Genomic DNA, 57,671 nt, shown 5'->3' with positions numbered 1-57,671 from the left:
ATACGCAAACTGATCCCAACAGCGCACTCGCGATCAACCCGGCAGTTGGTCCGGCAATTCGAATGTATCTGCAAATATTTTTCATTTTCTGACCTCCACTGTCGGCGGAATCATCTGAGCCGCAGCGCTGGCGCTGACCGGGCATCGGCCTTCGCCTTCAGCGAAGCGAACTGACAAGCGCCGCGCCCGCTGAACGCCGCGCGACGGGCTTTGCCGGCGCAGACCAGACAAGCGCTGGATCGCAGCTCAGTTTGATGCGCGCAACGATTCCCGCGTGAGGGCTGCTGTCCGCTTTGTCGTCGGCTGGCACCGTGTACGGCATCACGCACTGCTCCGCTGCGCGGTTGCCCCAGCGCACCAGCAGCTTGCCTTCGTGCTCGAGGCCGCGCAGATACGCGAGACCGCCCTGACCGACGATGCCCACCGATTTCTCGGATTCATCGAACAACTCGGCGCCCATCGGCATGGCTTTGCCTTCCCGATCCATGACCTCCGCGAAGATAGGTGTGCCCCGCGTCGTCGCAATCTTCACCTTCACCAGCGAATTCGCGCGCGGCACGACTTCTTCACTCGTGTTGCCCAGTTCAACGTCGAGCGGCACGTCGCTCGGATCCAGCGCGACCGTGTTGACCCGGTATGGCGTCAACGAAGACACCACCGCATAGCCGTGGCCGTCGATTCGCGCGCCCTGGCCATTGATAATCCGGCCACCCTCTGCGCCTTTCGCTTCGACGAGCGCGAACGCCTGACCGAGTGGCGGGCTCAGCGTGACGCCGCCGCTGTGAATGACGACCGCGCCGTCGGCGTTGAATGCGGCTTGACGGGTCTGATTGCTGATCGATGCATTGAGGTTGTATGTACCGAACGGCGCGCGATACATCGCGTAACCGCCTGCGGAAACGGTTCGATTGTCACCGGCGACGATCCTCGATGCGTTGACACCGTAGTTGATCGGCGTGGCTCCGGTCGTGTTGCCCGACGCAGTGGCCTGGATCGTGCTGTCCCCGTTCGAGCTGCGCGCAACGTTGGTGGTCAGATAGTCGAACATACGATGCTCGTTCGAGTCGACCTTACCGAGCGGAATCGTCAGGTTCAAGCCCACCTGCGTGCTGATCTTCGAGTTTTGCAGGCGCGTGCGTTGCGCATACAGCGAGTAGGACACCCGTTTGTACGCGCTGTTGAAGCCAACCTGATATTGCAGATCGTAGCCCTTCGACGCGCCCCAGTAGTTCTGCGAACTGCCGGCGATACAAAAAAGAACTAGACTCGCCGATCGGTTGGTTGACGTTCAGTTGCAGACGGCTGCGCGTGCGGTAGTCATACTGACCCGTGAGGTCTCGCGAGCCATATCGCGCGTACATCGCGTCACGCAGGCTATAGAAGCGTGCGGTCGAGTAGCGGTAGGCCGCAACCGAAAAATTCGTGTTCGGCCCCGGAAGAAGCTTGCTGTAGCTGATCCGGGTACTGTAGCCGGGACGACCACCCGATATGCCGGGAATATTCGTTCCGGCCGCGGTTACGTCAAACGCGAATGCGCCGAGCGGCGTATTGAGCGCGACACCGACCAGCCCTGCCCAGTAACCTTCCGCAAACTGTGCACCGGTGTAGCCGGTCCACAGGTTTGTCAGGCCGCGCTGATAAACCGCCTGCGCCACCCACGGATGGCTATCCAGCACGGTATCGCGATAGACACCGGTCGTCAGATTGAAACGTGAAACACCTGGCCGCAACAACTGCGGGACTGACGCGAACGGAACCAGAAAAGTCCGCTGGCGGCCGTCGGATTCTGCAATAGTGACCTGAAGGTCGCCGCCATAGCCGGTAGCCGGCAGGTCGCTCAATTCAAATGGTCCCGGCGGTACGCTGGTCTCCGCCACGATGACGTTGTTCTGACGGACGATGATGCGTGCATTGGTATCGGCCACGCCACGCACAACCGGTGCGTAGGAGCGCATGGAATCCCGCAACATGCGGTCGTCGCTCGAAAGCTGGACGCCACGCACGTTGAACGAGTCGAAGACGTCACCGCTCGTCGAGCTGTCGCCGATCGTCAATTGACTCTTAAGCGCCGTGACATCGTGCTGCGCGAACAGCGCGACACTTTGCCAATGCGCGTCGGGACTCCGGTTCTGCACGCTTGCCGTGGCCCACTGCCGGAAACGCCAGCCGTTCACGTTGAATCCGCTTTGCAGACCGAGGTAGGCACTGCTGAAGTCTCCGCTCCCATTGTTCTGGTGAGTCGTATAGCTGGCGAGACTGTATTGCACGAAGCCTGCGTTGATCCCGTTGTCCCAACGGGATGGATCGACATAACCGGCAGCCTCCTTGCGCAGTTCGATCTGCGGAATCGACAGATCGAGTTGGAGATCGGCGGTGTTGAACGATGCCAGCGATCCTGGTATGGCTTCCGCCAGCGACACGCATTGCGATGACGCATCTGTCTCGTCGACGTCGCCCTTTCCGGTTTCCGTTAGCCGTTGGATCACGCGTTCGGTATCTACGCCAGCCCGGTCCAGGCTGGATATCGTGAAGCAGGGCCTGGCGATATCCGAGTCCGGCACCGCCTGAAAAACGACATCGAAGCGTCCACGCTTCTTACCATTGACGAGCAGTTCGACCGGATAAACACCCGGAGCAACAGGATTACCTCGCGTATAGCGCGACAGATCGGCGACGTTGCCCGTGAAGAACGCGGGATTGAACTCGACTTCTTGCGGAGCTTCCACAGATGGCGCATTCGATGTCGGCAAGTCAGATGACGCATCTGTATGCGCAGCTTCTACGTTGGCACCAACAGCCTGCTGCGGCAGTTCGGACGCCGAGCAGTCACTGGGCGGCGTCGCCCCGCTCGAATCCGGCGCACATGCGGCGACCGCGGAATTCGCGGAAAAGACCCAGCCCGACGCTACGATTGCCGCCCACGCCAGTGGGTGGAATCGGAAAGGGACATTAGTGAATACTGTTGCAACCGCCGTCTTACTATTCCGCACGCCCGACATACCGTATTCCAATTATTGATTCTTTTGCGCTTCCGCGCTTTGTACTCCTACCACCACCGCCGAGTCCTTGATCGCTGTGCCGAAGTCGTTCAGAACTGTGTAGGAAACTGTGGCAGGAGCTTTGATATCCAGCTTTCCTTCTTGTGGATGGAGATCAACGTGCCCGAACGGAGGTGCCATAGTGGGCAAAAGAGCGACTTTCTTGCCTGCCGTCTCTACTTCCGCCATGCCGATGGAAATGTAGTAGGGCGATGGGTTGTCGAGACGAACGACCCTCTGACCTTGGTCATCCGACTCGACATGCCACTTCAGTTGAGCTCGCCCCGCCGTTGGGTCATCGAGCAACGATGTGGGCCGGTAAAACATCTTGATACGCGTACGGAACGCGAGCTGAATCATGTTCCGGTCATCAGCGTCCTTAGGCTTCGGCGGAATTTCCAGAACGTTCAACCAGTAGACTGTTTCACGGTCAACCGGCAGGTCGCCGCCCGCGAACATGATGCGCAAAGCCTGACCTCGGTGAGGTTCGACTCGAAATACGGCTGGCAACAACGTAAACGGCACCTTGATTTCATTCGGCGCAGCTGCCGCATCGCCGTCGTCCAGCCACGCTTGGACCAGGACCGGGCGGCTCTCAACATTGTTCAAACGAACGTTGACTTCACGGTTTTGCGCCGGATAAATAACTCGCGTACCGGTAATGGTGATAGCAGCTTGTGCAGCAAACGACGCGACACTGCACGCTATGGCCGCAACCAGATATCTAGAGAATTTCATTGAAGACACTCGCTCCTCCCTCGCGACCGATAAGCGGAACGTCACTTCGGGTTGCCTTCAGAAAAGAAGCGCAACCCGATGCCATTCGGCTTGGACTGGCTTACTGATATGCCAGCGTGTAGCGAACAACCGCCGTCACGTTACCGGCCGTGGTTTTGTTCGTTGCGTAGTACCGGCCGCCGTAGCTCATCGTTGCGGTGCCGTCGCTCGCGACAGGAACGAACGAACCCGTGCTACCCAGAAGAATTGGCGTATTGCCATCACTGTCGAGCAATTGCACTTCGACATTGGAAGCCGGCGAAGTGCTTGCCTGATTGATGGCATTACGCGTAGCCGGGTCCATGTTCGTGGTCTCGAAATGCGCCGCGACATTGGTCAGCGTTGCCGGGCACTGCGACACCGAAATTTCGAACATCCTGGAGCCGGCGGTTTAACCAGCTGCAACCAGCGACTGGGTAGACAGGGTAGGCAGCGTGACCGTCTTGTCGTCGTCACCAGCGTTAATCACGCAGGTGTCGTCGATCAGTTCGCCGTTGAACGTTACCTGACCTGTGCCCGGTGCGGCTTGAGCGAAAACCATCGGCGCGACGGACAGGCCGGCCACCGCGATCATGAGTTGCGTCACTTGTTTTTTCATGAGATTCCTCTTTGTTGCTATTTCAAAACTACACACCCTTGTGAAGCCGGAGCTCCCCAGCGATCGTCAAGGCAGAGGAATGATGTCATTGAAGAAGATCGGTGTTAATGGGCCGATACCCAAAATGAAATCCCATATGGGACAGCCGACAAACGGCGTGTCGATTCCTCGAACTGAGTCGATGTCAGGACCGCCATACGGTAGGAAAAGGCGCTAGGAGAACTACAGAATCCGCCTGAGGATCGCGGCAATAGCTACGAGCAGGACCACTCGCGCACGATCGTGACGAGTTCTACGTCGTTTCTGGCACCCAGCTTCTTCATGCCAGCGTTCTTCTGATTGCTGACGGTCTTGGGACTGCGATTGAGCCGCTCGGCGATTGTGGCGATCGACATGCCGTCGCAGATCATTCGCACGACTGTCGACTCATTTTTGGATAGCAAATTGAGAGAAGATCCGCCTTCCGCTGCGCGCGCCGTTGCGCGCAACATCTTGTTCGCAATGGAATCAGGCAGAAAGACGCTCTTATTTTTGGCGGCACGAATGGCAGCGGTAAGGCTGACAAAGCCCTCCGGCCCCTTACCGACAAAGCCGGCCGCCCCCGCATTGAGCGCAGCCGAAATGAGGTGCGTGGAAGAGTGCGTACTCAGGAACACTACTCGTAAGGTTGGAGCGACACGCCGGATGCGATCAAGAAGATTGAGACCATCGGCATACGGATCGCCTTCGAATTCGTAGTCGCACACGAGCACATCGACTGGTACTTCAACCAACAGCTGGAGAAGCTGGCCAATCGTTTCGCTTTTGAAACAGACCTGAATATCCGGACAACGCTGGAGAAGATGCTCGACGCCGAGGAGAATGAATGGATGATCGTCGGCAATAGCCACTCTGATTTTGTTCACTCGCACTCCATACCACGCTGGTGAATACCTTTCTCGTGCAGACACACCTGCATGCTTTGTTACCAAAGTACGATGTCATTTCACGCCGTTACATGACGGAAAGGGCGCGGGGATATCTCGCCCATGCCGCTCGTCGGAGGTTTTTGAGCCACTGTTTATTTGAATCAATTGAAATCGCTGAGCGGGTCGGTGCGCTTTTGGTAGAAACAAAGTAATTTTTCGCATGCAACCTGACATGGACCATCATGAAGACGGGATAGCGCAACGCGCCCCGCTCAGCGGCGAGAATTTAAAAGACTCCCGCCTTCAACTTAGCCGGATTGTACGGGGCGCTAACAGGAAAAAAATCGGAGAATTCCTATATGCGTCATAGGTACAAGGAGTGCTTGGCTCAAGGTGCTCTCCACACCCGCTTGCGAGCGGCAAGTACGTTGAGCGTTACACAAGAAGCAGCAATGACTGGGCGATCGGCGACGAGCCGGCTCGTTTCGACTTTTTCGAATCCCGGTTCCGGATGTGCATGAATGCGCCGGCGTAATTCGACGAATTCGGCCGCCTGCTCGCGAATTGTGGGATCGATATTGATGTTATGGGACAACGCCGTCTCCTCTGACAGACCCGTGTGACACGCGCTGGATCAAGCTCGTCGGCGCCTCGCGGGCGCTATTCGTCAGTCAGCCAGTCGTTATCAAAGCCATTCGGGAATTGGAAACCGACATCGGCATGTCGTTATTCGGCCGTAGCGTCAATGGCGCCGCTCTTACGCGCACGGGTAATCCCTGTTGCGGCATGCGCGGTTGATCGTCGGGGAACTCGGGCGCGCCGAACAGCAGATGGCGATGGAGCGAGGCGCGCAGGAAGGCCGCGTGACGATCGGTGTGACGCCGCTCGCGGCACTCACGCTGCTGCCCGATGCTTATGCAAGGTTTCGCCTGGATATGCCGCACATCACAGTCGAATTTCTCGAGTTTCACGCGACGAAACTACAGGATCGGTTGCGCCAGGGTTCGCTCGATTTCGCGCTCGCCGCGGCGACCGAATCGTCCGCCGATTCGTCGATCGAATGTTCGGAACTGCTGTCTTATCCTTTGGCGTTCGCAGTGCGCGCGAACGGTGCGCTCGCGAAGGCCAGTTCGCTCGCCGATCCGTGCGATGTCGAATGCGTCCACTCCGACACTACCGACGACTATCCGCAATTCGTCGCCGATCTGTTCAACCGTCAGGGCCTGCCGGTGCCGAGCCGGATCACTCGCTGCACGTCGCAATCGCTGATGTGCAGCCTCGCACTCAGCATCGACGCCGTGATGGCCTGGGCTTCGCACACGCTCGAACTCGTGAACTCGACGGGGCATATGAAAACGCTGGATTTCGTTGAAACGTCGCGCACTGCGAGATTGCATCTGATGCAGCGCGAAGGCGCGATTCACACGCGCCCGGCCGACTATTTCATTCGCTGCATTCGCGAGGCCGCGCTGATGTGAGCCCCGCGGCGCGCGCGGCAAGCTATCTCCTGAGCACCGCCCTCACCTGCGAGTGGCACTGAAATGCTCAAGCCCCGAAATGATTGCGCACGATATCGGCGAACGCGACCAGCGCGGTAAGCAGAACCACGATGAACAGCCAGCGTTCCAGCGGCGTAAACACAGGCCGTTTTCCCTTGCGACGCTCGGCGATGTAGAACCATGCAGTCGCCGCCGTGTAAAGCACGGTCGACATCAACAGATAATGCAGCCCGCCCGCGTACACGAGAAAGAGCGCATAGACGCAGCCCATCAGCGCGAGCATGAAATCGATGCGCCGTGACCACGGCTGCCCCGCATACGATTCGCCGCTCGCGGCGAGCTTCAATCCATAGCCGGCGACGAACAGATATGGAATCAGGCTCATCGATGTCGTGAACTCTTTGGCCAGCGTGAACGCTTCTTTCGAAAACAGCGTCACGATCAGAAACACCTGGATCACGAGGCTCGTCATCCATAGCGCGGCGACCGGTACGTGGTTGCGGTTTTCTCGGCCGAGAAACGCGGGCATCGTACGGCTCTTGCCCGCCGCGTGCAGAATTTCGGCGGCGATCAGCGTCCATGCGAGATAGGAGCCGAGTACCGATATCAACAGGCCGAGCTTGACCACGACCGCGCCCCAGGCACCGACCGCGGCGCTCAGCACGCCAGCCATCGACGGATTTTTTAGCGTACCCAGCTGCTCGAGCGGCAATACGCCATACGACAACAACGTGACCATGACCATCAACACAAGCACGCATAGAAAGCCGAGCACGGTCGCGACGCCGACATCGCGCCGTTCGCGCGCGTGCCGTGAATAAACGCTCGCGCCTTCGACGCCGAGAAACACGAAGACCGTCCCCAACATCGTCTTGCGCACCTCATCGAAAAGACCGGTCGCCGACGGCTCGGGACCGGTCCACAGATTCGCGACGAACACCCGCCACTCGACGCTCGACAGCACGAGCACCGCGAACAGTCCGAGCGCGAGCAACTTGGCGACCGTCATAGACGCATTCGCAATCGACGAGCCCTTCACGCCGCGCAGAATCAGATAGTGAAACACCCAGATCATCAGCGAGGAACTGACGATCGCGCTAAACGTATTGCCGGCGCCGAACGAGGGCACGACGATCGCAAGCGCGGACTTGATCAGCACGAGATAGGCCACGTTGCCGAGACAGCTGGCGCACCAGTAGCCGAACGCCGACAGAAATCCCGTATAGCGTCCGAACCCGACGCGCGCATATGTATAGACGCCGACGTCGAGCTCGGCCTTGCGCCATGCGAGCCGTTGAAAGATCAGCGCGAGTATCAGCATGCCGGAGCCGGTGATGGTCCAGCTGATCAACGACCCGACGACGCCGGTATATTTGCCGAGCGCCTGCGGCAACGAAAAGACGCCCACCCCGACCATCGAGCCGATCACCATCGCCATCAGGCCCGGCGCTGAAAGTCTGACGCGCTTGTCCATGCTGCGATCGCTCTCCCGCGAACACGTTCCGATCGAGCCGCGCTCGTGCGACTACGATGATCGACCGCTCAGATGACGATCGTGCCGGTCGCGAGGCCGATCAGCGCAGCAATCGCGCCGCAGGCCGCGACGGCAAAGATGACCCACTCGACTTTCGAAAACACCCGCATGCCGCGCTCGCGTTTGGCCAAGACATACAGCACCGTACCGGGCGCATAAAGCAGTGCCGATAGCATCAGGAACTTCAGGCCGCCCGCGAACAGCAGAAAGGCCGTATAGAACGTCGCGAACATCGCGACGAAATACTCGGTGCGCAACGCACCGCTCAAGGTGCCGCCATTCTGTTCACTATCGCGACGCGCAGCCTTGATGCCGTACGCAGCCACGAGGAAATACGGAATCAGCGCCATCGAGCTCGTCAGATTGAGCATCAGCGCAAACGCATCGGTCGACCAGTACGTGCTGATGACGAAACACTGCACCACGGTGCTCGTGAGCCAGATCGCCGCGACCGGCAGCTTGCGCTCGTTTTGTCGCGCGAAGATGCGCGGCATCGTCTCGAGACGCGCAGCGGCGAACAGCACCTCGGCACAGATCAGCGACCATGCGAGGTATGCGCCAAGGATCGAAATGATCAGACCGGCGCTGATGAACACGACGCCGAATGGGCCGAGCAGCGCGCCCAGTACCGCGGCCATCGACGGCTGGCGCATCACCGCGAGATCGGCGCGCGGCAAGCTCGCGTAAGGCAGCAGAGTCACCAGCACCAGCAGACACAGCACGGCGACGAAGCCGGTGATCGTCGCGGCGCCGACGTCCGAGCGCTTTTTCGCGTAGCGCGAGTACACGCTCGCACCTTCGATACCGACGAACACGAAGACGGTGACGAGCATCGTCGCGCGAACCTGCGAGAACAGGCCGTTGCCGAGCTGATCGTTGCCTTCCCGCAGATTTGCATGAAACATGTCGGCGCGAAACAGCGCGATCAGTATCACGATGAACAGCACGATCGGAATCACTTTCGCGACCGTCACGATCGTGTTGATCATCGTGGCCTGCTGGACACCGCGCAGCATCACCAGATGAAACAGCCAGATGCCCACCGACGACACGATGATCGCGGTCGCCGTATTGCCCTCGCCGAAGACGGGGACGAAAGCGCCGAGCGTCGATTTGATCAGCACCCAGTACGACACGTTGCCGAAGCAGCCGGCCATCCAGTAGCCGAATGCGGATAGAAAGCCCGCATAATCGCCAAAGCCCGCTCGCGCATAGGCGAACACGCCGGCATCGAGTTCGGGCCGGCGCTGTGCGAGCGCCTGGAACACGCGCGCCAGCGCATACATGCCGATGCCCGCCACGCACCATGCAATGACGGCTCCGAACGGTCCGGTCGCGCGTGCGAAATTGCGCGGCAACGAGAATATCCCTGCGCCCACCATTGAGCCGACGACCATCGCGGTCAATGCGGGTAACGACAGTTTCGTCTCGACCTGGGTTGCCATCGTTCACCCTGCAGAGAAGCTGATTTCTTCCAGAAAGGGACTTACGCGGAGCAGGTACGCGTACGTTGCGCATCTCCTGTTAGTCCTCCCGACTGAAGCCAACAGCCTTGCGAATGTTTCGTGCGTTTGCGGTGCCTCGTCGTCGCTCATTGTGACGCCGGCGCGGGTGCGTTCCCGGCGGCGGCCGCGGGCCCCGTCGGCGTTTGTGGATTCGCAGCGACTGGCGGATTGGCCAACCAGCCGCCCCCCATCGCTCTGAACAGCGCGAACTGGGCCTGCAGTTTGCCGACCTCTTCCCTCGCCTGCGACGACTGGCTTTCGAGCAGCGCAACCCGCACCTGATCGATATCGACGCGGCCGGTATCGCCGAGCTCGTAGCGACGTCGTACCTGGTTCAGCTGCGTGGTACGACCCGCGACTTCTTCATTGCGCGCGTTGAACAACTCGTCCTGCCGGTTCAAACGCGCCAGCGCACGCTCGACGTCATAGAACGCGCCGAGCGCGGTCTTTTCGTAGTTGAACATCGCCTGCTGCGCCTGCGCATCCGACGACTCCACCTGCGAGCGCCGCGCGCCGAAGTCGATCAGCGGCATCGCCATCGCCGCGCCGAATAGCCAGAACGTGCTGGTCCCGAGGTTTTGACCTGCGAACTCCCAACCGTTGCGCGCGAGCATGCCGCTTAGCGATATGGTCGGCCAGTAGTTGAGTCGCGCGACATCCGACTGTCTGACCGCCGCATTCACGCGGGCCTGCGCCGCGATCAGATCCGGCCGCCGCATCAGCAGATCGACGGGTTGGCCGGGCTCGATATGCGGCAGCGCGGTCATCAGCGTGTCGCTTTCATCGAGGATTCCCGCGAACTCCGCTGGCTGCACGCCGCACAGATTCTGCAAATTCAGCCGCGCCTGAGCAATGCCGTTCTCCAAGTCCTGCAAACGCGCATCGACCTGCGCACGGCCAGCGCGCGCCGCTTCGATGTCGGTACTCATCACGAGGCCCGCGGTAAAGCTCTTTTCGGCGATGTCGACGAAGTCGTCCGCGATCGCGCGGCTTTGCAACAGGATCGTGCGCTGACGCAACAGGCCGCGATACGTGACGTACAGATCCGCGACACCCGACACCACGCTCAGGCGCACCGCTTCCGCATCGCCCGCGGCCGCGCGTACCTGCTCCCGTGCCGCCGAGAGCCGCGAGCGTCCCTGGCCGAACAGATCGATCTCCCATTGCGCCTGCAAACCGACTCGCCAGAACTGCGCATCGGTATTGGTGATGCCGAGGAACTGCGCGAACTCGAGCTGCGTCTCGCCGCCGTGAAACTTTGCGCCGCTCACGCTCGCACCGAGCGATGGCAACAGTTGCGAGCGAGCCAACCGAATCCCGGCCTGCACCTGATCGACGCGCGCGTAAGCGGTGGCGATGTCGAAGTTGCGCGCCAGCGCGAGTTCGATCAATTTGTTCAGCGTCGGATCGTCGTACTGGGTCCACCACGCGGCGAGATCCTGCGCGGACATCGGGGTCGCCGCGTCCGGTTGGGCCTCCGAATACTGCGGCGGAAACGCGGCGGGCTTTTCCAGCTGCAACGAACCCGAACAACCTGCTTCGAGCAGCAGCGCCGCGACGGCGAGAAGACAGTGGCGCGCGCGGATCATTTTGCTTCCGGGTGTCGGCCCGGCTCCCATTCCGCCTGCTTGATCGAGAACAGCATCGAGTACAGCGCCGGCACGGCGACCATCGTCAGTACGGTGGCGAAAGCAAGGCCCGACATGATCGTAATCGCCATGTCCTTGAAAAACGGGTCCCACAACAGGGGCGCCATGCCGAGCGCCGTCGTGCCGGCCGACAGCATCACCGGACGCAAGCGGCTCATCGCGCCGTGGGTCACCGCCTGCATGCGCGGTACGCCGGCGGCGACCTGCGCATCCATTTCTTCGACGAGCACGACGCCGTTCTTGATCAGCATGCCGATCAGGCTCAATAGACCGAGCAACGCCATGAAGCCGAACGCGCCACGGAACAGCAGCAGACCGATCGTCACGCCGCAGATCGACATCGGCACGACGAGCAGCACGACGAGCGCGGGCTTCAGGCGTCCGAACATCATCAGCACGAGCAGCGCCATCGCGATGAAGCCGAGCGGCAGTTGCCGGAACAGGCTTTGCTGCGCGCGCGTCGACGATTCGTGCTCGCCGCCCCATTCGAAGCGATAGCCCGAAGGCAGCTTGATGTCCTCGATGCCCGAGCGAATGCGGTTGAAGGCGTCGACACTGTTCTGCCCATAGATAGGGTTCGCCGATACGGTGATCGTGCGAATCCGGTCCTCGCGCGCGATCTGACCTTCCTCGGTCCCGACCGTGAAGCCGTTGACCACGTCGCCAAGCGGCACGTAACGGCGCAGACCGGCGCTGAACACCTGCAAGTCCTGCAGACCCGCGACGCCGCGCGTGTAGTCGGGCGAGAGCAGCACGATCGGCAGCAACTGATCGCCTTCGCGATAGATGCCCGCGCGCAGGCCCTCGGTTGCATAAGCCATGGTGTCGGTGACCTGCCGGCGCGTCACACCGAGCGAGCGCGCGCGCGACTCGTCGAATTCCGGCCGCACGATGCTGATCGGGTTCTCCCAGTCGTCGCGGATCGCGATGATGCGGCCGTCGGCCTTCAGCACGTTCTGCGCTTCCTGCGACAAGCGACGCAGCACGGCCGGATCGGGACCGGAGAAGCGCGCCTGAATTGCCGCGCCTCCGCCGGGGCCGAAGTTCGGCCGCGTCACCGTCCAGTGCTGCTCGGGGAAGCGCTTCTTAAGATCCGCTTCGATGTCCGGAAGCATCACGTCGATCAGGCGCAGGTCCTTCGCGCCGACGATGAACTGCGCGTACGACGGATCGCGCGTCTCCGGATCGTAGACAAGGAAGAAGCGCGTCGCGCCGGAGCCGATATACGTCTGCACGTTGCTGACATCCGCATGCTCGAGCAGCACCTTCTCGACTTCGCGACTCTTTTCGACGACCGCGCGAATATCGGCGCCGCGCGGCAAACGCATATCGACATAGAAGATCGGCGTCGTCGACGCGGGGAAGAAGCTCTGCTCGACAAAACGGAACGCCCAGCCGGCGAGTACCGTCAGCGCGACGAGGCCGATCACCACGAGCACGCGCCGTCGGGTGACCCATGACAATAACTCGCCATAACGCTTGTACAGCTTCGCCTTGAACGGGTCTTCATCGATGATGTCCGCGGGCTTGAAAAGATACGTGCCGAACAGCGGCGTCAGCGCGATGGCGATCACCCAGCTAAATAGCAGCGAAATCGCAGCGACGGCGAACAGCGACGCACAGAATTCGCCGACCGCATCCGGCGACAGACCGATGCCCGAAAAAGCCAGAATCCCCACGATGGTCGACGCAAGCAGAATCCATTGGCTTTGTTTGAGAATCTCGGTCGCCGCCTCGAGATGCGACTTGCCTCGCTGCACCCTCACGAGCATGCCCTCGACCACCACGATGCTGTTATCGGTCAGCATGCCCATCACGATGATCAGCGCACCGAGCGAAATGCGCTGCAGCTCGATCCCCGCCGCGTACATGACGAGCAGCGTGCCGAGAATCGACAGGAACAACTCGACGCCGAGCACGATCCCCGCACGCCACCCAAGCCCGATGCCGAGCGCGACACCGACGATCGACACGGACAGGAACACGTCGAAGATGAAACCGCGCACGCTCTCATCGACGACCTGCGGCTGATCGTAAAGCGAGTACAGCTTGATGCCGATCGGGCGGTCGCGCTCGAGTTCGGCGAGTTTCGCCGTGATCCGCTCGCCGACCCTCACCACGTTGACGCGCGGTCGCGCGCTGATGCCGATCGTGACCGCGGGCTCACCGTTGTAGTGAATGACCTGGTTCGGAATCGCCGCGTAGCCGTGGCTCACGCGAGCAATGTCGCCGAGCAGAAGCGGGCCGGGCGTATTGTTGACGGGCAGCGAGCGGATGGCCTGCAGTGAATCGAGCGAGCCGGTCGGCGCAATCCGCAACGACAAGTCGCCGACGCGCTCGCGGCCCGCGGGCCGCACCTCGTTCTGCAGGAACAGCGTCTGCGCGAGGTCGTCGGTGGAAAGATTGTTGGCGATCAGTTGCGACTGGTCGACGTCGACCGAGATCTGCTCCTGCTGCTGACCGGCGATCACGATGTCGGACACGTCGTCGAGCGTGAGCAACTGGCGGCGCAGTTCGCGCGCGTACGCATACAGTTGCGCCTGCGTATAGCCCTCGCCGGTCAGCGCGTAGAACATCCCGTAGACGTCGCCGAAGCGGTCGAGCACGAGTGTCGGGCCCGCCCCCGGCGGCAGCCGTACCTGCGCATCCGATACAGAGTTGCGCAATTCGTCCCACACTTGCGGCAATTGCGCCGACGTGTACTGGTCGCGAATCTGGACGCGGATTTCAGAGTAGCCCGGCATGGAACGCGAGCTCAGCTTCTCGACCTGCGGCATCTGCTGGATCGCGCTTTCGAGGCGGTCCGTCACCTCCTGCTCGACCTCGCGCGCACTCGCGCCCGGATACAGCGTCACGACGACCGAAGTCTTGATCGTGAACTTCGGGTCTTCGAGCCGCCCGATGTTGTAGTACGCAAAAAGGCCGCCCAACAGCGAGATCAGCGTCAGAACCCATGCGATCAACGGCTTTTCGATCAGGGGGCGCGCGAGGTTCATTGAGGCGCATCCATTGGACGGACCGCCATTCCCTCTTTCATGAACTGCGAGCCGCCCGCCACCACCCGGTCGCCCTCCGCGACCGCACCCGCGACGACCGCATCGTCATTGCGAATTTCGCGCACGCTGACCGGCACCGCATGCACACGGCCGGACGCCGCATCGTAGCGCCACAGACTGCGCTGACCGTCCGCGCCGATCGACACCGCCGCGATCGGAATCGCGAAGTAGCCTTGATTGTCGTTTTGCGCGACTTGCCGGGCCGTGTCGGAAATCTGTACCCGCAACGCCATGCCGGGTAACAGCATGGCGCTATGCGGTCCCTCGATCGAGAACACGAGCCGGTAGGCGGCCGAAGTCGGCGAGGTCTGCGTGGTCCGTTCGCGGAACACTAGCGGGAAGCGGTTCTGCGGCCGCTCGGGCAGCCACGCCTCGGCTCTCAGCGTCTTGTCGACGAACAGCCGTTCGGCAATGCTCTGAGGCAGATCGACGCCGACATCGACACGGCCGATGTTTTCCAGATTGAAAGCGGGTGCGCCAGCCTGCACGACCTGCTGGATCTCGATGTTGCGGCGAGCGATCCGGCCGTCGAATGGCGCGACGAGCCGGCTATTGCGCAAGTCGCGGCTCGCCATGTCGCGTGCTGCGCGTGCGGCGTCCGTGGCAGCCGACAGCTGCTCATAAGCAGCCTGTGACAGAATCCCGTCCTTGCGCAGCACCGCCTGACGCTTCAGGTTGTCGCTCAGTTGCTGATACTGCGCGTTCGCGCGTTGCAGTTGCAGCTTGTAGGGTTCTTCATCGATACGCGCGATCACCTGCCCGCGTTTCACGGATGCGCCTTCGAGCACCGCGATCTGCACGACGCGGCCCGATACTTCGAAGGCGAGCGGCGAGATGCTGGTCTGCTCGACTCGCCCGGTAAATATGCGAATGGCGGAGGCGTCGGCCGGTTCGACCCTGGTGAGCTGCACGGCTGGCCTCGTTTCGCCGTTCTGTGTTTCGGTCTGCCGTTGGCAGCCCGACAGCGAACCGACGAGCGCACAGGCCAACGCGCACGACAATACGCCGGTCAATGCGACGCTGGCTGATCGGCCTGGCTGCGGTGCTTCGGAACGGTTTGCGGTCATGACGTCCTCGGCTGACTGCTGGCGCAACCCATGTCGCACACCCGGCGGCAACGTAGCTCGCGGGCCGGCGATTACGAGGCTCTACAGGTTGCTCGTGGATTCATAGTGGTCCGCATCCCTTCTGTCGGACCGGCAACGTTATGCGTCGTCATTCAGGCTCCGTTTATCAGGCATCCTGTGTAACTGCCAACCTGCTTCGCCACGCCGAAGAAACACTGAGGAAATTCACTAGTCCGCCCTGTATGGGATGGACGGCGATTCCAGCACGATCAACAGGGCGTTCATGACTTCGCGCGGTTCACGGATGGGCTGCCCGTGTCACGCGTGCGTCATTGTCCCCTTTCGCAGTTCGTCACGGGCATCATGGCCGATCCATGCGCTAGCCGTCAATCGATTCGCGACTTACGTCGGGCATACAGATTTATTCCATGGTGCGCTCGGAAAGAACGCTAAAGGTCTCAAGGAATTTGTTCGCCGAAGGAGCAGCCGTGATTAGTTAAATCGGGATTCTTTCTCATTGGAGCCAATACGCATTATGGCGAACGGCATGGGTCGCACCAGCGATTTGCCGCGCGTAGAGTCCACCGGATCCTCCATCGCGATGCGCCGCGGCGATATTCTGTCGACCGGTCGTCTGATGGAAACACCTGCCAACGCGAGCCGCTGGATTACATCGATACCGTCTCGACCGTCGGCGGAATCAATACAGACTGGCGTTTGTCGAGCCTCATCGAACTGTCGTTGCGGATGGCCATCACGAACACACCGGACAACGCCCTGCGAATGGAGCGACGCGCGATTCGATCTGTGGCTCAGGGCCGCGCGATTCGCGTATGCGTTTCTATTCCTCGGTGAACGCACTGCTGGCGACCGTGCATTCGAAGATCGTCAGACCCAGGTCCGTGACCATTACAACTACGCGGTGCAAAAGCTTGCGCGCGCTGTTTCTGCGCGGCGCGCTCGCGACCGATGCCGGCAAGGACGTGCCGAGCACGCAATACATCGCAGGCTGGTCCATTCATCTTGACCTCAGCCGGACCGGACCCGGCGCCCCGAAAGCGTGCGCGAACCGCGCGAAGTCCTCCCGGCGTCGCGGCTGTCGTTCGCCGGGACGACGACGCGGGTGGCGATGCCGATGGCGAAGGAGATGGCAATGCCGAAGCCGATAGCGGTGTGTCGTCACCGACCGCGGGAGGGCCGAAGCCGGCGTCGCGCTATTTCAGCGAGATGCCGTCGCCGAACGTCACCACGTTGATCTGGTTCAGCCAGGGCACGCTCGAACAGGTCGTGAGGACGGGCGGCTCGATTGGCTACTGAATTTCACACCGATGCCGCACGTCGAGCGCGCCATATTTATCGCGGCACCCCACCGAGGCACACCGTTCGCGAGCAACCGGCCGTCGCGCTGGACGGCCAACCTCGTACGTCTGCCGCTTGCCCTGCTAAACGAGTTCAAGGAAGTGATGGGGACGGCGACGAACATCGAAGCGCAGGAACAGACCTTCCACGCGCCGAACAGCATCGTACAGTCGGGCGAAATCGATCCGTTGATCCGCGCGATCTCGAAGTTGCCGATCGGCCCTCACGTTTGCTTCCGTTCGATCATCGCGTGGTGCCGCGAAAGCGGGCCGCGCGAAGATTCCGACGATGGCGTTGTTCCTTATCGCAGCGCGCATCTCGCGGGCGCGCTATCGGAGAAGGCGATCATTGCCGGGCACAGCGTGCAGCAGACGCCGCGGCCGATCCTCGAGATCCGGCGGATCTTGCGTGAGGATATCGAGCAGATCGATCAGCGTGGCGGGTTTGCGAGGAGGCGGGTCGGCGAAGTGACGGCGGAGCAGCCGGGAGTTTTTCCACGACGGCGTGGGCTTGGCGAGATCGATCAAGTCAGCGAAACGTTCAAATGGTCAGCGCGAGCCACTCCAATTCATTCGCTACAAATTACGTATCGAACGTTACGGATCGTTGGGTCGCGTGGGTGCATTCCTGCGTCCGGTCTGCGATGGATGGAAGTGACGGGGTATCGTGCACCAATTTGATTGATCGGCGTGAAACAATGCTTCGATCAGTTGAAAAATACCTTTTAAAACAAGGAGTTATGATATATGAAAGACATTTCCCAATGTTTCACGAGACTCCCGTTGGCGAGATCGGCTGCGGAATCCGCGGTTCGCGCTCGGATTGGCTAATACTCGGTCCTTTTTCGATATTAAGTTCGTAGAAGTTGCCCACATGCTCTGGCGCCGTATGTTATTAGATTGTCCATGGACGACTGTGGTATGCGTTGACGCTCAAGTTGTTGACGCGCTCGGCGATAAATAGTGGCTCGCGTTGGGGATCCTGTGATGCGCAACCGTCTCGCCAATCAATGTCACAGAGCGAGCTGGCCGACGACTCGTTCCGTCCACGATGACTTTCGCGATTGCCCCCGCCCATCCCGCCAACCATCGTCCAGCGGGTTTATTGCCGATAAGCCGAGCGCGGCGATTTTGATTTCGCGCTGACCGCGTGGTCTGGCGGCGGCTCGCCGAGTACCCTCGACATACGAGACCAGACGGAAACCATCCGTTGCAGTCGATTAGCTCATTGCTCAAGTGCTGAGCCAAACGATGATCGGCGCGGTCGCGATGCATGCCTTCGAAAACGACGAGCCGGGCATCCCGTGAGGGCGCGCGTCGATCCGCAGACTTGTCGACCGCGATTATTTACCCGAACGTGTCCTGTCACTAACAACGGGCAGAGTTTGGCTTGACGCACGAACCGTCAAATGCGTAGCGGTTGGGAGGTGTTGGCGATTGACTTCTGGCCGTCGGGCGACTGGCAGGATCTGCAATGGGACATGATTCCAGGGCAAGCTTGCGCCGCTCGAATCCGATGCGAACACCGCTGACGGTTGGTTTGATCTGCTTAAGTCTAGAGGGATCGCGCTACGAAATGCGGACATCGCCTAGCGCGGTTATTGAGTAATAGCGGGGCTGGCTCCCGCCGCACCTTGACGTATGCCGTCTGTCCGCTGAGGGCAAGCCAAATGCACGGCCTTTCTTTGCGCGTCAGTGCATCCGGATTCCATCGCGAATCGTATGGGACGGATTTGCCGGCAGAAATGCCGCCGACTGTATGGTCGATAAGCGTTGGTGTGAGCGCCGCGTGTCCGTGGCCATAGGTGCTTTCGAACGTCCGAGCGGCCGTGAAACGCGTCGACGACATTCACCAATGCGCTGCGGCAAGGAGCGCCATGATGAACTCGACGCTTTATGGAAAAGCATTGTCGGCGTATCCCGCGAGATTTCACCTTTTTGCCGGCAAGCCTGTGGCGTCCGGTTGGCGAGCGGCGAGTCGATATAAAGGGCAGCGATTTCTCTGATTAGCGAGAGCGAGCCGTCGATGACCAAGCGGAGGCACGCGGACAAATGGCCGGATCGTAGCGCGAGGTTGAGAATGACCGTGGATGGTTTGACGGAAAACATTCTCCTTCACAGGAGAGATAGCTGGCCCACCATTCCTGCCGTCATATGACCATCGAACGATTTTGGCTGTGCCTCCGGCAATATGACCCCATCAGCGAATCGGTGGAAGCCAGCTCACCGATTGCCTCATAAATTCCGGGTCAATGGCGAGCTCGCTCATGTTCAGCAGCTGACCAGCAACCAGCTCTTGCAAGATTGCCCCGCGAAGGGCCTACTACGCGAGTCTCCCCGTAAACCGCCGAAGGCGCAATGAATGTTCGTCCGCAAGGGGGCGGCGCTCTGATATCGACGTCGGTTTCCGCCGCCAAGAATGTCTAGAGTCTAGACACTCGGATGGACGCTGATGCGTGGCAGCTTAGAGAGTGTCTAGACTCTAGACACTCTCTAAGCTCGGACCATTTTGGCTGGTCGAAAAAAAGGCCCGCATTTAGCGGGCCTTTCTACACTCCGAACCAGACATCAAATCAACTCGTTTTCGGCTGCGACTGAAACATCTGTCCGATCAACTGTCGTATCTGAACTTCTTGCGCCTCGGTGATCACCCCGGTCTTGATCTTGATCGTGAAATTGCTGACATCCTTCGTGATGCTTCCAGCGTGCTCTCGCCCCGCGAAAAACTTCTCGATGCTGCGTCCGCTGGTACCAGCCGACGTCGTCTGCCGGGTCGCCAAGGCAGTGATTGCCGCCGCGACCTTGCCTTGATCCATTTCGCCTCTCACCAACAGCGGCCAAATTTCACGAGCCGCTCTAATCCCATCCTCGCCGTGCTTTTTGATGGCCGCCCCGATTGCTTGCGCAGCAGTCCCGCCCAATAGTCGCGGTTGAATATCGAGATCTTTCTTGATGAAGTCCGGCAGATTATCGAACGATAAGAACTGGTACAGACCCGCCCGAGACAAGCCCATCGCTTCCGCCAGTCGCTTGCGATTCGGAAACTCCGCTTCCGATCGACGGATCGCAACGCCGATTTCATAGTCAGTAAGGTCGTCGCGGCTGATGTTTTCGACCATCGCCAGCACGGCCATATCCGAGTCGGAGCAATCCGCGACGACTGCCTTGATGGTGTCCTGCCCCAGCATCTTGTGCGCACGCCAACGCCGTTCACCAGCGACGATCTGATAGTCGTCGGCGACACGACGGACCACGATCGGCTGCATCAGCCCAACTTCCCGGATCGACTCCGCAAGCTCGGCCAACTTTGCTTCGTTGAACACGCGGCGCGGCTGCCACGGGTTCGGCAAGATCCCCGCAACCGGCAGTTGCGATGCGACGCCGGTCGATTCCAATTCCTGCACTCGAAGCTGCGCAACGGCGAGCGCGCCGGCAAGGCCGGGCGCCGTTTGCGTGCGGTTGCTGCGCTTCACCTCGTCCTCGTTGATCGACGAAGTTTTGCGAATGCCGGACGTCTTGGCCAGCAACTGTTCTCGCATATTGCTCATTGCGCGTTCCTCCATTTTTCCGAATAGATCTCGTCGATCCAGCGACAGTAATCGACGAGAGGCTGCCGCACGCGTTGCAGCGACTTGGCCGCGCTGTGATTGCTGCTAATGTCGAAGACGGTCGAGAACGCCAACGCCCCGGTGCTCATCACCGAGCTCGCCGGTACCTCGATCGAATGCAACCAGTTTTCGTACGCGCTTTGCGCCCACGCACGCACGATCGGCGCCGACGAGTTTCGCCCATAGTCGACCCGCGATAACACCAGCGACACAAAGTCGTATTTCTTTTCCTTCTCGAATTTGATGAAGCTTTTGGACACGTCTGAGAAGAGTCGCCAGAACGAGAGCGAACTGATGAAGTCCAGGTTTTCCGGCACCATCGGCATCACCATGGCATCCGCGGCCATCAGCGCGTTCAGATTGAGGTACGACAGCGACGGCGACGTATCCATCAGAATGTAGTCGTACTTCTTGCGCAGCGGCTCGAGCCCTTGACGAAGCACGGTCCAGAAACGAAAACCTGGCCGAATCTTTTGCATCGCTGGCAGATGGAACTCTGCTCCGATCAGTTCCGTATGCGCAGGAATCACGTCGATGCCATCCCAGTACGTCGACTGAATCCGCCCCTCGAGGCCGCCCTCGATGTCCTGGTCGTAGACATACGGCAACACCGTATCTTCAGGCGACACGTCTTTTTCCGCGTACAGCCCGCACAATTCCGAGAGCGACGCCTGCGGATCGAGATCGACCACCAACACTTTCCGCCCCCGTAGCGACAGCCCTTGGGCAAGGCACATCGTCGTAGTCGTCTTGGCGGAACCACCTTTGAGCTGCGCGGTGATAATGATCTTCCCGTCTGGTTCCTTCAGACGAGTGACCAGCGGAGTCTGGTAGATGTCGGAAATCTTTTGTACCCAGATCCGCGCTTCTTCCAGCGTGAAGGTCCGGGTGCGGCCGGTGCCGGCCGCCGTGCCCGAAGGCAGTTCTCCGTCGCCTTTTGTTGCGAGATACTGAACCTGCGAGTGCGAGATGTTGCACATCTCGGCAATCTCGCCTGTCTTGAAGACGGGAGCCGTTTTTCGAGGACGTGGAGCCAGAATCGTGTCACGCAGCTCATTAGTGAAAATGGTGACTTTTTCTGCGAACTCACTGATCTGCTCAAAGTGAACGGTTCGGTCTACGGCAGGAAGTTGGCTCGTTCTGACCATTCTGAGGTTTATCCATAAAATTCCAGAAACCTCAGAATACAGGAAATACTTGAAAATAGCTTTTTAAATTACTGTTTTAATGTAGATTTTCTGAAAATTTCGATGTTTTCACAGCGTTTTCGGTGGCGGAACTGTCGTCGAAACGAAACAGGCCCAGAAACACCGCGTGCTCGAGGGCACAAATGACCTCACCTTCCCTCGTAATAGGCCCAGCCGACTCGGCGAACCTGCTCAAAACTTAAGCACTGGGTGAGGTCATTTGTGCACTTTCTCATTTCCGCGAAGCCCGCTCCGGCGAATTGCAGCACAACGGACCTCACCATTATCAGTTTTGTCTCCACCTTCCGCCGAGCACTCCGTCCGCTTGCAGCGCAAAAGCACAATCAACCTCACCTAGCACCGCTGATTTCCGCCGGCGACAGGCGGCCAGCCCGAGCCCAGCCCGTCACCAATCCTTGCAGATCGCCGTGAAAGCACAACCAACCTCACCTTGGTGACGCACCCGTCCATAAGCTTCCAGGCGTCGCACAATCGACCTCACCATGCTGCGCTGCGCAATCTTCCCGCCAATATGCTGTGTGGTCCCGGTTCGTAGGTTTTTTTGAACCGAGAACAAACTCACAAACCTACATACCCAACCGATATTCAAATCATTCAATGACTTAGGTCCGAAAAGGTGAGGTGTGTTGTGTCGAAAGTGAGGTTCGCTGTGCTGAGAGGTGCGGTTGGCTGTGCGGCAAGGTGAGACCAATTCCCCACCAAGGTGCGGTTCCATGTGTTTGACTGTGCGTCGAATTCCGAAGGTGAGGTGGGTTGTGCATCTGCAGGAAATGAAGGCCGGATGGGCCGTCCCATAAGGCTTCGCCGCGCGGAAGCCCCGCTAGCAAGGTGAGGTTCCTTGTGTAGATGGTGAGGTTCTGTGTGCCAAATCGCGGAATGGCGAAAAAGTGGCCACCGCCGCCGTCGTTGTGATGGTGAGGTTCTGTGTGTTGACAGCTCACCACCGCATGCTTACAGTCCCGGGAGCTAAAAAGTGGATGAAGAACATGGCCGCGGACAATCCGGAAGAGGGCAAGTCGAAAGCGACGTCACGCCAGATGGCGCTCGCGCTGTTCGAAGACATGTTCGATCAGGGATTGCGCATCAACGAGGCCAATCGCGAGATCGGTTATCAGCGCAACGATTTCTTCACCGAGATCGTCAACATGGGACTGCCGGCGCGGCGTTTTCTCGATGCCGCGTACTTCATCGTCGCGCAGGAGCCCGAGCAACGCGATCAGTACGACGTCGAACTCAACTACTTCAAGTGGCTGATGCGCTACGATAGCCGCAACCTGAAGCATTTGCGCACGATCGCCGACGAAGCTCAGAACGCGAAAGTTCGCGTGACGAATACGCCCGCGGACCGCGATCCCAGTGAAGACGACCTGTGGGTGCAGGTCCAACTGATCGGTATGGTCGGCTTTCATCGCGGGCGTATGCGTTTCGACGTCCATCCACGGCTCGTGCCGCATATCCGCGATCCGCAGAAATCTCACTGGCTGAGCTTGCGCATTTCCACCGCGTTCACGCGCAGTCTCGCGCGCGCGATCTACGACAAGGTTTTGCCCAACGTTCCCGCAGGACGCACCGACTGGATCCAGCTCGAGGAAATGCGCAACTGGCCCGGCAAAATGGGCGCGAACGCCGCCATCTTCAAATACTTCAAGCGCGATTGGCTCGAACCGGCGGTGCGCGAGATCAACGAAGTGTCGGACGTCGAGATGTCCTACGAGACGCGGACTGAATCCACCACGTCGAAGAAAATCGACCGCATCCGCTTCCTGCTCAAGCGTAAGGACACAGCCGACGCGGTACTCGCGAGCCTCGCCGACGCGAGCCATCTGTACAAGATTCTCACCGACGAGTTCGGGCTGTCGACCAAGCAGTTCAGCGAGATTTCGGAGAACCGCGAACTGTGGACCGACGAACGCATTCAGCAGGCCGTCGAATACACGCGTTTCAGAATCAAGCGCGGCCAGGTCAAGAAGAGTCCCGCGGGCTATCTGATGCGCGCGCTACGCGACAACTGGAAGATCTCCGACGCCGAGCGCACGATGGTCGACGTGCAAGCCAAACTGCTCGCGGACGAGGCGCAGGAACAGGCAGCCAAGACCGAAACGAGAAAGACCCTGGCGAACAGCATCGCGACGCGTGAAGAAGAAGTGCGTGCGCGCATGAACGAGGATTCGCGCAAGGGCCGCGATCATTTCAACGCCGCGGATGCGAAGACGCGCAAGGAACTGATGCATGCGTGGACGACATCGCGCGAAGGCAAGCTGATGCTGCGTCGGATGAAGCTCGAACCGTCGACGGTCACCGAAGATGCGATCCTCGCGAATACGGAGCTGGTCTGGTATCTGGGGCAGTTCGTGTTCGGCCGGATGAATGCGGCGCGCGCGGCAGCGTGAAGTGAGCGGCTAGTCAGCAGGCAAGCAATCCAGACTCGGCCGAGCAGCAACAGGAAAGGGGTCTTGCACTGACGAACAGCAACTTCAGCGCAAGACCCCTCGATACTTTAGAAAGCACAAAACCCTCAGAACGTGCCAAGCAGCGAGCCCAGCACGATCACCACAACCAGCGCGAGCAACGCGCCGAGAATCGCGACCATCACGATATCGCGATAGCTCTCACGATGGTTCGAGCCGCATACCGCAAGCAGCGTCACGACCGCGCCGTTGTGCGGCAGGCTATCGAGTGTCCCGGAGGACATCACGGCGACCCGATGCAGCAGCGCCGGGTCGATGCCGTGTTGCGCGGCCAGTTGAAGATAGGTGCCGCCGAGCGCGTCGAGCGCGATCGTGAGACCGCCTGAAGCCGAACCGGTCAATCCCGCGAGCAGGTTCGTCGCGACCGCGAGCGATACGAGCGGACCACCGCCGACGCTGAGCACCCATTCGCGCACGAGCGCGAACGCGGGCAACGCGGCAATCACCGCGCCATAGCCGACCAGACTGCCGACGTTGAGCACAGGCAGCACCGATGCATTCGCGCCCGCGTCGATCGTCTCGCGCAGCGCCGGCAGGCGGCGCCGATTGACCAGCACGAGCACCACGATCGCGACGACGAGCGCCACGCACACGCCCCACACTCCGGCGACTGCCGAAAGCGACGTCTCACCCCAACGGACTTCGGCCAGATAGTCCGCGTCGATGCGCGGCAGCACGATCACGTTCATCACGAAGTTCGTCAGCACGACGAGCACGAGCGGCGCGAGCGCGACGCCGAACGACGGCAGATCCTCGCTGAGGTGCCCGCGTTTCGCTTCCTCCGGATCGAAACTCTGCGAGACGCTCGCGCGTTCGCGCACGAGGTTGTCGCTGGCCGACGCCCTGGTGGATTTCACCGCCGCGTTGAGTCCGTCGAATCCTTCGTTGGCCGCCTTCGCGCGCGATTGCTGCAAGGACAACCACCACAGCCCGAACGCCACCATCACGATACTCGCGACGATGCCGAGCCCGGGCGCCGCAAACGGCGTCGTACCAAAGAACGGCATCGGGATCGCGTTCTGGATCGCCGGTGTGCCCGGCAGCGCGGACATCGTGAATGTCTGCGTGCCGAGCGCGATCGCGGCCGGCATCAGACGGCGCGGGATATTGGCGGCCTGGAATAGGGCGGTGGCCATCGGCGCGAGCACGAAGAACGCGACGAAGAGGCTGACACCGCCATAGGTGACGAGCGCGCCACCGATCACGACGGCGAGAATCGCCCGATGCGCGCCAAGCTTCTCGGTCATGTAACTGGCGATCGCCTTCACGGAGCCGCTGTCTTCCATCAGCTTGCCGAACAGCGCGCCGAGCAGGAACAACGGGAAGAACTGCGCGAGAAAGCGCGCGGCGCTGAGCATGAAGGTCTGGGTCCAGTGCGCGAGAATCGGTTCGCCCGAAATCGCGGCGGCCAGCATCGCGGCGAACGGTGCGAGCAGCAGCACGGTCCAGCCGCGGTATGCGAAGGCGATCAGCAGCGCGAGACTCGCGAGCATGCCAAAGAGTCCGAGACCGATCGCGAGCGGGGACACGGTGATGACTTCCATGGTCAGACTCCCTCGAGCAACGCGTCGAGATCCAGCGAGGAGCGCACGCCAATCGAATCGGCGTGCTCGATGAGGAACGCGTCCGCGGCGCGTCGGCCTTCGTCGCGCAGCATCGTCAGAAAGCTCCACTCGGCGTTCAGTTTCGACGAGTAGCCGAGTTCGGTCATCAGCTCGCTCGAGATCCGATGGATCCGCATCGCCGCCCAATGGCGGCCTTCGTCGCTGCCGGCGTCCGCGGCGCGCCGCAGCAGCGCGATCATGCGCAGCTCTTTCAGCAGCGGCGCGTTGAACGCGACTTCGTTCAGGCGGCTGATGATGTCGCGCGCGGTGCGTGGTGTTTCATCCCGCACGACGGGATTGACCTGAATCAGCAGCGTATCGCTCGACGTGCATTCGCGTACCAGCGGCGTGATGGTCGGATTTCCGGCGTAGCCGCCGTCCCAGTAGTATTCACCGTCTATCTGCACGGCCTGGAACAGCGTGGGCAGGCAGCCGGAGGCGAGCAGCACGTCGGGCGTCAGGTCGCCATTGCGAAACACACGCGCCTGGCCCGTGCGCACGCGCGTCGCTGTAATGAACAGCTTGATCGGCGCGTCGCGCAGATGCCCGAAATCGATCGAGTCCTGCAGAATCTTCGCCAGCGGATGGACGCCGCGCGGGTTCAGGTCGTACGGAGAAAACACCCGCGCCGCGAGGTCCATCGCGATGAAGAACGGCGAGTAGTCGAGCGTCCAGCGGCCCATCAATACGTCGAACGGGCTGCGGCGAAACGGGCTGTACACCGACGCTTCGAATACTCGCCGCCAGAACGCTTCGAGCGCGGCGCGCGCGCCGGCCGCGCCGCCCACCTGGTAGCCGCTTACCAGCACCGCGGCGTTCATCGCGCCAGCCGACGTACCCGATATCCCTTCGATCTGCAGCCACGACTCTTCGAGCAAACGGTCGAGGACGCCCCATGTAAAAGCACCGTGCGAACCGCCACCCTGCAATGCGAGATCGATAAGGGCGGGTTCGCGGCGAGTGGGTTGGTTTTTTCTTGCAGCCAAGACGACTCCCGTGATGAGGAGTGCTCCATTTCGAGCTGACGCCGCATGCGCGGCGGACGAATGAACTGCTGGCCAATGCTTTGAATTACCGAATGACGTGAGGCGTGTTTCAGAGGTGAAGCATCGCACTGCACCATTGGTATTGGAAGTGGCTAGTGATTAAAAGTCAAGCGTATTCGAGGCGCCGCGCGATTGTGCCTGGCAATGCCGGCCAGTCAGGCGGGACAGAGAAAGCCGGTTGGTCACGCCGAGGTAAAAAACAGCGTGTGGGGAGCCCGGCTGACGCGCCTCGCCGAGGCGCTCACATAATCATGGATAACCGGAGTATCTTTGCAGGGGGAGCGCGACAATGCGGCGGCAATGAATCAACCCGCATTATCCGTTTTGCGCGTGCCGCTTAAATGCTAATTCGCGCGCGCTTAAACTTCGCTGTTTCGCCTTGCGCTAATTGCCACGGCTTATTGCAATGTAATGTATCGTCTCGGCGGCCGGATACATTACGACATAATTCGACTGATGAACCAGGCTATAAAAGCAGGCATCGTCAAATCACGGAGATCACCATGAGCGCCGGGTTGCTGCAAGGGTCCTGTCACTGCGGGGCCGTCAAGTTCGAAGTTCGCACCGAAATCGTTCCGGCCGGCCGCTGTAACTGCAGCCTGTGCCGCCGCAAGGGCGCGCTGATGACGCCGCTCTTTCCCGCGAGTCAACTGAAGATTCTGAGTGGCGAGGATTCGCTGACGCTGTACCAGTTCAACACGAAGGTCGCGAAACACTACTTCTGCAAGCATTGCGGCATCTATCCTTTTCATCAGACGCGCAGGGATCCGCTGCAATGGCGCGTCAATATCGGCTGCCTCGACGGGGTCGATCCTTATGCGCTCGAAGCCAGCGTGGCCGACGGCGCGAGTCTTTCCGTGCTGGAGGACGCATGAAACGCCTGTTTGCCATCGCCGTGTTCGTCGTGGGCGGCTTCGCGGCGGAACTCGCGCATCCGTTGCAGTGTTCACTGATCCAATCGAGCGGCGTGCAACTTAAACGCCGCGGCAGGTAATCCGTCGATGGAAACCTCCGACCACGTACTGATCGTCGACGACGATCGCGGTATCCGCGAACTGCTCGCGGGATACCTCGAGAAAAACGGCGTGCGCGTCACGCTTGCGGCCAATGGCCGCCAGATGCGCGCCGCGCTCGAGAACGGCGCGCCCGACCTGATCGTGCTCGACCTGATGCTGCCCGGCGAAGACGGCCTCGTGCTGTGCCGCGAGCTGCGCGCGGGCAAGTTCCGCGCGGTGCCGATTCTGATGCTGACGGCGCGCAGCGAGGAAGCGGACCGGATCGTCGGGCTCGAAATGGGCGCCGACGATTACCTGACCAAACCGTTCGCCGCACGCGAGCTGCTCGCGCGAATCCGCTCGGTGCTGCGCCGCGCGCGCATGTTGCCGCCCGGCATGGAAGTGACGGAGTCGGCGCCGATGCTGTGCTTCGGCGACTGGCGGCTCGACACGACCGCGCGCCATCTGCTCGACGCGGACGGCACCGAAGTGGCGTTGAGCGGCGCAGAGTACCGTCTGTTACGCGTGTTTCTCGATCACCCGCAGCGCGTGCTCACGCGCGACCAGCTGCTGAACCTGACCCAGGGACGCCAGGCCGATCCGTTCGACCGCTCGATCGATCTGATGGTGAGCCGCCTGCGTCAGCGCCTGCGCGACGGCGCGCGCGAGCCGCGCTACATCAAGACGCTGCGCAGCGAGGGCTACGTGTTTTCGGCAGCGGTCACCGCGATCGGAGATCCGCAATGAGCGTATCTGTGTCACCGTCGTTGCTGCGCTGGCCACATTGGCCGCGCACGCTGTTCGCGCGGCTCGCGGTGATTCTGTTCGTCGGGCTCGCGCTCGCGCAGGCGCTGTCGTTCTGGCTCACGATGACCGAGCGCGACCAGACGATGACCAACATCATGATGGGCTACATCGAGCGTGAGGTGGCGAGCTCGGTCGCGCTGCTCGACCATCTGCCGCCCGACGAACGCGCCCAGTGGCTGCCGCGCCTTGCGCGGCGCAGTTACGAGTTCGTGCTCGGCGAGGGCGTGGCCGGCGCACCGGTCGACGCAAGCCTGTCGGCGCGCGTCGCGCAATCGATCGGCGACGGCATCGGCACGCGCTATCCGTTGACCGTCAACGCGGTGCCAGGCGATCGCGAGCGTCTGCAGGTGCACCTGAAACTGAGCGACGGTACGCCGCTCACCATCGATCTGCGGCCGATGCCCGGCGCACCGTTGTCGCGCTGGCTGCCGCTCGTGCTGACGCTGCAATTGCTCGTGCTCGGCGCCTGCTGCTGGCTGGCGGTGCGGCTCGCGACGCGCCCGCTGAATCAGCTCGCAGTCGCGGCCGACACGCTCGGCCCCGACCTGAAGGCCGACCGTCTGCCCGAAGCCGGTCCGTCCGAAGTGGCGCGCGCCGCGCGCGCGTTCAACGCGATGCAGGATCGGATCGCCACGTACATGACCGAGCGCATGCAGATTCTCGCGGCGATTTCGCACGATCTGCAGACGCCGATCACGCGCATGCGTTTGCGCGTCGACACGATGGATGACGACAGCGAAGCCGCGAAGCTGCGCCAGGACCTGCAGGAAATGGAGGCGCTGGTCAAGGAAGGGGTCACCTATGCGCGCACGATGCACGGCACGACCGAAGTGCCGCGCCGCATCGATCCCGATGCACTGTTCGATAGCCTCGTCTGCGATTACGTGGACGCCGGCCAGCAAGTGTCGCTGCAGGGCCAGTTCGGCCAGTCGCTGAGGTTGCGTCCACAGGCGTTGAAGCGCATCGTCGGCAATCTGGTCGATAACGCGCTGAGGTACGCCGGCGCCGCGCAGATCGAGATCGGCGCGTTGCACGATGGCGAGGCGACCGTGTCGGTGCTCGATCGCGGTCCCGGCATTCCGGCCGAGTCGCTGGAGACGGTGTTCGAGCCGTTCGTGCGACTCGAAGATTCGCGCAATCGTCAAACGGGCGGCACGGGGCTGGGGCTCGCGATCGCGCGGCAACTCGCGCTCGCGATGGACGCGACGCTCACGCTGCACAACCGCGTTGGCGGTGGCCTCGAAGCGCGGCTGACGTTGAGGAAGTTGCGCGAGTCATAGTTGGGCCCGATCCCCGCCACTGCGAAATCGTCATCGGGTTTGGACCATTGATGACGTTCGCGCGTCATTCCGAGCTGTCGCTCAGCCGCTTATCAGTAGTTCTGAGCGACCACATTTTCAGCTCGCTTCAGCGATTCCCCATCATTCGAGAAAACCGCGTTGGTGATGCGACACGTCGCATCATTGTTAAATCATCGATATTGAATGCGGCTTATCGATGCACGCGGCGATAAATTGACAAACGTCAACGGACAGACCATTCTTTTCGTGTGGTGGTTGCAGAGTAACGCGGCTGATCGACAGCAAGATTGGCCGAGAGACACGTTTCGTTCGAATCTGATTACAGATCCGTGTTGGGTCACTAAAAAGGAATCCGAATGGCGTCCACTCCACAAAAGCTTTCAAAAATGCAACTCACCGGGATGGTCGTTGGGGGCATGGTCGGAGCCGGGATATTTTCCCTACCGCGTACCTTCGCCGACGCCACCGGTCCGCTGGGCGCCCTGATCGCATGGCTGATTGCGGGCACCGGCATGTATATGCTGGCGCGCGTGTTTCAGACGCTGGCGGAAAGAAGGCCAGAACTGGACGCCGGCGTGTTTGCGTATGCGAGAGCGGGCTTTGGCGACTATCCGGGCTTTCTTTCCGCATTTGGCTACTGGATCAGCAGTTGTATCGGCAATGTTTCTTACTGGGTGCTGATCAAGTCCACACTCGGCGCATTTTTTCCGGTGTTCGGCGACGGTAATACGGTCGTCGCGATCGTCGTTGCTTCGATCGGCATCTGGCTATTTCATTACATGATCCTGAAAGGCGTGCAGCAGGCGGCCTTCATCAACAGTATTGTTACGGTCGCCAAGATCATTCCGATTCTGGTGTTCATTCTGATCCTGTTGTTCGGCTTTCGGATGGATCTGTTCCAGGCCAACCTCTACGGCGGCGGTCTCGAAGGCAATATCTTCGAGCAGGTGCGGGCCACGATGCTGGTCACCGTGTTCGTGTTTATCGGCATCGAAGGGGCGAGCGTTTATTCCCGTTATGCAAAGAAGCGCTCCGACGTCGGGCAATCGACGATATTCGGCTTCGTCGTCGTCACCTCGCTGATGGTGCTCGTGACGATGCTGCCTTATGCGGTGCTCGAGCGCGTGGACATTGCGGCGATGCGGCAGCCGTCGATGTCTGCGGTGCTCGAAGCGGTGGTCGGTCACTGGGGCGCCGTTTTCGTCAGCATAGGTCTGCTGATTTCGGTGCTCGGCGCTTATCTGGCCTGGTCGTTGATCTGCGCCGAAGTGTTGTTCTCGGCGGCGAGGACCGAAGACATGCCTGCGATCTTCGGCAAGGAAAACATCAACAAGACGCCGGCTAATGCATTGTGGCTGACCAACATCGTGGTGCAGTTGCTCGTCATCAGCACGTACTTCTCGCGCGATGCATTCGCGCTGATGTTGAATCTGACGAGCGCGATGTCGTTGATTCCGTACCTGCTCGTTGCGGTTTTCGGATGCATGAACGCGAATCGCGGCGACGGTTACGACCTTCGCGCCGACGAGCGCCGGCGCGACCTGATCATGGCCGCGATCGCCGTGATCTACACCTCATTCATGATCTTCGCGGGCGGCCTGAAATTCATTCTGCTTGCCGCGGTGCTGTACGCGCCCGGCACAGCTCTTTATTTTTGGGCGCGACGAGAGCAGAGCAAGAACGTTTTCATCATTTCCGATTGGTTCATCTTTACCGTCATCGTCATTGGCGCGATCATCGGCATCTACGCCCTCGTAACCGGAAGGATCACAATCTAACGACATCAGATTGCTCAGAGTGGGTCACCACTGATATTCAGGAGGTCATCATGGCGAACACGGACGCGAAAGCGGGTGAATTGGGCGTCTATTCGGAAGTCGGGCAGCTGCGCAAAGTGATGGTCTGCGCACCGGGGCTCGCGCATCAGCGTCTTACCCCGAGCAATTGCGATGAACTGCTGTTCGACGACGTACTGTGGGTCGAGAACGCGAAGCGCGACCACTTCGACTTCGTCACGAAGATGCGCGACCGTGGCGTCGAAGTGGTGGAGATGCACAATCTGCTCTCCGAAACGGTCGCGGTGCACGAAGGCAAGAAATGGATTCTGGACAACCAGGTGGTGCCGAACCAGGTCGGCCTCGGCTTTATCGATGAATTGAGAAGCTATCTGGAAGGGCTCGACAATCGCAAGCTGGCCGAAACGCTGATTGGCGGGCTATCCACGCACGACTTCCCGGAAGCGCACGGCGGCAAGGCGCTGGAAGTTGCGAAGGAAGCGGCGGGCGGTACCGAATATCTGCTGCCGCCGTTGCCGAACACGCTGTACACGCGCGACACGACCTGCTGGATCTATGGCGGCGTCACGCTGAATGCGCTGTACTGGCCGGCCCGTCACGAAGAAACGATCCTGACCACGGCGATCTACAAGTTCCACCCCGACTTCGCGGGCAAGGTCAACGTGTGGTGGGGCGATCCGACCCAGGATCACGGTCTCGCCACGCTGGAAGGCGGCGACGTGATGCCGATCGGCAAGGGCGTCGTGCTGATCGGCATGAGCGAGCGCACTTCGCGTCAGGCCATCAGTCAACTGGCGGCAACGCTGTTCAAGAAGGGCGCGGCCGAGCGCGTGATCGTCGCGGCGATGCCGAAGATTCGCGCGGCGATGCACCTCGATACCGTGTTCACGTTCGCCGATCGCGATTGCGTGCTGGTGGCCCCGGACTTCATGGCGAAGACGCGCACCTATTCGTATCGGCCGAGCAGTCATCCGAGTGGCGTCGAATTGCACGCCGAAAACAAGCCGTTCACCGATGTCGTCGCCGAGGCGCTCGGGCTCAAGCATCTGCGCGTAGTCGAGGCGGGCGGCAGCGACTATCAGCGCGAGCGCACGCAGTGGGATAGCGGTGCGAACCTCGTGTGCGCGGCGCCGGGCGTCGTCTATGCATACGACCGCAACACGTACACGAACACGCTTTTGCGCAAGCAGGGCATCGAGGTGATTACGATCGTCGGTGCGGAGCTGGGCCGTGGACGTGGCGGCGGTCACTGCATGACCTGCCCGATCATTCGCGATGCGGTCGACTATTGATCAGCCAGGCGGTCCGGCTTGAAGTCGAACTTCCTTTTACTATACTTTTTAACGACTTGGAGGCAGGCCTGAAATATCGAATTTGGCATCTCGCGATTTGCAAGGATTACGTTCGGTAGACCAGCGTTCGCTGCAATGAAGTTCGAGTTAATGAATCTGCGAGTAGCTGGACGATTACTTTTCACGTCAATCACGTGAATGCCCGGAGCTTTCTTCCACCGCACGGAGGTTCGAACATGAATAATCGCTTTGTTGCGCAACTCGTCGCCTTGTCGTTTGCCGGGGTGTCGGCGTTCGCGATTGCGGCTGGACCGCAGCCGCAGGACGAGGGCGGCCAGATGGCCGGTACTGGCCGTCAGCAGGTGATGCCGTCGATTCCGCATCGTGACTGGCACAAAGGCCAACGTGTGCCCACCGAATACCGTCATTACAATTTCATAATGGACGACTGGCGCGGACACGGCCTCAATGCGCCGCCGCGCGGGCATAAATGGCTAGGCGTCAATGGCGATTATGTGCTCGTAACGACGAACAACTGGACCATCTCCAACATCGTCGCCGGAAACGAGTAATGCTTCATCCTGGTGCCCAGGGAATCCGCCGACCAGGATTTAGCGCCGGGTCCTGGGCATTTCTTTGACACGACATCGTCTCGTCATGGTCGCTATAGATTCACTGTTGCGTATCGTATAGCCGGTCAGGAACGAACAATGCAGTCACGCCGCTCAAAAAGAACACCGCCCCGACCACGAGAAAGCCGAGTCCGATCGAGAACTGCGTCGCGATAAAACCAATGACGATCGGCGCCGCCCCCGAACAGAAGCGCCCGAGGTTATACGAGCCGCCCACCGCGGTGCCCCGCACCGACGTCGCGAAACTCTCGGACATGAACGTGCCGATCGTGCCGAGCGGCACGCCGTACAGAAAGCCGAAGAAAAGCATCAGCGTGGAAATGTTGTCGCGCGTGTGCCAGAAAATGATCACGGGCAGAAAGAGCGCCGCACCGATGCAGCCGAGCACGTAAACGCCGCGCCGGCTCCAGCGATCACCGAGCCAGCCCGCGAAGATCTTACCGATGAAGGCGACCACGTACGTGCCGATCATATAGCCGGTCAGCGAACTGAACTTGATGTGCAGTTCTTTCTCGAGGTACGTCGGCAGCCAGTTGTTCAGACCGTAAAAGCCGGACAGCACGAAGATCGACGCGAAGGTCCACAGGATGAACATCGTGCGTGCCTGGCGGTCGCGGAAAATCTGCGCGTAGCGATTGTCGACGAGTCGCGTCTTGTTCGCGCGGTCGGCGGCGCGGCTCGCGAGCCATGCGGCCGGTTCGGGAACCGCGAACTTGATCGCGAACGCGAGCAGCACCGGCACGGCCGACACGTAGTACAGCGTGCGCCAGCCGTACTGCGGCAGGATCCAGCTGCTGAGCGCGATCACGACGATATAGCCGGCCGAAATGCCGGTTTGCAGCATGCCGAGCACCAGCGAGCGCCGCTCGGTCGGCACGTATTCGGCCACCAGCGTGGTGACCAGCACCATGCAGCCAATGCCGAGGGAACTGACGAAGCGCACCGCCGCGAATTCGATGAAGCTGTGCGTGAACCCGAGCATCCCCGCGCCGAGTGAGAACAGCGCGAGCGCCCACGCGACGACGCGCACGCGGCCCAGACGATCGCTCGCCCAACCGCCGGCAATGCCGCCGATCGCCATGCCGAGCAAGGTCAGACTACCGAGCGCGCCCGCTTCGACGTTGGTCAGCCCGAAGTCGTCCTTGATGCGCGACAGGGTCAGGCCGTACATCATCACGTCGGCGCCATCGGCGATCAGCGCGAGGTAGCCGAGCACGAAGACCAGCACCCAGCGGCCTTGCGAGACGGCCGGATGGGGCACGGCTGGATAGTGTTGCAGATCGGATGGTGTTTTCATGAACGCGCGACGCAAGCGGGGGATTGCGTACCCTGTTTGATGAGAGCGGGGGCAAGGAAGGCGCCGATCAGCAGGCCCATGCTTTCATGGCGGCTGGTGTACCAGCCTTCCTCGTGCGTCAGGTTCATCGTACCGATGCACACGCCGTCATAGGCGATCGGGATGTTCAGGATCGAGCCGAGACCCATACCTGTCATCACTGCATGATCGTCGAAGGCCTCGCGAATGCCTTTCGACGTGGCGGCGCGAAATGGCTTCAGCTCCTGGAGTATCTGCCGCGCCCACGCGGTGCCTTGCTTCCTTTTGCGGCCGCCCAGTGGATAGACGTCCGGCATGTTCGTGTAGACCCGTTCGACCTCGTGTCGCTGCGCATCGTAGGACATGATCGTAATCAGGCTCAGGCCTATCGCCTTTGCCGCCACCGCGTGAACCGCGCGGAACAGCTCAAGTGGTTGGCCTTTCACGCGCATCGCTAGCGCGAGGCGTTCGAGGTCCGCGATATCCAGCGTCTGCGTATCGTGCGGTGCGGATTCGGTCAGGTTGCCTTGCATCGTTTGCATCGCGTTTTGGATCGGGAAATGTGAAGAGTCGCAGTGCCATTCAGCTGTGCATGCGGGTGGAGTTCAACTGGCCTCGCGCGTCGTGAGCCGGTTCGAGCTCGCTCGCTTCGATATCTTCGAGCGAGCGGTTGCGCGTTTCGATGCCGAGGAAGAACACCACGCATGCGCCGATCACCAGCACCGTCGTGGTCATCGCGAACACACCGAGAAAGCCGAACAGCGGATAAACGAGGCCGACGAGAATCGGCGCGCTGACCGAGCCGATGCGGCCGAACGATGACGACGAACCCGTGCCCGTGGTGCGCACCGCGGTCGGAAACACTTCCGGCGTATAAGCGTAGACACCGGCGAATGCGCCGTTCATGAAGAACGACAGCGCGATGCCCGCGGTCATGATCTGTATGCCGGTGTGAGAAACCGCTAGCGTGATCGCAGCGATCCCGCCGAGCAGCATGTAGGAAGCGACCACCGCCTTGCGCCCGATCTTCTCGTTGAGCCACGCCGCCGAGAAGTAGCCGGGAATCTGCGCGCCATAGATCGCGATCGAATAGCCGAAGCTCTTCGTCATCGTCAGTCCTTCCTTGACCAGCAGGCTCGGGATCCACGAGAAGAACGAGTAGTACGCGAACGCAACCGAGAACCACATCAGCCAACTGACCGTGGTCGTGCGCGCGAGTCGCGGCGACCACAGCGCGAGCACGTTGCGCCACGCGTTGCCGCGCTTCGGCGTCGAGGCCGGCGTGGGCACCGCGTGAAGCGCGTTGGCCGCGCTCACGGGAGCAAGCGCAATGCCGCGCTCGACGAACGCCGCCTCAATGCGGCCGACGATGCCGTTCGCCTCGTCCGCACGGCCCTGGCTTTCGAGCCAGCGCGGCGATTCGGGCAGCGTGCGGCGCCACCACAGCAGCATCACGACGGGCAGCGACGTGATCACCGCCAGATAGCGCCAGCCGTCGGCGAAGTTGCGCACCACCGCGAAGCCGAGAATCGACGAGGTCAGATAGCCGAACGACATGAAGCCGACCAGCGCGCCGCAGAAAATGCCGCGATAGCGGCGCGGCACGAACTCGGCGAGAAACGGCGCGATCACGACGGTCTCCGCGCCCGAACCGAAACCCGCGACGACGCGCAATGCGAAGAACGTGTGCCAGTCCTGCGCGGTTGCGCTCGCGAGCGACGCGACGCAATAGATGGCGAGCGCGCTCATCATGATGCGGCGTCGGCCGATCACATCGGCGAGCACACCCGACAGGAATGCGCCGAAAAAATAGCCGATATAGGTGCTGCTCGCGACCAGGCCGGTCTGCGCGCTCGTCAATTGCCACAGCTTGCTGACGACCGGCAGCAGGAACGCGAGCGACGACGAATCGAGTCCGTCGAACATGTACCCGAGCCCGCCGATCAGCAGCAGTCTGCGGTGAAAGCTCGATAGGGGAAGTCTTTCAAGACGGGCAGCGACGGCGGACACGGCAACTTCTCCTGAGGAAATCGCGCGACGAGGTCGCGCGTTCTGTGCTGATGGCTGCTTCGGGCCGCTTATCGGCCGATCGCGTAAGCCTGCATCTGACGCGGCGTGGCCGCGCCTCGCATCAAACCGTTGCGGATCGCGACCGCGCAGACCCGGCCGAGCGCCCACGGCTCCGTGACGGTGAGATCGTGGCCGCGCGCGCGGAGTTCGGCGAGCGTGCTGTCCGGAAAGCGCGACTCGGCGGACATCTTGCCGAGCTGCATCGCGCGCGGATAGAACGAGCCGGGGAAGTGCGCGGTCTGGAACGACGGCGCATCGGCGGCGGCCTGGAAGTTCATCCCGCCATGCACGTGCTTGAGGAACAGTTGCAGCGACCACTGATCCTGCTGGTCGCCACCCGGCGTGCCGAAGGCTGCGTACGGCTTGCCGTCGCGCGTGACGAGGGTCGGCGACAGCGTGGTGCGCGGGCGGCGGCCCGGGCCGAGTGATGAAGGCAGGCCTTCTTCCATCCAGAACATCTGCGCGCGAGTAGTCACGTTGAAGCCGAGACCCGGCACCGCCGGCGATGCCTGCAGCCAGCCGCCCGACGGCGTAGCCGACACCATGTTGCCCCAGCGGTCGACCACGTCGAGATGCACGGTGTCGCCGCGCAATTCGGGCAGTGGAGCGAAGGTCGGCTCACCCTGACCGAAGCCGCCGGCCTGCTCGCGCCCGGCGTTCGCGACGATGCGCGCGGCGCGTTGCTCGCTGTCGCCGAGCAGCCCGGGGCGGAATTCGAACGACGCGCGGCGCGGATCGATGAGGCGACGCCGCTCGCCGTTGTATGCGTCGCTGAGCAGCACGTCCATCGGCACATGGGAAAACGCCGGGTCGCCGTAGAACACTTCGCGATCGGCGAATGCGAGCTTCGAGCACTCGATCACCGTGTGCACGAAATCGGGTCCGAGAGGGTCCATCGCGCCGAGATCGAAGCCCTTCAGCAGCGCGAGCTGCTGCAGGAACATCGGGCCCTGGCCCCACGGGCCGGTTTTGTGCACGCGCATGCCCGCGTAGTCGTACGACACCGGGTCTTCGTAGGTCGGCTCCCAGCGCGCGAGGTCGCCCGCATCGAGCAGGCCGCTGTTGCGCAGGCCCGAGGTGTCGAGTACGGCGGTCGAACGGAAGTACTGGTCGATCGCGTCGGCGACGAAGCCGCGATAGAAGGCATCGCGCGCGCGGTCGCACTGCTCGGCGCGATCGCTGCGAGTGTTCGCCTCGCGCAGGATGCGCTTGTAGGTTTCGGCGATCGCGGGATTCGCGAACAACTGGTTCGGCATCGGCGCCTCGCCGTTGCGCAGCCATTGCTCGGCGGAGGTCGTCCATTCGGTGCGAAAGAACTCCTGAATCGCGAAAATCGACGATGCCATGCGCGGCAGCACCGGATAGCCGCTTTCCGCGTAGCCGATCGCATAGCTCAGCACGTCTTCGAGCGGCAACTGGCCATAGTCGCGCAGCAGCGCCATCCACGCGCCGAACGCGCCCGGCACGACCGCGGGCAGCAAGCCCGTGCCCGGTACCACGTCGAGCCCCATCTTGCGCATCCGCTCGATGGTCATGCGCGCGGGCGTCACGCCCTGTCCGCACAGCACGCGCACGCGTTCTTCGCGCGCACTGTAGAACACCACCGGCAGTTCGCCACCCGGACCGTTCAGATGCGGCTCGACGATCTGCAGGACGAAGCCGGCGGCAGCGGCGGCGTCGAACGCATTGCCGCCTTTTTCGAGGACCGCCATCGCCGATGCGCTCGCGAGCCAGTGCGTCGAGGCCACCATGCCGAAGGTGCCGATCAGTTCTGGACGGGTTGTAAACGACATGCGCGACTCCTTGGCGACGACGGCTCCGAACGATTCGAACCAACATTTAATGGTTCGACTAGAGAAAATGAAAGCGTAAGTCTAACGAAGCCGGGTTGCACCCGGTGTTAACCCGCGAATTGCGAGCCAGTATAGCGAATCAAAAATCACCGGGTGCTGCCGTGTCAAGTCGCTGCGATTCTGGTATCGTTGAGACCAATACAAATTGGTTCACGGAATAACATGGAAAAACGGGTACTGGGTGTGCTGCTCGACTACATCGCCGACCATCAGTTGAAGGACGGTGACGCGCTGCCGCCCGAACGAAAGCTCGCCGAAGAACTGGACGTGAGCCGCCGCGAGTTGCGCGCGGCGCTCGCTTCACTCGAGGCGTCGGGGCGCGTTTGGCGCGGCGTCGGCCGCGGCACCTATCTGGGCGCGCGGCCGCTGAAGTTTGCGCCGACGCTGCGCGGCTTGCGCGCCGGTACAAGTCCCGCGGATATCGCGGAAATGCGGCTGTTGTTCGAACCGGCGCTGGCCGCGCTGGCCGCTACTAAAGCGAGTGGCGACGATCTGCAGGAACTGGAGAAATGCGCACGCAAAAATGCCGCCGCGAAAAACGACGAAGAGTGGCAGCAATGGGATCATCGCTTTCATTTGCTGATCGGACATGCCACGCGTAATCCCGCGTTGATCGCTTTGATGGAGGTGATCAACGGCATGCGGGTGAAGCCGGAGGTTCGCGAGAAAACGTCCGCGCAGGAGACGCGGCAGTTTTTCGCGCAACAGCATCAGGCGATCGTCAATGCGCTGAAAGCGCGCGATGCGGACGCGGCCGCGCAATGCATGCGCGAGCACCTGCTGAGCGTGCAGTGGCGCGCGTCGGCGAAGACCGATGCAGCGGCGGCGCGGCGTGCGTGAGGTTGCCGTGGTGCCGCGCGCTGGTCAGGCGATGGCGGAGCTTTACTGCGCAAGCTTCCGGTTCAACCGGCGCATGCCGTCGAAGACCGCATCGGCCACGTCCAGCGGAAAATCGGGGGGCAGTCGCGACGAGACGGTATCGATCACCGTCTCCGTTTGCGCGCTCAACTGATCGATCAGCGCATCGACATCGGTGGCGGAAAAGCCCACGCGCTGTCCTTCTGCGACCCAATGCCGGCGCTGGATCTGATTGAGCAGGTAGTGGACGTTCTTGCCGCGAACCGCCATCGCCAGTTTCACTTTTTGCGCCGCGAGACGTCCCGCACCGCTGCCGATGATCGGATGCGCGGACAGCACGTCGTAGAGCGGCGTGGCTTCGTAGCGATCGCCGGGCAGATGCGCGATGCTGAAGTTCTTCGCGTGGCCATCGGTCGCGGCGAGCAGCCAGAAAACCAACTGCGTCGCGAAGAAGTTGCGGCGGTCCGTCGTCGCGCGGGCGGAGCCCGCGAGTATCTCCATGATCGCCTCGATGCCCGGTCCGCCGTCGGACTCGTACTTGTGCAGCGCCGACGTACCAGTGGCCTGGCACATGTCCTCCTGCGGCAAACGCACGATCCACGTGGCGTCGCTCGACAAACGGCGATCGAAGCGCTCGACGATCAATACCTTCTGTTCGTCGAATCGCGCGATTTCGCAACGCGCGACCGGGAGGCCGTAAGCCGCGACGATCCGCGAGCACAGCCATTCGTTTTCCACCGACGTGCGCATATCGGCGCGCATGTTGCCGACGAGCCCGAGCGGCAGCTTGAAGATGTGCGTGGTCGGCGTGCTGCCTTCGGGCAGCAGCCAGCGGTTGTGATGACGGAGCAGCGCGGTTTTTTCCTGCGCACCGGCGATCGACAGACGCAGGTCTTCGAGCGGATTGTGCTGCCCGAGCGGCGCCGCCGTCGTCGTGCCGCGCAGCAGCGCCGCGATGTCGCTGTCGCTGAGTTCGCGGCCGTGGATGCTCGTCAGGTCATTCGGCTCTTCGTCCGGCGGCAGCAGTTGCAGAGCGCCGACGCAGTCGCGTCCGAGCGTGGTGAGCAACGCAAACGGCGTGGTGCTGCCGGTCCGGTAGCGCGCGGCGATGCGGCGCCGGATCGGTTCACTGTCGGGCAGCAGATTGTCGAAATAGTCGGCGACGATCTGGCCGCGATACGGCTGATTGCCTGGTGTGAACGGCAGCGACAGCGATAGCGGGCGTCCTTGCGGATCGTCAATCCATTCGTCGGCATAGGTCAGACGTTCGGCGCTGCGTGCCGTTTCCCAGGCGCCGACCCGCAGGCCGTTCATCCATAGGTTCAGGCGGTTCGGTGTGCTGCGCGCCATGCTTACCAGTCCTCCCGTTTCTTGCTCGTGCGGGCCGCTTTGGTTGCCTTGGCGGGCTTGACCGCTTTGGGCTTTTGGGCGGTGCTGGCGGATTTGGCCGCTTTGGCGCTGGTGCCCGATGCCTGGGCTGCGGCGCGGTCGCTGGCCTCGCCGGGCGATGTCGTCGCCGCGCGCTGCGCCGCAGCTCGCGCGCGCGTGGTGCGTATGGCGTTGCCTTTTGCAGCGGCCGGCGGCGCGTCTTCCACGGCCACGCTTTGCGTCGATCCGCTCGGCGTGAGCTTCAGATCGACCTGCAAGACCCGTAACACCCTGAAGAGCCGTTCGACGCTGACGGCCGAGGGATTCGCTTCGAGTTGCGCGTAGGTCTGTTGGGTGACGCCGAGATGGGCGGCCATCGCGGTTTGAGTGAGCCCGGCGGCCTTCCTGAAGCCCTGCAGGATCGGTCTGAGCTGGCTCAGTGTCTTGATCGCGTAGTCCACGGTGGATCTCCGGTTCGGCTGTGGCGGCGTAACAGGTCAAAACCTGTAAATTGCGGATACAGTCTATACTCTGTATTTGGCAAATACAAGCTAAAGACTGTTAATGGTGAGCGCGGAACCATTTGAAACGCTGTCCCTTTCACGGTAGCCATCACGCAACTAACGGTCAACCGCGCACCGCCACCCCCTTCGCTGCTGCGCAGCCAACCGCCGCAGGCAAGGTGTGATCGACCGGAGCCCCGTTAGCCGGCAGACGACGGCCTGAGATCCGCTGGTCACCGATGAAGATGATGGACAAACGCATCAATAGAAAATCGCATGTAATGCCAGAACACAAGCGTCCCGAACGTAAATCGACAGATTCACACCATTTTCAATTAATGCGATCCAATCAGGAAGACGAACATTCACGAAAGGAAGAAGAAACCGTGTTCGGATTGCGTGGATAGAACACTGAATAGCCATCGATAAAAATCGCCAGCAATATCGCCAGCGCCCAATCGAGCGCAGGATAACCGATGAATGTTGACGCGCATTGCATCGCACTCGTTTCGCTCGTCGAATGAAATTGACGCAAATTTCACGCGGCGTGCATCGAGCGGAAATGAGCTTGGAAATTGCAGAAAAGGCTGTAGACTCTATAGCGTGCGTTACGCGGCGATGCCAACGCGATTCCAATCGTTGCGCGCACACAGCATGTGTGCAAATCACTCCAATCCGTCACGAGATTTTCTGCCATCAAGGTGTCTATTCGCTGATACGACTCAATGCTAATAGAACCTGAACCGGCGAACCGCGCCGACCGATGAACCTGAAAGGAGAATCGACGAGACCCACGGACCACTCTTCCAAATAACGCGATCGACACCGCCGGATGCGGTCGCCGGCCGGCCGCTGGAGAACATAACTTCCCTGGAGTATGTGATGGCAAGCAAACCACAATGGCGAACGCTGTTATCCGTGACTTTTCTGTCGCTGGCAATGATGGGCAACGTCGCGCGTGCGGAAAACATTCCAATCGTCACTGGCCAGCAATGGATGCAGTCGACCGACGAGCAGAAGAAAGCGTATCTGGTCGGTATCTCGAATGTGATCGACATCGAGCGCGCCTATGCCGGCAACACGGCGAACAGCAATGACATCGCGCAGCGCTTCGGCAAGGGCATGCAAGGCCAGACACTCGACAGCGTGCGTCAAGGCCTCGACAGCTACTATGCGGCCAATCCCACGATGATCCAGCACCCGGTGATCGAGACCCTCTGGTTCCAGATGGTCGTGCCCGGCCTGAAGAAAAATCAATAAGGAGAACGATCATGAAACGACTTGGGTGGATCGTCAGTATTGGCGCGCTGGCTGCGATGATCGGTTGCACGGACATGAGCCCGCGGACGCAGGGAACGATAGGCGGCGCGGCACTCGGCGCGGGCGCCGGTGCGGGCATCGCGGCGATCTCTGGCGGCGACGCGTGGACCGGCGCGATCATCGGCGGCGCGGCGGGCGGCGTGGCCGGCAATATCCGCGGCCGTTAGTCATTGCCAGCGAGCAGGCAAGCCGGGGCGCGGCACGGATTGCGTCCCGGCTTTTCGTTATTGACGCGCACGGCCCGATGATGTGGCCTTGATGGGCAGCACGTAGGCGTCGGGCGAAGCGAGCTCGAAAGCATCGCTGGCATATCTTGCCTCTCCAGCATGCCGTGCCAATCATCCGGTCATACACAGTCTTCGTCGATGCCGCGCCGCGCGCTCGGACGACAAAGTTTGAACCGCTGATTAAAAGCCCTTAGGATATCCACACCGGAAGCCGTCGCGATGACGGCATGCGCACACCACGCAGAGAGCAGCCTGCGCGCGGTGCAACCTTCATCTCATCAAGAGAACACGAATGCTGCGCACGTCGCTGAAGGTAATAAAGATAAGTGCATGGGTCGTGGTGCTGCTGGCGGTGCTCGCATTGGGACTACGCGCGTGGTATTCGCAGCGCGGGCCAGAGCTGTCGGTATGGCACACCTATGTGCCGCGCGAAATGACCGTCGAAGAAATGGACACCGCCGACTGGAACGCGTACATCAAGGCGGAAAACCGGATTTTCGAAGACGTGCGCGTCAATGTCGTCGATAAGATCCGGCCGTCCGAGCGCATTGCGGCGAACCGTTATTACGAGGGCTCGCCGATCTTTCCGTGGAATTTCGCCGAAAACTGGAATCGCTCGTACATTCTCGAACCGTCGGGCCCACCCGTCGGTGCGGTCGTGCTGCTGCACGGCATGACGGATGCGCCGTACAGCATGCGGCATATCGCGCGTCGATATCGCGATCGCGGTTTCGTCGCGATCGGCATCCGCTTGCCGGGACATGGCACGGTGCCGGCGGGACTCACCGACGTGCACTGGAAGGACTGGACCGCAGCCACGCGGCTCGCGGTACGCGAAGCGCGACGTCGCGTGGGGCCGGACAAGCCGATCGAGCTGGTCGGGTTTTCGAACGGCGGCGCGCTCGCGCTGCAATATGCGCTCGACGCGATCGAGAATCCCGCGCTCGCGCGTCCGACACGCGTCGTGCTGATCTCGCCGATGATCGGCGTTACGCGCTACGCGCGCTTTGCCGGTCTCGCCGGAGTGCCCGCGGTGCTGCCGGCCTTCGCGCGCGCCGCGTGGCTCGGCATCGTGCCGGAGTTCAACCCGTTCAAGTACAACTCGTTTCCTGTAAATGGCGCGCGGCAGTCCTATCTCCTCACGAGCGTAATTCAGGAACAGATTGCGCGCCTCGAGCGCGAGAACCGGCTCGATTCGTTGCCGCCTATTCTGACGTTCCAGTCGGTGACGGATTTCACGGTCAGCACGCCGGCGGTGATGTCGTTGCTTTACGACAAGCTGCCTGAGAACGGCAGCGAGGTCGTGCTGTTCGACGTGAACCGCAGCGTGCGTTTCAGGACCTTCCTACGCAACGCGTCGTACACGGCGCTCTCGCGACTGCTGCGCATCGGTCCGCAGAACTATCGCACGACGGTGATCGCCAACGTGTCGCCGGATTCGGCGCATACCGTCGAGCGCAGCGTTTATGCGGGAGAAGTGCAAAAACGCGAGAAGCCGCTGGACATCGATTATCCACAGGATATTTTCTCGTTGTCGCACGTGGCGATTCCTTTCCCGATCACCGACGCACTGTACGGCATCGCGCCGGACGATTCGGAGAACTTCAACGAGAACCTCGGCACGCTCGCGCCGCGCGGCGAACGCGGCACGCTGATTCTGACGCTCGATTCGATGTTCCGCATCGCGTCGAATCCGTTCTTCCCGTATCTGCTGCAGCGGATCGACGAAGGCATCGGCAAAATGCCGCCGCCGGTGGTCAAGTCACCGCCGCGCACGCACGAAACGGCGGGCGGTCCGCGCGACGATTTCGCGGCAGACCTGAACGCGCTCGAGGAGGCCGGCTCGGACGAGCCTTGAGGTGTGGATCGCCATCCGCTTTTCCGCGCGAGGACCGACATTACGGCTGATACGACGAATCGACGATCGTCCACAGCGCCGCTTTCGGCTTCAGGTTCGCATCGAACGGCAGCGGCAGGTTGTTGCGCGGCACCGGCGCCGACGTCAGCCACGTGTGCTTGTCCGAGTAGCCCCAGAACGTCACCGCCTTGATGCTTGGCTCCTGCTCGAATAGGGCGAACACCGCGCGATAACGCTCGGCCTGCGCACGCATGATGTCGTTCGGAACCGGATGGCCGAGGTCTGGCAGACATGCATGCGGATTGCTCCAGCATTCTCCCGGATCGGCATAGAGGCTCACGTCGAGCTCGGTTACCTGGTTTTCGAGGCCTAGCGCGGCGACATCGTCGAATGCCTGCTTGATGTTCGGCAGTGGCGGCCAGTTCACGCTAATGTGCATCTGATGCCCGACACCGTCGATCGGCATCCCCTGCGCTCGCAAGTCGCGAATCACGGCGACCAGCTTTGCGCGCTTGCGCGGATCGTCGGTGTTGTACTCGTTGATATAGAGCTTCACGTCCGGGTCCGCCGCGCGCGCCGCGCGGAACGCGATCGCGATGTAGTCCTTGCCGAGAGCGCGATACCACGGACTGTCTTCACGATAGACCTGATGCGGATCATCGCTGATCACTTCGTTGACGACGTCCCACGCAAAAACCTTGCCTCGGAAGTGTGTGACGACGTCGGTTATATATCGATCGAGCCGCTTCACGACGATGTCGCGATAGTGCGGATCTTTCGGATCGCCGGCGAAGAACCAGTCCGGCGCCTCGGTCCAGCCGCCGGCCTTGAAGTGCCACACGAGCGTATGGCCGCGCACTGCAATGCCGTGCGCCCGAGCGAACGCGACGATCCTGTCGGCCGGCTCGAAGTTGTACTTGCCTTCCGCGACGCCGATCGTGCCCGGCTTCATCTTGTTCTCGGCGGTCAGGCTCGAGAACTGAGCGGCGATCAGCGTCGCGTCGGCGGGGCTGTCGATCGAATCAGGTTCGATGGCCGCGCCGACCTTGAAGTGCGCGGCCATCATACTGCGCAGAGGCGGCAGCGTTTCGGCGGGCGCCGCGGCGAGCGGCGGGCCGTCATGAGCGACGGCCGCCTGGTCGAGCGCGCAGCTTGCGGTGCATGTGAGCGTACAAATGGTGGCGGCTGCGCAGAGCATGCGCATCGAGGTCCTTAGAGGACGCACTCCTGGTCTCCTGTGAGCAAATGCCGGTTCGGCTGCTTTTCTAACTACTGGTAACGTTATCGGTAACAGTGACGATGTTAAGCAGCGTGCCGCGTCCCCGCTATGAGGGATTTACCCGACAGATCAAGGGGATGACGAAAGGTAGATGAGCGTCGAGTCGACCGGTTTGACCCGGCACGGGATGAAAGCGCTTTCAGGTAGGGGTGCACAAACCGGCCGCGCGGCTGACCGTGCGAAAACAGGGCGCCAGTCATCCAATCCAACTGGCGGAACAGGAAAACCGAATCCCTTTAACGCGCGGGGTCTGCTTCAATCGTCGTCCGCGCGCCGCGATTCAGTTCGATCTCAATGCCCGTTCAACGAGCCACCGTCGGGCGTGAGCCGGTTGTCCACCGAGGTGACGCCGGGCACCGACATCGCAGCCCGTTCGGCACGCGCGACATGCTCCCGCTCGGGCACAAATCCGAGCAGCATGATTTGCCCGGAGTGGGCAAAGACAAACACATGTGACATCCCGACGCCGCTGTGCGCCTCCGCAACCCGCACGCTATGAGCGAGTTGTTGGTCGGTGGCTTGCGAATCCTGGGCATAGGCAACCGGCGCGATTGCGCCTGAAATCAGCAACGCGAGCGTAGAAACAAGGGTTGTTTTCACGATACCTCCTTATTAGCACCAAGGTGTGCCGGCAAAATCCGCCGGCAAATCTTCCGGTCCGACTCAATGCGAGGCCTCGGAAGTGCATTGGACAAAACCCCTCTTTCACTGCTTGCGTCGCGGTTATCGCGATTGCGCGTCGAGGTTTGGCCAGTTGGGGGCGTTGGGCGGTCAAGCCGTCGCCCGCAGAAAAGTTCGCAAGGGCAGCGTGTTCGAGCGGGACGCCGCAGGCGCGGCGTGGCGGGGAACAGCGAGAGCCGAGGGATGGGAGCTGGTTGGAGCGTTCGTGACGGAGCGCGAGAGCCAGACGGATGCGCTGACAATCCCGCACTCAGCCTGCAATGCGGCTGAGCCCGGCTCGTTGCCCGGCATCGTATGCATTGATGATAGTCGCTAATGTCCGCCGCTGCTGACTGCTCCGACGCCGGTTCGTCAAGCGCAAACCGTCAATGCACGCCAGCCGGGTCGTTGCATCTTCGCAACAACAAGCGCGAGATTTTTCTTGCTTTTGAGTGCGCTTCCCTTGTTAGGCGAGTGCTGAGCGACGCGCGAGACGGATTTGCGCATCGTGTCGGTTCGTGAATTCAAACGGAGTTCCGACGCTTGTGACCATCACGTAATGGTCACAAAGCAGGGTGCTACTGCGGGATCGGGCGGCGCGCAACTGTTATCGATAACAGCGTTTTCCCTGAGCCGTCAGTTCGATGCGCGGCGCAAGGTCATCCCTATAATCGCCTCGAAATGTGATGCGAGTACGAAGCGAACATTTCGGCAAGAGGGGAAACGTGTGAGAACGCGTGCGTCCTGTGCGGCTTGGAGACGCCAAAATATATATAGGATATCTAAATGAAGAAGAAGCTTATTGCTGTGGCTGTGATGGCAGCCGCGACGACGGTGGCTCATGCGCAGAGCAGCGTCACCCTGTACGGCCGTATCGACAACGGCATCCAGTTTGAAACCGGCCTTCCAGGCGGCCATCAGTGGTCAGCCCAAAGCGGCGATTGGGGTTGCTCGTGGTTTGGCCTCATCGGTTCCGAAGACATCGGCGGCGGCACGAAGACGATATTCCAGTTGGAGGGTCAGCTCAATACGATGACTGGTGCATCGGCGGGCAATCTGTTCGGCCGCCACGCAACGGTGGGCTTTACGAACGACAGCTGGGGTCTGTTCAAGATCGGTAACCTCGGCGCCGGCGAACTGGCGCAAGACAGCTGGGGCACCGACCCGCAGGTGATGCAGCGCTACGCGATCTCGACCCTGGTGCGCGGCCGTAACTGGACGAGCACCAGCAACGGCGCGGAGTACAACTCGCCGGTGCTGTTCGGCGGCCTCGTGCTGAAGGGCGAGTATTCGCTGACCAACAACACGAGTTGGAACTCGGCGCCGGTCAACTCGGCGGGCGTGCCGACCGGCCAGGGTCGTACGAACGCGGTTGAGGGTATCTACACGTGGGGCTCGGGCGACTTCCGGGTGATCTACGACGAAGTGCGCGGCGCCAACGGCACGTTCAACAACGTGTACTCCGCTTCGCGCTACGTTCTCGCGGGCGGTACGTACGTGCTCGGTCCGGTCAAACTGTACGCTGGCTACCAGCACCTGAGCGCGCCTGACGCAACCAACGCGAGCATGGGCGTGACCAATGCGTCGCAGCCGCTCGGCGTGAGCGCGCCGACCAGCGTGAACCACGAATGGTTCGGCGCCGCATGGCAGGTCACGGCACCCACGCTGTTGACGGCCGCGGTCTACCACGCGAACGCGAACAACGGCAACGGCAACGCGACGCTGTTCACGCTCGCCGGCACGTACGCGCTGTCGAAGCGCACGTTCCTGTACACGGAAGCGGGCTATGTGCACAACAGCTCGACGTCGAACCTGAACCTCGGCAACGGGCCGTACGGCAACAACAACTTCAATCCGGTGACGGGCACGTCGTCGAACAGCAACCCGAACTATGGTCAAAGCCAGACTGGGGTCTTCGCCGGGATCATGCATTCGTTCTGAGTTGAGGTTGCCTGATCAGCAATCGTAGTGATCTCTTTGTTTCAAGGACTGTTTCTTTCTCTTTCATAGAGAGGCCGGTGCGACGCCTCCTCCACCCTCGTCGCATCGGCTGCTTTTTCGATTTCATCATCGGACGGACCGCGTTTCTTCATATCTGAAAGCGCTTTCATCACAGGATTCAGGCAGAACTCATGACCCACGACGGCTCAAACGACAACCCCGGCGCGCCCAAGGTACCCAACGTACCCGTTGCGCCCAACGTGACGCTCGAGGCCATCGCGCGCGCGGCCGGGGTTTCTCCGAGCACCGTATCGCGGATCCTGAACGGTTCTGCGCGTGTGCTTCCCGCCAAGCAGCAGGCGGTGGAGGAGGCAATCGCGCGTTTCAACTATCGGCCGAACGTGCTCGCGCGCAGTCTCGCGAGCGGCCGGACCGAAACGATCGGCGTGTTGACACAGGCCGTATCGAGCCCGTTTTACGCCGAGTGGCTGCGCGGTATCGAAGAGTCGCTTTCCGAGCCAGGCTTTACGCCAATCTTCGTGAGCAGCCGCTGGAACATCGCCGACGAAAAGGCGCGCCTCGAACAGTTCATCGCGCGGCGCGTCGACGGAATCATCCTGCTGCACGCGCAACTCGATGAGTCGACGTTGACCGACTACTCGCGGCACGCACCGATGCTCGTATTGGGCCGGTCGGTGCACAACAGCGCAACGCTCGCGGGCCTGCCGATCGACAACATGCAGGGCGCGCGCGACGCGACCCATCATCTGATCGAGCAAGGCCATCGCGAGATCGCGTTCATCGCCGGGCCGGCCAGTCACGAGGATGCGATCGAGCGCCTCGTCGGCTACCGGACCGCGCTCGAGGAAGCGGGCATCGGCTTCGATGCCGACCTCGTCGAGCAGGGCGATTACCTCGAAACGGGTGGCGTCGCCGCGATGGAGCGCCTAATGGCGCGCCATCCATCGTTCAGCGCGGTGTTCTGCGCAAACGATCAGACCGCGTACGGCGCGCGCCTCGCGATGTTCCGCCGCGGCGTGCGGGTGCCGGACGACGTGTCGCTGGTCGGCTTCGACGACCTGCCGACTTCGTCGTACATGACGCCGCCTTTGACGACGGTTCGCCAGCCGACTTATGAAATCGGCCGACTCGCCGCGCAGGGCATCGTGCAAATGATCCGCAAGCAGTCGATCGCACTCAGCCCGATCCCGCTCACGCTCGTGACGCGTGAAACCACGCGGCGAATCACCCCGCCGGTAGAGCGGGGGGATACGCATGGATAGCGGCTGTTTTTTCGCCTCGGCGTGAAAGCGCTTTCAGGTATCGATAGTCAAGCAGAGATTCAGCAGCACATTCGGCACCAAGCAAAGCAGCACCAAGCAAAGCAGCAACAAAGACAACAGGGGAAGTAGGTCGCAGCAACCGGGTATTCATCAAATGCAGTTCAAACAGGTTTTTTTAGGAGACGAGTAATGAAATTCCGCTTTTCAGGCTCTGCCGCCGCCGTTCTGCTCAGCCTGGCCGCAGTCGGCGCGCACGCCAACACCACGTTGAACGTCGCGGTCTTTCCGAAGCTGGATCAGGAAATCAAGGACGCGCTGCCGGAGTGGAAGAAGCTGCATCCGGACGTCGACGTCAAGGTGTCGTCGCTCCAGATCGCCGATCACCACAACGCGATGACCACCGCTCTCGCGACGAGCTCGAATCTGCCCGACGTGATGGCGGTCGAGGTCGGCTTCATCGGCCGCTTTGCGGCGGGCGGCGGTCTCGAAGATCTGTCGAAGGCGCCGTATAGCGCGGGCCAGTACAAGAGCCAGTTCATCAACTACACGTTCGCGCAGGCGACCACGCAGGACGGCGCGATCGTCGGCATGCCGGCCGATATTGGTCCGGGCACGCTGTTCTATCGCAAGGACATTCTCGACAAGGCGGGCGTGACCGAAGCCGATCTGACGAAGTCGTGGGACTCGTATCTGGCAGCTGGCGTGAAGATCAAGAAGGCGACGGGTGCGTATCTGATGGCATCGTCGCGTGATATCGAGGACATCTACATTCGCGCCGACCTGAAGGAAGGCGACGGCGTGTACTTCGACAAGGCCGGCAATCCTATCGTCACGTCACCCCGTTTCGTGAAGGCGTTCGAACTCGCGAAGAAAGCGCGCGAGCTCGGTCTCGACGCGAAGATCACGCCGTGGTCGAACGAATGGGCCGAGAGCTTCAAGCGCGGCACCGTCGCGACGCAAATGATGGGCGCATGGCTCGGCGGCCACCTGTCGTCGTGGATCGCACCGGACACGAAGGGCCTGTGGCGCGCAGCCAATCTGCCGAATAACGCGTACGCATCGTTCGGTGGCACGTTCTGGTCGATTCCGGTGAAAGCGACGCAAAAGCCGATGTCGTGGGAATTCATCAAGTTCCTGACGACCCGCAAGGAAACGCAGCTCGCCTCGTTCCGTTCGATCGACGCATTCCCGTCGCTGCTCTCCGCGCAGACCGATTCGTTCTTCGCCGAGCCGGTCGCGTTCCTCGGCGACGAGAAGGCGCGTCTGATCTGGCGTGATGCGGCATCGCACATCCCGGCGATCCAGCGCAGCAAGTTCGACCAGGTCGCCGAGGAAGCGGTGCACTCGGCGCTCGACAAGGTCGTCGACGGTGGCGCAGACGTGCATACCGCGCTGCAGGAAGCGCAGGACCAGATCGCCCATCGGGTCCGCCGTTAAGCGGTATTGACGCAAGGTCGCGGCACGCTGCGTGCCGCGGCCGAAGTGTCTCGCAGTGCGCTGCAAGTCTGCTGCAAACAGCGTGGCCGGTCATCGACCCACCCCACGCCCGACTGGACGGAACTATTGATGAACACTCCGCTGCCCACGACCGAAGAGGTCGCCCGCGATGCACGCGTGAGCGATGTGCTGAGCTCGCCCACGCCGTTCGCCGCGCCGCGCAAAACTTCGCGGCTCGATCCGGTGAAGGTCGCACCCTACCTGTTTCTCGGCCCGTTTTTCCTGCTGTTCGCGCTGTTCATGGCGTTCCCGCTGCTGTTTTCGCTGTACCTGTCGTTCCAGAGCTGGGACGCGACCGCAGGACTCGCGAGCATGAAGTGGGTGGGTCTGTCGAACTTCACGTTCACGCTGACCGACCCGTGGTACTGGAAGTCGCTGTACAACACCGCGTCGATGGCGATCATGTCCGGCGTGCCGCAGCATCTGGTGGCGCTGCCGCTGGCGTTCTTTCTGCAAACCGCGTTTCGCCGCTGGCGCAACCTGATGGTCGGCCTGTACTTCCTGCCGTTCATCACGTCGAGCGTTGCGATCGCACTGATCTTCTCGTCGCTGTATTCGACCGACTTCGGCATGATCAATCTCGCGATCGCCGAGCTCGGCAAGCTGCCCGGCCTGCACTGGATCGTACCCGCGCATCCGATCGAGTGGCTATATAACCCGAAGAACGTCAAGCCGGCGGTGTCGGTGGTGATCTTCTGGCGCTATGTCGGCTGGAACACGGTGCTGTATCTGTCGGCGCTGCAAACCATTCCGAAAGACCTGTACGAGGCCGCACGCATCGACGGCGCGAACGGCTGGCAACAGTTCACCCGCATCACGATTCCGCTGATCAAGCCGATGATTTTCTTCGCGGTCACGCTGTCGATCATCGGCGGGCTGCAACTGTTCGAAGAGCCGTTCATCCTGCTGCCGAACGAAGGTATGGGTACCAGCCAGTCCGGCCTGACGACGGCCGTCTATATGTATCGCACCGCATTCCACGACGGCGATTTCGGCACCGCGAGTTCGATCGCATGGCTGCTGTTCATCTCGATCGGTGCGTTGATGTGGTTGAACACCCGGATCTTTCACCGCAGCGGCATGAACGAGGAGACACAGCGATGAAATCGTCGAACAACAAGGGCCGCTATATCGGCTATGCGATCGTGGTGGCCGGCGGGCTGCTGATGTTCTCGCCGTTCTACTTCATGTTCGTGTTCGCGACGCACACCAGCTCCGAGATTTTCTCGATGCCGCCCCCGCTGTGGTTCGGCAGCGCGTTTCTCGACAACATGGCCTCGCTGATGCGGCACATTCCGTTCTGGCGCAATCTCGGCTGGAGCTTCTATACGGCCGCGATGCAAACCGTGCTGACGCTGCTGGTCACGTCGATGGCCGGCTACGCGTTCGCGATGTACGAGTTCCGCTTCAAGAAGACGCTCTTCGCGATCGCGCTGACCGCGATGCTGGTGCCACCGTTCCTCAGCATGATTCCGACCTTCATGACGATGAACCTGCTCGGCTGGATCGATCAGCCGCGCGCGCTGTATGTGCCAGGCGCGGCCGCCGCGCTCGGCGTGTTCCTGATGCGCCAGTACGTCGCATCGGCGATCCCATCCGAGCTGATCGAGGCTGCGCGCATCGATGGCTGCGGTGAATTCCGCATCTACTGGAGCATCGTGATGCCGCTGCTGGGACCGGCGCTGGGCACGCTCGGGCTGATCAGCTTCATTCAGGCATGGAACAATTTTCTGTCGGCGCTGGTCGTGCTGCGTTCGCCGTCGATGTACACGCTGCCGCTCGCGCTGCGCATTCTGCAAAGCCCGACCAATTCGGATTGGGGCGCGGTAATGGCGGGTTCCGCGGTCGCGGTGCTGCCGTTGCTCGTGCTGTTTGCGTTCACCTCGCGGCGTTTGATCGACGGCCTGACGACCGGCGCGGTCAAGGCCTGAGACTTTTCCTTTCATCTTCACGCCCAGGCGGGCATGACCATTCGGGACAACAACATTTATGTCGACGTATCGATTCAACGAAGACTTCGTCTGGGGCGTGGCCACCAGTTCCTACCAGATCGAAGGCGCAGCGCATGAGGACGGCCGTGGCCCGTCGATCTGGGACGCGTTCTGCAAAGTGCCGGGCAAGGTCGTGAACGGCGAGAACGGCGATGTCGCATGCGATCACTATCACCTTCTCGAGGAAGACCTCGATCTGCTGGCTGAACTCGGCGTCAATGCTTATCGCTTTTCGATCGCGTGGCCGCGCGTGCAGCCGACCGGCCGCGGCGCATTCAACGAAAAGGGTCTCGCGTTCTACGAGCGCCTCGTCGACGGATTGCTCGAGCGCGACATCCAGCCGTTCGCGACGCTTTATCACTGGGACCTGCCGTTGTCGCTGCAGCATACGCAAAACGGCTGGGAAAGCCGCGACACCGCCTATCGCTTCGCGGACTATGCGCGCAAGATCGGCAGCGTGCTCGGCGATCGCGTTGCATCGATCGCGACGCACAACGAGCCGTGGTGCACCGCATGGCTCGGCAACGCGACCGGCTATTTCGCGCCGGGCAACGCCGATCTGAAGAAAGCCGCGCACGTCGCGCACCATCTTCTGCTGTCGCACGGTCTCGCGTTGCAGGCTCTGCGCGCCGATGGCGTGAAGGCGCCGCTCGGCATCGTCCTGAACCAGTCGCCGGCGCATGGCGCGACGGATTCGCCTGAAGACCAGGCCGCCGCGTCGCTCGAATACGCGAAGTTCGTCCGCTGGTACATGGACCCGCTGTTCAAGGGCGAGTATCCGGCCGAGGCGCTGGAATGGTACGGCGCGAACGGTCCGCAAGAGGCGATCCTGAGCGGCGACTTCGACGTGATCGGCACGCCGATGGACTTCCTCGGCATCAACTACTACACGCGCATCTTCGCGAGCGCATCGGGCGAGAAGCGTCCGCCGGGCGTGCTCGGCTTTACGGACATGGATTGGGAAGTCTATCCGCAAGGCCTCACCGAGTTGCTGACGCGCATCAACGCCGACTACAAGCTGCCGCCGATCTACATCACCGAGAACGGCTGCGCGGCGAAGGACGTGCTGGCTAACGGCCGCGTGCATGACGCCGAGCGCGTGCGCTTCTATGACCTGCATCTGGCCGCGTTGTCGGACGCGGTGAAACAGGGCGTCGACGTGGCCGGCTATTTCGCCTGGAGCCTGATGGACAACTTCGAATGGGCGTCGGGCTACGACAAGCGCTTCGGCATGGTCTACGTCGACTACGCGAGCCAGGAGCGCACGCTGAAGGACAGCGCGTTGTGGTATCGCGACGTGATCGCGCAACACGCCGGCGTCGCGGCCGTGCGCTGACGCGCACGCCCGGCGGCGGGCGCACCGAACCTCGCGTGGCGCGACAGTAGTGGGGCAGTGGGATAGCGTCACGCGGGGTCTGCAAGTACAGGGACTGAGGAGGAGGCATCAAATGGGCGAACTCGTATTGCGCAACGTCTCGAAGACGTATGGCGAAGGACCGCAGGTGATTCAGGGCATCGATCTGCATATCCCGGACGGCCAGTTCACGGTCTTCGTGGGACCGTCGGGCTGCGGCAAGTCGACGATGCTGCGCATGATCGCGGGGCTCGAGTCGATAACGGGCGGCGACATTCTGATCGACGGCGTACGCGTCAACGATCTGCAGCCTACGGACCGCGGTATCTCGATGGTGTTCCAGAGCTACGCGCTCTACCCGCACATGACGGTCGCGGAAAACATGGGCTTTTCGCTGAAGCTGTCGGGCAAGTCGAAAAATGAAGTACGCGAGGCGGTGGGCCGTGCTGCCGAGATTCTGCAGATCACGCATCTGCTCGAGCGCAAACCGAAGGCGCTGTCGGGCGGCCAGCGCCAGCGCGTCGCGATCGGACGGGCGATCGTGCGCAAGCCGCGCGTGTTCCTGTTCGACGAACCGCTGTCGAATCTCGATGCGGCGCTGCGCGTGCAGATGCGTATCGAACTCGCGAAGCTGCATCGCGAACTCGGCACGACGATGATCTACGTCACGCACGATCAGGTCGAGGCGATGACGCTCGGCCAGCAGATCGTCGTGTTCAACAAAGGCCACATCGAGCAGACCGGCGCGCCGCTCGAACTGTATGAGCGACCGGCGAACCGCTTCGTCGGCGGCTTCATCGGCTCGCCGCAGATGAACATGCTGGCCGCGACGCTGGTGTCGCAAAGCGATACGCAAACCGTCGTGGCGCTCGCCGGCGCGAGCCAGCGCATCGTGCTGCCCGGCCGGTCGGCGCAGTCGCTGAGCGGCGAGCTGACGCTGGGGGTGCGCGCCGAGCATCTGGACATCGGCTCGCTCGACGACGGTCTCGCGGCGCATGTCGAACTGGTCGAGCATCTCGGCGACGTGTCGCTGCTGCATGCGCGACTCGATGGCATGGCGCACGCGATCACGCTGAAGCTCGACAAGAAGGACGCGCAGCATGCGGTCGGCGCGCGCGTCGGGATCAAGGTGGCCTCGTCGTCGGTCACGCTGTTCGATGCGAACGGCGCCGCGGTGAGTCTCTCGCGACCCAAAGTCGGCGAGGACGTAGGCGCGGTCGTTTGACAGGCCGATGCCGACGAGCGAGCACCAGCACACCGATGGCGGATAGCGCGATGGAGAAAAATGTAGCGAAGGACGATGGCGAGGCCGCGGCTAGCGGCCCGTCCGGGCAGCGGTATGCACAGACGCCTGGTGAAACGGCGGCTGCCGCGGACCGCGGGCAATCGGCTATCGAACGAGCGCCGCAGCAGCGAGGAAGGTTGAAGAAACCACGCGAATCGCTGCATGCGTGGATCGTCCATTTCGATGCGGAGCCTTCATCGAGGCCACCTGCATCGGACGACGAAGAGTGAGGCACAAGCAGGGATGTCGTTAGTTGGTTTGCATCAAATATTACGCTTTGCTGTCTATGCCTTGCACGGAGCTTCATCCTTGCTGGGCCTGGCTTTGAGGGCCGGGTCGGGTGGTTCCGGATAGTGGGTCCGAACTTAGGTTAACTCCGCATGGCGGTGGCGAGTAGGGGCCATTAACATCCGCTAACGTTAAGGGTAACGTTCCGGCTGTTTACATCTATTCAAAGAGCTAAAACACGGAGCAGACATTGAAACCCGAGACGCGTCGCGCTCCTATCCGGCACGACCCTGTATGGCCGGAGCGTTCTGCGTAAAACGTATTGATTAGATGGAAGCGCAGCGGTTGCGCGCAGGGATTGGCGCTACCGGTGCGGGCTGTGTCGCGGTTACGGCAATCGTCGCCGCGAGTCGGACGGGAGTTCGAGGGAGCTCCTGGCAGTAGGTTGGGAAGAAGTGCCTGAGAGCAAGGTTGATAAAGAATGTCGGGCCGCGCATCGCGGGCGTTCGCATGCGGGCGCGTCGGCCCGACACAAAAAATAACCGTTGGAATTATGCTGGGTGGAGAGCGTCATGGAAAAGCGAGTATCTAAAGCCATCTTCAAGTCCCGGGCCTGCGAGCTGTTCCGTCAGGTCGAGGCATTGGGCGAAACCGTGGTCGTCACCGACCGCGGGCAGCCCACCATCGAAATTCGGCCGTATCGCAGCAAACAGGAAAATCCGCTCGAGCTGCTGCGCGCGTCGATTACGCATTTCAATCTGAAACGCGCGTTGCAACCGGTCACGGCCGACCAGGAAGAGTAATGATCACGCTCGACACGCTTGCGCTCGTGTGCTGGCTCGGCAGGCAGAAAGCGCTGAGCCAGGCCGCGCACGATGCGATCGATCGGGAGCTCGCCGGCGGCGAGATCCTGATCTCGGCGATCAGCGCGTTCGAAATCGCGGAGTTCGTGAAGGTCGGCAGTCTCGGGCTGTCGATGGACGCGCGCAGCTGGATGTCGACGTTTCTGTCGCTAGACGGCGTGCGGATGATTCC

The 57,671-nt window shown here is 61.4% G+C and carries 46 protein-coding genes and 4 pseudogenes (1 of these 50 running past the window's edge); 25 read left to right on the top strand and 25 right to left on the bottom strand.

Features of this window, described 5'->3' with window-relative positions:
- The 7 genes and pseudogenes from AB4Y34_RS19230 to AB4Y34_RS19200 form a co-directional block, all read right to left on the bottom strand.
- A protein-coding gene (locus AB4Y34_RS19230) for a fimbrial protein (protein WP_368716878.1) crosses the window boundary here: on the bottom strand, window positions 1–85 show its 5' end (the start). It extends 476 nt beyond the left edge of the window; 85 of the gene's 561 nt are visible here — the first part of the coding sequence; it begins with the start codon at window positions 83–85; the stop codon falls past the left edge of the window.
- A gap of 72 nt (window positions 86–157) precedes the next feature.
- Window positions 158–1,201, bottom strand: coding sequence for a fimbria/pilus outer membrane usher protein (locus tag AB4Y34_RS19225; protein ID WP_368716952.1), 1,044 nt, complete (start codon window positions 1,199–1,201; stop codon window positions 158–160).
- A gap of 118 nt (window positions 1,202–1,319) precedes the next feature.
- Window positions 1,320–2,999: pseudogene (locus AB4Y34_RS19220) on the bottom strand (fimbria/pilus outer membrane usher protein); the annotation flags it as partial.
- A gap of 12 nt (window positions 3,000–3,011) precedes the next feature.
- Window positions 3,012–3,776: a fimbria/pilus periplasmic chaperone gene (locus AB4Y34_RS19215; protein WP_368716877.1), complete on the bottom strand. Its 765-nt coding sequence runs from the start codon at window positions 3,774–3,776 to the stop codon at window positions 3,012–3,014.
- Between the two features lie 100 nt (window positions 3,777–3,876).
- Window positions 3,877–4,413: pseudogene (locus tag AB4Y34_RS19210) on the bottom strand (fimbrial protein).
- Between the two features lie 254 nt (window positions 4,414–4,667).
- Window positions 4,668–5,318: a response regulator transcription factor gene (locus tag AB4Y34_RS19205; RefSeq protein WP_176378518.1), complete on the bottom strand. Its 651-nt coding sequence runs from the start codon at window positions 5,316–5,318 to the stop codon at window positions 4,668–4,670.
- Between the two features lie 466 nt (window positions 5,319–5,784).
- A pseudogene (locus tag AB4Y34_RS19200) lies at window positions 5,785–5,916 on the bottom strand (amidohydrolase); the annotation flags it as partial.
- Between the two features lie 107 nt (window positions 5,917–6,023).
- Here AB4Y34_RS19200 and AB4Y34_RS19195 point away from each other — a divergent pair.
- Window positions 6,024–6,119 (top strand): hypothetical protein, encoded by a 96-nt coding sequence (locus tag AB4Y34_RS19195; RefSeq protein ID WP_368716876.1) that lies wholly within the window; start codon window positions 6,024–6,026, stop codon window positions 6,117–6,119.
- Window positions 6,116–6,799, top strand: a complete 684-nt coding sequence (locus AB4Y34_RS19190; RefSeq protein WP_368716875.1) for a substrate-binding domain-containing protein — start codon at window positions 6,116–6,118, stop codon at window positions 6,797–6,799. Before AB4Y34_RS19195 ends, AB4Y34_RS19190 begins: the two co-directional genes overlap by 4 nt.
- Before the next feature lie 67 nt (window positions 6,800–6,866).
- Here the strand turns inward: AB4Y34_RS19190 and AB4Y34_RS19185 are convergent, their stop codons facing one another.
- The 6 genes from AB4Y34_RS19185 to AB4Y34_RS19160 form a co-directional block, all read right to left on the bottom strand.
- The gene (locus AB4Y34_RS19185) at window positions 6,867–8,294 is read right to left on the bottom strand and encodes a basic amino acid/polyamine antiporter (RefSeq protein WP_368716874.1); all 1,428 of its coding nucleotides are present in this window, start codon (window positions 8,292–8,294) and stop codon (window positions 6,867–6,869) included.
- Between the two features lie 68 nt (window positions 8,295–8,362).
- Window positions 8,363–9,799 (bottom strand): basic amino acid/polyamine antiporter, encoded by a 1,437-nt coding sequence (locus AB4Y34_RS19180; protein WP_368716873.1) that lies wholly within the window; start codon window positions 9,797–9,799, stop codon window positions 8,363–8,365.
- Window positions 9,800–9,945: 146 nt separating this feature from the next.
- Window positions 9,946–11,448 carry an efflux transporter outer membrane subunit gene (locus tag AB4Y34_RS19175; RefSeq protein ID WP_368716872.1) on the bottom strand — a complete coding sequence of 501 codons (1,503 nt, stop codon included), beginning with the start codon at window positions 11,446–11,448 and terminating at the stop codon, window positions 9,946–9,948.
- Window positions 11,445–14,504 carry an efflux RND transporter permease subunit gene (locus AB4Y34_RS19170; RefSeq protein ID WP_368716871.1) on the bottom strand — a complete coding sequence of 1,020 codons (3,060 nt, stop codon included), beginning with the start codon at window positions 14,502–14,504 and terminating at the stop codon, window positions 11,445–11,447. The genes AB4Y34_RS19175 and AB4Y34_RS19170 overlap by 4 nt, the downstream gene beginning before the upstream one ends.
- Window positions 14,501–15,631, bottom strand: a complete 1,131-nt coding sequence (locus AB4Y34_RS19165; protein ID WP_368716870.1) for an efflux RND transporter periplasmic adaptor subunit — start codon at window positions 15,629–15,631, stop codon at window positions 14,501–14,503. The genes AB4Y34_RS19170 and AB4Y34_RS19165 overlap by 4 nt, the downstream gene beginning before the upstream one ends.
- A gap of 841 nt (window positions 15,632–16,472) precedes the next feature.
- The gene (locus tag AB4Y34_RS19160) at window positions 16,473–16,649 is read right to left on the bottom strand and encodes a hypothetical protein (protein WP_176378523.1); all 177 of its coding nucleotides are present in this window, start codon (window positions 16,647–16,649) and stop codon (window positions 16,473–16,475) included.
- 155 nt (window positions 16,650–16,804) lie between these two features.
- Here AB4Y34_RS19160 and AB4Y34_RS19155 point away from each other — a divergent pair, with 155 nt between their 5' ends.
- Both AB4Y34_RS19155 and AB4Y34_RS19150 read left to right on the top strand, forming a co-directional pair.
- Entirely contained in the window at window positions 16,805–16,948 is a 144-nt protein-coding gene (locus AB4Y34_RS19155; RefSeq protein ID WP_176378524.1) for a hypothetical protein, read from the top strand.
- A gap of 230 nt (window positions 16,949–17,178) precedes the next feature.
- Window positions 17,179–17,670 carry a hypothetical protein gene (locus AB4Y34_RS19150; protein WP_368716869.1) on the top strand — a complete coding sequence of 164 codons (492 nt, stop codon included), beginning with the start codon at window positions 17,179–17,181 and terminating at the stop codon, window positions 17,668–17,670.
- A gap of 1,892 nt (window positions 17,671–19,562) precedes the next feature.
- Here the strand turns inward: AB4Y34_RS19150 and AB4Y34_RS19145 are convergent.
- Window positions 19,563–20,537 (bottom strand): ParB/RepB/Spo0J family partition protein, encoded by a 975-nt coding sequence (locus AB4Y34_RS19145; protein ID WP_176378526.1) that lies wholly within the window; start codon window positions 20,535–20,537, stop codon window positions 19,563–19,565.
- A complete protein-coding gene (locus AB4Y34_RS19140) occupies window positions 20,534–21,745 on the bottom strand; it encodes a ParA family protein (RefSeq protein ID WP_176378527.1) in 1,212 nt (403 codons plus the stop codon). Before AB4Y34_RS19140 ends, AB4Y34_RS19145 begins: the two co-directional genes overlap by 4 nt.
- A 1,046-nt stretch (window positions 21,746–22,791) precedes the next feature.
- Between AB4Y34_RS19140 and AB4Y34_RS19135 the strand changes: the two genes are divergently transcribed.
- Entirely contained in the window at window positions 22,792–24,195 is a 1,404-nt protein-coding gene (locus tag AB4Y34_RS19135; RefSeq protein ID WP_176111996.1) for a replication initiation protein, read from the top strand.
- 125 nt (window positions 24,196–24,320) lie between these two features.
- Here the strand turns inward: AB4Y34_RS19135 and AB4Y34_RS19130 are convergent, their stop codons facing one another.
- Window positions 24,321–25,817: a GntP family permease gene (locus AB4Y34_RS19130; protein WP_176378528.1), complete on the bottom strand. Its 1,497-nt coding sequence runs from the start codon at window positions 25,815–25,817 to the stop codon at window positions 24,321–24,323.
- A gap of 2 nt (window positions 25,818–25,819) precedes the next feature.
- On the bottom strand, window positions 25,820–26,863 hold the full coding sequence (locus tag AB4Y34_RS19125; RefSeq protein ID WP_368716868.1) for a patatin-like phospholipase family protein: 1,044 nt from the start codon (window positions 26,861–26,863) through the stop codon (window positions 25,820–25,822).
- A 563-nt stretch (window positions 26,864–27,426) separates the two neighbouring features.
- Between AB4Y34_RS19125 and AB4Y34_RS19120 the strand changes: the two genes are divergently transcribed.
- The 7 genes from AB4Y34_RS19120 to AB4Y34_RS19090 all read left to right on the top strand — a co-directional run bounded on the left by AB4Y34_RS19120 (window position 27,427) and on the right by AB4Y34_RS19090 (window position 33,686).
- Window positions 27,427–27,798: a GFA family protein gene (locus tag AB4Y34_RS19120; protein WP_176378530.1), complete on the top strand. Its 372-nt coding sequence runs from the start codon at window positions 27,427–27,429 to the stop codon at window positions 27,796–27,798.
- Window positions 27,795–27,917, top strand: coding sequence for a hypothetical protein (locus tag AB4Y34_RS19115; protein ID WP_255208695.1), 123 nt, complete (start codon window positions 27,795–27,797; stop codon window positions 27,915–27,917). Before AB4Y34_RS19120 ends, AB4Y34_RS19115 begins: the two co-directional genes overlap by 4 nt.
- 7 nt (window positions 27,918–27,924) lie before the next feature.
- Window positions 27,925–28,665, top strand: coding sequence for a response regulator (locus AB4Y34_RS19110; protein ID WP_176111560.1), 741 nt, complete (start codon window positions 27,925–27,927; stop codon window positions 28,663–28,665).
- Window positions 28,662–30,005: an ATP-binding protein gene (locus AB4Y34_RS19105; protein WP_176378531.1), complete on the top strand. Its 1,344-nt coding sequence runs from the start codon at window positions 28,662–28,664 to the stop codon at window positions 30,003–30,005. Before AB4Y34_RS19110 ends, AB4Y34_RS19105 begins: the two co-directional genes overlap by 4 nt.
- Window positions 30,006–30,382: 377 nt before the next feature.
- A complete protein-coding gene (locus tag AB4Y34_RS19100) occupies window positions 30,383–31,804 on the top strand; it encodes a basic amino acid/polyamine antiporter (RefSeq protein ID WP_368716867.1) in 1,422 nt (473 codons plus the stop codon).
- A 50-nt stretch (window positions 31,805–31,854) separates the two neighbouring features.
- A complete protein-coding gene (gene arcA, locus AB4Y34_RS19095) occupies window positions 31,855–33,114 on the top strand; it encodes an arginine deiminase (RefSeq protein WP_176111563.1) in 1,260 nt (419 codons plus the stop codon).
- Window positions 33,115–33,350: 236 nt separating this feature from the next.
- Window positions 33,351–33,686 carry an RcnB family protein gene (locus AB4Y34_RS19090; RefSeq protein WP_176111564.1) on the top strand — a complete coding sequence of 112 codons (336 nt, stop codon included), beginning with the start codon at window positions 33,351–33,353 and terminating at the stop codon, window positions 33,684–33,686.
- Window positions 33,687–33,786: 100 nt separating this feature from the next.
- Here the strand turns inward: AB4Y34_RS19090 and AB4Y34_RS19085 are convergent, their stop codons facing one another.
- From AB4Y34_RS19085 to AB4Y34_RS19070, 4 genes are all read right to left on the bottom strand, one after another.
- Window positions 33,787–35,043 carry an MFS transporter gene (locus AB4Y34_RS19085; protein ID WP_368716866.1) on the bottom strand — a complete coding sequence of 419 codons (1,257 nt, stop codon included), beginning with the start codon at window positions 35,041–35,043 and terminating at the stop codon, window positions 33,787–33,789.
- On the bottom strand, window positions 35,040–35,603 hold the full coding sequence (locus AB4Y34_RS19080) for a GAF domain-containing protein (protein WP_176378535.1): 564 nt from the start codon (window positions 35,601–35,603) through the stop codon (window positions 35,040–35,042). The genes AB4Y34_RS19085 and AB4Y34_RS19080 overlap by 4 nt, the downstream gene beginning before the upstream one ends.
- A 40-nt stretch (window positions 35,604–35,643) precedes the next feature.
- Complete coding sequence (locus tag AB4Y34_RS19075; protein ID WP_176378536.1) at window positions 35,644–37,071, bottom strand: MFS transporter; 1,428 nt, start codon at window positions 37,069–37,071, stop codon at window positions 35,644–35,646.
- A 68-nt stretch (window positions 37,072–37,139) separates the two neighbouring features.
- Window positions 37,140–38,924, bottom strand: coding sequence for a gamma-glutamyltransferase family protein (locus AB4Y34_RS19070; protein ID WP_368716865.1), 1,785 nt, complete (start codon window positions 38,922–38,924; stop codon window positions 37,140–37,142).
- 222 nt (window positions 38,925–39,146) lie between these two features.
- Here AB4Y34_RS19070 and AB4Y34_RS19065 point away from each other — a divergent pair, with 222 nt between their 5' ends.
- The gene (locus tag AB4Y34_RS19065; protein ID WP_368716864.1) at window positions 39,147–39,824 is read left to right on the top strand and encodes a FadR/GntR family transcriptional regulator; all 678 of its coding nucleotides are present in this window, start codon (window positions 39,147–39,149) and stop codon (window positions 39,822–39,824) included.
- 42 nt (window positions 39,825–39,866) lie between these two features.
- Here AB4Y34_RS19065 and AB4Y34_RS19060 read toward each other — a convergent pair whose 3' ends face one another.
- The gene (locus AB4Y34_RS19060; RefSeq protein WP_368716863.1) at window positions 39,867–41,192 is read right to left on the bottom strand and encodes a type II toxin-antitoxin system HipA family toxin; all 1,326 of its coding nucleotides are present in this window, start codon (window positions 41,190–41,192) and stop codon (window positions 39,867–39,869) included.
- Window positions 41,193–41,194: 2 nt separating this feature from the next.
- On the bottom strand, window positions 41,195–41,671 hold the full coding sequence (locus AB4Y34_RS19055; protein ID WP_176378540.1) for a helix-turn-helix transcriptional regulator: 477 nt from the start codon (window positions 41,669–41,671) through the stop codon (window positions 41,195–41,197).
- 924 nt (window positions 41,672–42,595) lie between these two features.
- Here AB4Y34_RS19055 and AB4Y34_RS19050 point away from each other — a divergent pair.
- The 3 genes from AB4Y34_RS19050 (at window position 42,596) to AB4Y34_RS19040 (ending at window position 45,118) form a co-directional block, all read left to right on the top strand.
- Window positions 42,596–42,973 (top strand): hypothetical protein, encoded by a 378-nt coding sequence (locus tag AB4Y34_RS19050; protein WP_176121532.1) that lies wholly within the window; start codon window positions 42,596–42,598, stop codon window positions 42,971–42,973.
- 11 nt (window positions 42,974–42,984) lie between these two features.
- The gene (locus AB4Y34_RS19045) at window positions 42,985–43,200 is read left to right on the top strand and encodes a hypothetical protein (protein WP_018433676.1); all 216 of its coding nucleotides are present in this window, start codon (window positions 42,985–42,987) and stop codon (window positions 43,198–43,200) included.
- Between the two features lie 352 nt (window positions 43,201–43,552).
- Window positions 43,553–45,118, top strand: a complete 1,566-nt coding sequence (locus tag AB4Y34_RS19040; RefSeq protein WP_368716862.1) for an alpha/beta hydrolase — start codon at window positions 43,553–43,555, stop codon at window positions 45,116–45,118.
- A gap of 40 nt (window positions 45,119–45,158) precedes the next feature.
- Here AB4Y34_RS19040 and AB4Y34_RS19035 read toward each other — a convergent pair whose 3' ends face one another.
- Window positions 45,159–46,322 carry an endo-1,4-beta-xylanase gene (locus tag AB4Y34_RS19035; RefSeq protein ID WP_176378543.1) on the bottom strand — a complete coding sequence of 388 codons (1,164 nt, stop codon included), beginning with the start codon at window positions 46,320–46,322 and terminating at the stop codon, window positions 45,159–45,161.
- A gap of 366 nt (window positions 46,323–46,688) precedes the next feature.
- Window positions 46,689–46,997: a BON domain-containing protein gene (locus AB4Y34_RS19030; protein ID WP_176121534.1), complete on the bottom strand. Its 309-nt coding sequence runs from the start codon at window positions 46,995–46,997 to the stop codon at window positions 46,689–46,691.
- 846 nt (window positions 46,998–47,843) lie between these two features.
- On the opposite strand from AB4Y34_RS19030, the gene AB4Y34_RS19025 reads away from it, so the two are divergent.
- From AB4Y34_RS19025 to AB4Y34_RS18985, 9 genes and pseudogenes are all read left to right on the top strand, one after another.
- A complete protein-coding gene (locus tag AB4Y34_RS19025) occupies window positions 47,844–48,998 on the top strand; it encodes a porin (RefSeq protein ID WP_368716861.1) in 1,155 nt (384 codons plus the stop codon).
- Window positions 48,999–49,189: 191 nt separating this feature from the next.
- On the top strand, window positions 49,190–50,281 hold the full coding sequence (locus AB4Y34_RS19020; RefSeq protein ID WP_176121536.1) for a LacI family DNA-binding transcriptional regulator: 1,092 nt from the start codon (window positions 49,190–49,192) through the stop codon (window positions 50,279–50,281).
- Window positions 50,282–50,470: 189 nt separating this feature from the next.
- The gene (locus tag AB4Y34_RS19015) at window positions 50,471–51,718 is read left to right on the top strand and encodes an ABC transporter substrate-binding protein (RefSeq protein ID WP_368716860.1); all 1,248 of its coding nucleotides are present in this window, start codon (window positions 50,471–50,473) and stop codon (window positions 51,716–51,718) included.
- A 129-nt stretch (window positions 51,719–51,847) separates the two neighbouring features.
- Window positions 51,848–52,882 carry a carbohydrate ABC transporter permease gene (locus AB4Y34_RS19010; protein ID WP_176121538.1) on the top strand — a complete coding sequence of 345 codons (1,035 nt, stop codon included), beginning with the start codon at window positions 51,848–51,850 and terminating at the stop codon, window positions 52,880–52,882.
- Entirely contained in the window at window positions 52,879–53,709 is an 831-nt protein-coding gene (locus tag AB4Y34_RS19005) for a carbohydrate ABC transporter permease (protein WP_018433683.1), read from the top strand. Before AB4Y34_RS19010 ends, AB4Y34_RS19005 begins: the two co-directional genes overlap by 4 nt.
- A gap of 58 nt (window positions 53,710–53,767) precedes the next feature.
- Window positions 53,768–55,105: a GH1 family beta-glucosidase gene (locus tag AB4Y34_RS19000; protein WP_368716859.1), complete on the top strand. Its 1,338-nt coding sequence runs from the start codon at window positions 53,768–53,770 to the stop codon at window positions 55,103–55,105.
- A 112-nt stretch (window positions 55,106–55,217) separates the two neighbouring features.
- Entirely contained in the window at window positions 55,218–56,348 is a 1,131-nt protein-coding gene (locus tag AB4Y34_RS18995; RefSeq protein WP_176378549.1) for an ABC transporter ATP-binding protein, read from the top strand.
- Window positions 56,349–57,208: 860 nt separating this feature from the next.
- Window positions 57,209–57,439, top strand: a complete 231-nt coding sequence (locus AB4Y34_RS18990; protein ID WP_368716858.1) for a type II toxin-antitoxin system Phd/YefM family antitoxin — start codon at window positions 57,209–57,211, stop codon at window positions 57,437–57,439.
- Window positions 57,439–57,671 (top strand): annotated as a pseudogene (locus AB4Y34_RS18985) (type II toxin-antitoxin system VapC family toxin); the annotation flags it as partial. The gene AB4Y34_RS18990 and the pseudogene AB4Y34_RS18985, both read left to right, overlap by 1 nt.

The sequence above is a fragment of the Paraburkholderia sp. BR10954 genome (assembly GCF_040965775.1).
GTDB classification, from domain to species: Bacteria; Pseudomonadota; Gammaproteobacteria; order Burkholderiales; family Burkholderiaceae; genus Paraburkholderia; species Paraburkholderia youngii.
The sequence above is the reverse complement of the archived record's forward strand: the minus strand, read 5'-3'. Positions and strand labels throughout refer to the sequence as shown.

What these genes read in the sequence shown, in the direction of transcription:
- AB4Y34_RS19215 (WP_368716877.1), bottom strand. Translation starts at nt 3,776, where the DNA reads ATGAAATTCTCTAGATATCTGGTTGCGGCCATAGCGTGCAGTGTCGCG.
- AB4Y34_RS19185 (WP_368716874.1), bottom strand. Translation starts at nt 8,294, where the DNA reads ATGGACAAGCGCGTCAGACTTTCAGCGCCGGGCCTGATGGCGATGGTG.
- AB4Y34_RS19180 (WP_368716873.1), bottom strand. Translation starts at nt 9,799, where the DNA reads ATGGCAACCCAGGTCGAGACGAAACTGTCGTTACCCGCATTGACCGCG.
- AB4Y34_RS19175 (WP_368716872.1), bottom strand. Translation starts at nt 11,448, where the DNA reads ATGATCCGCGCGCGCCACTGTCTTCTCGCCGTCGCGGCGCTGCTGCTC.
- AB4Y34_RS19170 (WP_368716871.1), bottom strand. Translation starts at nt 14,504, where the DNA reads ATGAACCTCGCGCGCCCCCTGATCGAAAAGCCGTTGATCGCATGGGTT.
- AB4Y34_RS19165 (WP_368716870.1), bottom strand. Translation starts at nt 15,631, where the DNA reads ATGACCGCAAACCGTTCCGAAGCACCGCAGCCAGGCCGATCAGCCAGC.
- AB4Y34_RS19160 (WP_176378523.1), bottom strand. Translation starts at nt 16,649, where the DNA reads ATGGACCAGCCTGCGATGTATTGCGTGCTCGGCACGTCCTTGCCGGCA.
- AB4Y34_RS19145 (WP_176378526.1), bottom strand. Translation starts at nt 20,537, where the DNA reads ATGAGCAATATGCGAGAACAGTTGCTGGCCAAGACGTCCGGCATTCGC.
- AB4Y34_RS19140 (WP_176378527.1), bottom strand. Translation starts at nt 21,745, where the DNA reads ATGGTCAGAACGAGCCAACTTCCTGCCGTAGACCGAACCGTTCACTTT.
- AB4Y34_RS19135 (WP_176111996.1), top strand. Translation starts at nt 22,792, where the DNA reads ATGGCCGCGGACAATCCGGAAGAGGGCAAGTCGAAAGCGACGTCACGC.
- AB4Y34_RS19130 (WP_176378528.1), bottom strand. Translation starts at nt 25,817, where the DNA reads ATGGAAGTCATCACCGTGTCCCCGCTCGCGATCGGTCTCGGACTCTTT.
- AB4Y34_RS19120 (WP_176378530.1), top strand. Translation starts at nt 27,427, where the DNA reads ATGAGCGCCGGGTTGCTGCAAGGGTCCTGTCACTGCGGGGCCGTCAAG.
- AB4Y34_RS19115 (WP_255208695.1), top strand. Translation starts at nt 27,795, where the DNA reads ATGAAACGCCTGTTTGCCATCGCCGTGTTCGTCGTGGGCGGCTTCGCG.
- AB4Y34_RS19110 (WP_176111560.1), top strand. Translation starts at nt 27,925, where the DNA reads ATGGAAACCTCCGACCACGTACTGATCGTCGACGACGATCGCGGTATC.
- AB4Y34_RS19105 (WP_176378531.1), top strand. Translation starts at nt 28,662, where the DNA reads ATGAGCGTATCTGTGTCACCGTCGTTGCTGCGCTGGCCACATTGGCCG.
- AB4Y34_RS19100 (WP_368716867.1), top strand. Translation starts at nt 30,383, where the DNA reads ATGGCGTCCACTCCACAAAAGCTTTCAAAAATGCAACTCACCGGGATG.
- arcA (WP_176111563.1), top strand. Translation starts at nt 31,855, where the DNA reads ATGGCGAACACGGACGCGAAAGCGGGTGAATTGGGCGTCTATTCGGAA.
- AB4Y34_RS19090 (WP_176111564.1), top strand. Translation starts at nt 33,351, where the DNA reads ATGAATAATCGCTTTGTTGCGCAACTCGTCGCCTTGTCGTTTGCCGGG.
- AB4Y34_RS19085 (WP_368716866.1), bottom strand. Translation starts at nt 35,043, where the DNA reads ATGAAAACACCATCCGATCTGCAACACTATCCAGCCGTGCCCCATCCG.
- AB4Y34_RS19080 (WP_176378535.1), bottom strand. Translation starts at nt 35,603, where the DNA reads ATGCAAACGATGCAAGGCAACCTGACCGAATCCGCACCGCACGATACG.
- AB4Y34_RS19070 (WP_368716865.1), bottom strand. Translation starts at nt 38,924, where the DNA reads ATGTCGTTTACAACCCGTCCAGAACTGATCGGCACCTTCGGCATGGTG.
- AB4Y34_RS19065 (WP_368716864.1), top strand. Translation starts at nt 39,147, where the DNA reads ATGGAAAAACGGGTACTGGGTGTGCTGCTCGACTACATCGCCGACCAT.
- AB4Y34_RS19060 (WP_368716863.1), bottom strand. Translation starts at nt 41,192, where the DNA reads ATGGCGCGCAGCACACCGAACCGCCTGAACCTATGGATGAACGGCCTG.
- AB4Y34_RS19050 (WP_176121532.1), top strand. Translation starts at nt 42,596, where the DNA reads ATGGCAAGCAAACCACAATGGCGAACGCTGTTATCCGTGACTTTTCTG.
- AB4Y34_RS19045 (WP_018433676.1), top strand. Translation starts at nt 42,985, where the DNA reads ATGAAACGACTTGGGTGGATCGTCAGTATTGGCGCGCTGGCTGCGATG.
- AB4Y34_RS19040 (WP_368716862.1), top strand. Translation starts at nt 43,553, where the DNA reads ATGCTGCGCACGTCGCTGAAGGTAATAAAGATAAGTGCATGGGTCGTG.
- AB4Y34_RS19035 (WP_176378543.1), bottom strand. Translation starts at nt 46,322, where the DNA reads ATGCGCATGCTCTGCGCAGCCGCCACCATTTGTACGCTCACATGCACC.
- AB4Y34_RS19025 (WP_368716861.1), top strand. Translation starts at nt 47,844, where the DNA reads ATGAAGAAGAAGCTTATTGCTGTGGCTGTGATGGCAGCCGCGACGACG.
- AB4Y34_RS19020 (WP_176121536.1), top strand. Translation starts at nt 49,190, where the DNA reads ATGACCCACGACGGCTCAAACGACAACCCCGGCGCGCCCAAGGTACCC.
- AB4Y34_RS19015 (WP_368716860.1), top strand. Translation starts at nt 50,471, where the DNA reads ATGAAATTCCGCTTTTCAGGCTCTGCCGCCGCCGTTCTGCTCAGCCTG.
- AB4Y34_RS19010 (WP_176121538.1), top strand. Translation starts at nt 51,848, where the DNA reads ATGAACACTCCGCTGCCCACGACCGAAGAGGTCGCCCGCGATGCACGC.
- AB4Y34_RS19005 (WP_018433683.1), top strand. Translation starts at nt 52,879, where the DNA reads ATGAAATCGTCGAACAACAAGGGCCGCTATATCGGCTATGCGATCGTG.
- AB4Y34_RS19000 (WP_368716859.1), top strand. Translation starts at nt 53,768, where the DNA reads ATGTCGACGTATCGATTCAACGAAGACTTCGTCTGGGGCGTGGCCACC.
- AB4Y34_RS18995 (WP_176378549.1), top strand. Translation starts at nt 55,218, where the DNA reads ATGGGCGAACTCGTATTGCGCAACGTCTCGAAGACGTATGGCGAAGGA.
- AB4Y34_RS18990 (WP_368716858.1), top strand. Translation starts at nt 57,209, where the DNA reads ATGGAAAAGCGAGTATCTAAAGCCATCTTCAAGTCCCGGGCCTGCGAG.